Consider the following 51,729-nt stretch of genomic DNA (forward strand, 5'->3'; position numbering starts at 1 on the left):
TGTTTCGTTGTCGTTTTGGCGACTTAACTATCATACCAAGTTAGCAACCTCATGTCAACAAATTTTTTTATTTTTTTCTTTATCGCTTGCTTCGTATTTAATACTGCAGCAGCGACGTTTATTAATATACCACCTTGTTTTTTATTTTGCAATACTTTTTTATAAAAGTTTTTGTTTTTATCTTTTCTTATACTATGAAGCTTAGATTTATATCCTTATCTTCATATATCAATTATACGAATGAAAGAAAATAAAGAAGAAGCTGCCCTTAACCGGCAGCTTCTTCTTTAAAATCTTATCTATGTCTCATTAACGGGAATAACAGTACATCACGAATTGAAGGTGAATTAGTTAGTAGCATAATTAGACGGTCCATACCAATTCCAAGACCTCCTGTTGGAGGCATACCATACTCCAATGCTTCTATATAATCATCGTCCATCATATGTGCTTCATCATTACCTTGTTCACGCTCTTTTAATTGCGCTTCAAAGCGTTGACGCTGATCAATTGGATCATTCAGCTCAGTGAAGGCGTTCGCATGCTCACGTCCCACGATAAATAACTCAAAACGATCAGTAAAGCGTGGATCATCCTCATTCTTTTTAGCCAACGGAGAAATTTCTACCGGATGACCATAAATGAAGGTTGGTTGTATTAACTTCTCCTCGATTTTTTGCTCGAAGAATTCGTTAACAATATGACCGTATGTCATAGATTCAGTAATTTGGACATCATGTTCTTTAGCAAGCGCACGCGCTTCTTCAACTGATGTTTCTTTCCAGAAATCTACACCTACGTATTCTTTAATTGCATCTACCATATGAAGTCTTGTCCATTTTGGTGTTAAATCCACTTCATAATCACCGTAAGGAATGACAGTTGTTCCTAAAACTTCTTTTGCAATATAAGCAATGACATTTTCAGTCAAGTCCATTACATCATTGTAGTCAGCATAAGCTTCGTAAAGCTCAAGCATTGTGAACTCAGGATTATGTCTTGTGGACACTCCTTCATTTCTAAATACTCGGCCGATTTCGTATACTTTTTCCAAACCACCAACAATTAGCCTTTTCAAGTGTAATTCAATGGCAATACGCATATACATAGGCATATCAAGCGCATTATGATGCGTTATAAACGGACGTGCAGATGCACCACCAGCAATTGAATGAAGCATTGGTGTTTCAACCTCAAGGAATCCTTGGTCGTCAAAGTAACGTCTCATTGCCTGAATGATACGACTGCGTGTTACAAATGTTTTTTGGCTTTCTTCACTTGTAATTAAGTCTAAATATCTCTTACGATAGCGCTCTTCAATATCTTTTAATCCATGATATTTTTCCGGAAGAGGACGAAGGGACTTAGTAAGATATGTAAACTGGCTTACTTTTATAGAAAGCTCTCCCACTTTAGTTTTAAATACCGTTCCTTTAATACCTACAATATCGCCAAGGTCAGCCATAGTGAATAGCTCATAAGCTTCTTCCCCAATAGCATCCTTACGCACATATATTTGAATTTGACCGCTCACATCTTTAATATGAGCAAAGCCTGCTTTTCCTTTTCCACGCTTTGTCATAATTCTGCCAGCTATAGATACTTCCGCATTCTTTGTTTCTAAATCCTCTTTTTCCACATCTGCATATTCATTGCTAATTTCTTGAGCCAAATGTGTACGTTCGAATCTTTTGCCAAATGGATCTATGCCCATTTCTTGGATGCGGTTCATTTTGTCACGTCTGACTTTTAATTGGTCGTTTAATTCTTCATAATTGCTCATCTTATTTCCACTCCATCTCTATCACGTATATACTGTTCCTTTATTTTACACAACCTTAGAACCTAATATATAAAAAATATCAATATCCTTTTAAAAGTATCATAAAAACTGCCGGTTTTACCGGCAGTTTCTACATACTTATTATACAGTATATCAGGTACTGTCAAATCATCAAACTGCACGAACGGCTTCATGGAGTTCAATATCTTCCACCATATTATAAAGCAGCCCTACCAATTGTTCACGTGTGTTGCACTCATTTATCTCATTTCTGATTCTACCGCTTCCTTTAATACCTTTCAAATACCAAGCTGCGTGTTTTCTCATCTCACGCACAGCGATAAACTCATCCTTCAATGCAATAAGGCGGTCAAGATGCAGGACGCAAACATCGATTTTTTCACGAACAGATGGCTCCGGCAAAAGGATCCCATTTTCTAAATACTTAACGGTTTGGTACATCATCCACGGATTCCCGAGTGCAGCACGACCGATCATGACTCCATCACAGCCAGTTTCTTCAAGCATCCTCTTGGCATCCTGCGGAGTCTGTACATCCCCATTTCCAATAACCGGTATATTGACAGCTTCTTTTGCCATACGGATATAATCCCAGTTTGCCGTTCCTTCATACATTTGAACCCGAGTACGTCCATGGACAGATATCGCACTTCCGCCCGCTCTTTCAACTGCCCTTGCATTCTCTTCAACAAATATATGCTTGTCATCCCAGCCAATTCTCATTTTAACCGTAACCGGTTTATCTACTTTATCAACTACAGCTGAAACCATCTCATAAATCTTATCCGGATTTAGTAACCATCTGGCTCCCGCTTCACATTTAATAATCTTGTTAACAGGACAGCCCATATTAATATCAATTATATCTGCATTGGTGTTCTTATCCACAAACTGAGCTGCCTGAACAAGCGATTCTTTTTCTCCACCAAAAATTTGAAGGCTCAACGGCTTTTCTCGTTCATCAATATAGAGCATGTTGAGGGTTTTTTCATTTCCATAAATTATTCCCTTATCACTAACCATTTCTGCACAAACAAGCCCTACCCCAAATTCCTTAACTGTTAAACGAAATGCTGAGTTACAAACTCCGGCCATAGGTGCAAGTACAACCGGATTCTTCATTTCGACATTGCCAATCTTCAACAATTCAATTCCTCCCTATCCTTTACTTGCACTTATCATTAAATCTATTTAACGAGAGGTTTTAGTTCCTCCACTGTAATGTCCAACTGATTTGCAATATCCTGCAAAAAGCGCTCAGAGGGTATTCGGTTGCCTCTTTCTACCTCGCCAAGCATTGAGACAGAGACAGATAACTCCCTTGCAAATTCCTCTTGAGTAAAACCTTTCAGCTTTCTAAATGCCCTAATACGCCTTCCCCATTTTTCCGCTTCCATATCTGAACCCCTTCTTTTTCGGGGATATCATCCATGATTTCCCTTATAGGTTTTTCCATATTAGGCAGAATGATGTCCTTATCTATCTCCACGAGCGGGATAACCACAAAGGCCCTATCAAGCATCCGCGGATGAGGGACAATTAGGTTTTTCGTTACAATATTTTCTTGATTATATAACAAAATGTCAAGGTCTATTGTTCGCGGACCCCACCTAATTTCCCTTTTTCTGCCAAGATTTTGTTCTATCTTCATGCAGGTAACCAATAGTGTTTGTGCATCGAAAGTTGTGTTTATACAAACAACCATATTCAAAAATTTACCTTGTTCTAAATAGCCTACTGGATTTGTCTCATATATAGATGATAAAGATATAATCTCAATTTCAGGTACTGCTGCCAATTCGCTTATGGCATCCTTTAAATTCGATTCTCTATCCCCTACATTTGTACCTAATCCAATATAAACTTTATTCATCATGCTGCTCTTGCTCCCTTATAATCTCAACTGCAACAAAATCGTAATGACCCGGTATCGGTGGGTCTGGTTTCACAACCTTGATTTTGCATGAATGAATAATTGAATATGTGCCTAAAATTTCTGCTGATATCTTTTCTGCCACTGCTTCGATTAGATTATATGGCTTTCCTTCCACAATAGCCTTACATAAAGTGTATATTTCAGCATAATTAACCGATTTATTCAGATCATCTGTTTCTCCGGCGACTTGCAGATCCAAATACAATTCTGCACTTACTCTATAACGCTGTCCAAGCTTATTTTCTTCTTCATAAACACCATGGTATCCATAAAATTCCATATTTTCAAGAATTATTTTATCCATTTACTTTCACCTTTCCAAGCATCGCATCCATCATACGGGCCATACGGGACATCTCTTTCACATCATGCACCCTTATGATTTGACACCCCTGCTGAATCCCTAAACATATTGTCGCCCCTGTACCTTCCATTCTTTCCTCTACTGGTAGATCAAGTGTTCTGCCGATCATTGATTTACGTGATGTTCCCAATAAGACGGGGTAACCCAGGCTGGTCAATATGTCTAAATTTCGCATCATCAGCAAGTTCTCCTCCAGTGACTTCGCGAAGCCGATACCTGGATCCAGCACAATTTTATCGTTACTAACTCCAGCATCTTTAACAATCTGAATACTTTCATATAAATCATTTAAAACATCACGCAAAAAATGATCATAGGAAGCCTGCTTACGATTATGCATGAGGATGATCGGAGCGCCTGAATCGGCAGCAACACGGGCCATTTCCTCATCACCTTTAGCTCCCCAAACATCGTTTATGATAGTTGCCCCTGCATGAAGTGCTTCTTTTGCCACATCCGCTTTATATGTATCTACCGAGATCGGTACATTGATCTCTTTTGTTAATTCCTTAATAACAGGAATGATTCGCTCCAATTCTTCATCTGACGAAATTCGCTGATGGCCAGGTCTCGTCGACTCACCACCGATATCAATGATATCTGCTCCAGCTTTTATCATTTCCTTTGCACGCAAAACCGCTTGTTCTACTTTGTTAAACTGGCCTCCATCAGAAAACGAATCCGGAGTGATATTTAAAATTCCCATAATCTTAGTGCTTTGTCCAAGTTCCAATCTATATTGTCCACATTCTAGAATCATCTTTTTTTGTGGTAGTTCCATAATAATTTGCTCCTTTAATTAGACTCCGAAATTACTCTATGCAAATCACTATACCACATGTTATTTGTAAAAAAGAAAGAAACACAGAAAACCAAAACAAAAGGAGGCATTTAGCCTCCTCCATATGTTTAGCTTATTTACTCTTCTATACGATTAATCTTCAAAGTTATATAATGGTGTACTTAAATATCTTTCACCATTATCCGGGATGATTGCTAGAACTTTTTTGCCGGCACCAAGTTTTTTGGCAACTTCCAATGCTGCAAAAATAGCTGCCCCTGCAGAAATACCACCAAGAATACCCTCTTCTTTAGCAGCTTTTCTTGCTTGTTCAAAGGCTTGTTCATTTTCAACTTTTATAATTTCATCATAAATATTTGTATTTAATGTATCAGGTATAAAGCCTGCACCAATCCCCTGAATTTTGTGAGGCCCTGGAGTACCGCCTGATAGAATCGGTGAATCCGCTGGTTCAACTGCAATAATTTTAATATCTTTGTATTTCTCACGCAGCACTTCTCCAGCACCCGTAATAGTTCCGCCTGTACCTATACCGGATATAAAGGCATCCAATTGATCGCCCATTTGTTCTACAATTTCTTTACCGGTTGTTTTTCTATGGACTTCTGGATTGGCCTCATTTTTAAACTGCTGCGGCATAAAGTACCCATGTTCATTAACAAGTTCCTCCGCCTTAGCAATTGCACCTTTCATTCCATCTTTACCAGGAGTAAGAATAAGTTGGGCTCCATATGCCTTCAATAAGTTACGGCGTTCCATACTCATTGTATCCGGCATTACCAATATAGCTTTATACCCTTTTGCTGCTGCAACCCATGCCAACCCAATGCCTGTATTACCGCTTGTTGGTTCAACTATCGTTGTACCCGGCTTTAGAAGACCTTTTTCCTCGGCATCTTCAATCATGGCAAGTGCGATACGATCCTTAACACTGCTTCCCGGATTCATATATTCCAATTTCAAATAAACCTCTGCAGATCCATCTTCTACAATCTTATTTAATTTAACAACAGGTGTATTACCTATTAATTCAGAAATATTATTTGCTATTTTACCCAACTTATCCACCCCTAATCCATAGTATTTTCATTGGTTTTATATACAATTTAGCTATTTTTACGCTTTCTGTCAACTATTATACTTCTAAATTCCCAGATTTTCTCGCATCTAACCATGTGAAATAATCTTTATGGCTCATTTACAGTATATAAAAGAAAATAGAGCACATGACTCTATTTTCCATAAATCCAATCCACATCATACTGTTCCCAAAGCATATCTGCAGATACAGGTATATTCATTTGTTCCATTGCAGTCTTTCTTTTAAGATTAGATTTTATTTTTCCAAAGGATAGTTCGGATTTACCAATCTGATCACGCAAATAGAGTATCGCATATCCATCCTTGATCTTAATTGGCTGACTCCATTCCCCTGGTTTTAATGAAGCCGCAGTTTCTTTATATTCTTCAGGGACAGACTCGGAATCTAAAGATATATACCCTAATTCTCCACCATTATTGGCCGTATATTTATCTTCCGAGCGCTCTATTGCCATTGCAGCAAAATCAGTTCCAGCCTTCAATTCCTTAATAATCGCATTTGCTTTTGCCTTTTCACTAAGTACGATATGGGATAGACGATAGAGATCAGTGAACTTTAATAAGCTTTCATTACTTTTATAGTAAGACTCAACTTCCTTGTCTGTTATAACGGCATCCTTTGTCAACAACTTCTCAAGCAGAATTGAAACTTCAAGTTTCTTTTTGTGCTCCTTATCACTTATATGAGCGGGTGAATTTCCAGTAAAACCATATAACGCTTGCCGAAGAACAGCCTCCACTTTCATCTCATCCTCAGAAACAGTCAGCTGATGCTTAGCCGCCAATTGAAGAATAACTTCTTCATTTACCATTGTAGTTAATACATCTTTGCCATGTATCCTTTCCAATTCAGCGAGCCAGTCTGGACGGCTAATCTCTTCATCCCCTACTGCAGCAACAATTTCCGTTGCATCTTCCTTCATTGAATTTTCCCCCACCGTAAAGTAAAGGACAGTCACAATATTCAATAGAATTAAACCGGCGATAATGGACCAACATTGCTTACTTGACAAAGTAACTCCTCCAATAAATTACTTAGCTGTGTCTTTTAGCTCCTGAAGCTCCTCTTTGGTAAATATATATTTTTCATTACAGAAATGACATTGGGTTTCAGCCTGACCATCTGTCTCGATCATATCTTCTAATTCTTCTTTTCCAAGACTGATTAAAGCATTTGCTATCCTATCCTTGGAACATTGACACTGGAACGATATTGGCATTTTTTCTAATATTTTTACGTTTGTTTCTCCCAATACTTTATTAAGTACTTCTTCCGGAGTTAAACCATCCTGAATCATTTTGGATATAGGCGGAATTGATCCTAGAGCTTTCTCTATTTTTTCTATAACCTCTTCTTCCGTGCCGGGCATTAGCTGGATAATAAATCCACCCGCAGCAAGAATCGAGTCATCCGGATTAACCAAAACACCGACTCCTACAGATGAAGGAGTTTGCTCAGAGGCAACAAAATAATAAGTAAAGTCTTCACCAAGCTCGCCTGAAATTAAAGGAACTTGGCCAGAGAAATTATCTCTTAATCCAATATCTTTAACAACAGTTAACGTACCATTTGTACCAATAGCACGTCTTACATCAAGTTTTCCATGTTCATTAGACTCAAAATCAACATGAGGGTTTGTCAGATATCCCCTAACCTCACCCTTTGCATTACTATCAATGATAACCGGACCAATCGGACCATCACCCTCAATTTTAATAGTAATCTTTGCTTCGCCTTTTTGCATGGCTCCCATCATTACAGCCGCTGTCATTGCTCTTCCCAACGCAGCAGATGCTGTACGCCAAGAATCCTGTCTTCTTTGTGCCTCTGCAATAGTTTGCGTACTTGAGACTGCATACGCCCTTACTTGTCCATCAAATGCTAGTGCTTTAACTAAATAATCGTTCATGATAAACTCCTTCCAAATCCATTACAGGATTATTGTTGTATATTCTTTGAATAGATGATTTGCAGACCTTTTAATGTTAAATACGGATCGACAACATCAATTATGGATGTTTCATTTGCAATCATAGATGCTCTTCCGCCAGTAGCGATAACCATAGGATTCTGCTTACTCTGTTTTTTTATCCTGGTTACAATTCCTTCTACCTGTCCAATAAAACCATATAAAACGCCGGACTGCATAGCGTTTACTGTATTCTTCCCAATGATATTGGCAGGACGAACAATCTCTATCCTGGGCAGTTTAGCAGCCTTCGAATAGAGCGCCTCTGTAGAAATTTCAATTCCCGGGGCAATCACCCCTCCTAAATACTGGCTATGCTCATTTACATAACAATACGTTGTCGCTGTACCAAAGTCTACTATAATGATTGGCGCTCCATAATCATGAATTGCAGCCACAGCATTCACGATTCGATCTGCCCCAACTTCTTTAGGATTATCATATTTTATATTTAATCCCGTTTTAACACCAGGCCCAACAACCAAAGGCCTCAGTTGAAAGTATTTTGTACACATTCTTTCAAGTGAAGACATTATGGGAGGCACAACAGAGGAAAGAATCATTCCTTTTACATCATGGAAGGTTAACCCAACATGACTCAACAACTGATTAAATATCATTCCGTATTCATCTTCAGTTTTTCCCCGATCCGTACCAATTCTCCAATGAAAACAAAGATCATCATCCCTATAAACACCAATCGAAATATTCGTATTCCCCACATCCATCACCAATAACATGCAAAAACCCCCTATCGAAAAAGCTGAGACGACTGGTCAGGAGCGACAAGCATAAGACGAATACTCGGAGGGAGGGTTCTTCTCCCGTAGGGTATTTGCTTATGACTCGAGCTCCTAGGAGTCGAAGCTAGATTACATCAAAAAGCTGAAGGGCCTTGGTCAACCGCGACAAGCATAAGAGGAGGTGCGGAGGGAGAGCGCTTTTTCTCTCCCGCAGCAGCTACACTTATGTCTCGAGCGGTTAGGCCCTGAAGCTAGATTACATCAAAAAGCTGAGACGACTGGTCAGGAGCGACAAGCATAAGACGAATACTCGGAGGGAGGTGCTCTTTCCTCCCGCAGAGATCATGCTTATGTCCCGAGCTCCTAGGAGTCGAAGCTAGATTACATCAAAAAGCTAAAGGGCCTTGCTCAGCCGCGACAAGCATAAGAGGAGGTGCGGAGGGAGAGCACTTTTTCTCTCCCGCAGCAGCTACACTTATGTCTCGAGCGGTTAGGCCCTGAAGCTAGATTACATAAAAAGCTGAAACGACTGTAGCAAAGAACAAAGACTAAGTATGCCACATCCTGTGGCAACGCCTTCATGACCAACTTCCTGTTAGCATTCTATCCCTTTTCAAAAAAAGTGCCCCATTCATATGATGGGACACTCAGAATTCTTACAATTTATTAGGATCGTTTGTTTCCATATCCGGTGGTGTAGGAGGAGTTTGATCATCTTCTCTTTGCTCGGATATTGTATCGTCTTTGGATAGATCCTCAGACAGAATTTCCTTTTTAGCTGATACATTCACTGTAACATCGCTCGCTACCTTACGCTCAGGCAACTTACCATAATCCGCTAAGTGGCGAATTTGTTCAGCATCTAACGTTTCAATCTCAAGTAATGTATTAGCAATTAAGTCTAACTTACTGCGGTTTTCAGTAAGAATTTTTCTTGCACGTTCATAGCAAGTTTTGATGATATTTTGGATTTCGATATCAATTTCATAAGCAATCTTATCAGAATAGTTTTGCTCACTATTAATATCGCGACCTAAGAATACTTGGCCTCCTGAAGCCTGGCCAAATTGCATCGGTCCGAGTTTATCACTCATTCCATATTCAGTTACCATTTTGCGGGCAATACTTGTAGCACGTTGGAAGTCATTATGAGCTCCTGTACTCACTTCACCAAAGACAATTTCTTCAGCAACACGTCCGCCCAATAATCCGGTAATCTTATCGAACAGTTCAGGCTTAGTCATAAAGTAACGATCTTCACGCGGAAGCATTACAGCATAACCACCTGCCTGGCCACGCGGAACAATTGTTACCTTATGGACCATATCTGCTTCGTCAAGTACCAACCCGATAACCGTATGTCCGGATTCATGGAAGGCAACAATATTTCTTTCTTTCTTAGAAATGACACGGCTTTTTTTAGCAGGACCGGCAATCACACGATCCGTTGCTTCATCAATGTCGCTCATATCTACTTTTTTCTTATCTTGTCTTGCAGCTACCAAAGCAGCTTCATTCAAGAGATTTTCTAAATCAGCACCGGAGAAACCTGGGGTTCTCATCGCAATTGCTTTAAGATCCACATTTTCATCAAGCGGTTTGTTTTGTGCATGTACACGAAGTACAGCTTCCCTTCCAATTAAGTCAGGACGGTCAACCGTAATTTGTCGGTCAAAGCGGCCTGGACGTAAAAGAGCCGGGTCAAGAATATCAGGTCGGTTTGTAGCAGCAATGATAATGATACCTTCATTTGCTCCGAAACCATCCATTTCAACAAGCAATTGGTTCAGGGTTTGTTCACGTTCATCGTGTCCCCCGCCAAGGCCAGCTCCACGCTGACGTCCAACTGCATCGATTTCATCGATAAAAATAATACATGGTGCATTCTTCTTCGCATTTTCAAAAAGGTCACGCACACGGGAAGCACCCACACCCACGAACATCTCAACAAAGTCTGAACCACTGATAGAGAAGAAAGGTACACCTGCTTCACCAGCTACTGCTCTTGCAAGCAAGGTTTTCCCTGTTCCCGGAGGTCCTACTAAAAGTACACCTTTTGGAATTCTCGCACCTAATTCAGCAAATTTACGAGGGTCCTTCAAGAACTCAACAACTTCAACCAGTTCTTGCTTTTCCTCATCAGCACCTGCTACATCTTTGAAGCGCACTTTTTTCTTTTCTTCACTGTAAAGCTTAGCTTTACTTTTACCAAAGCTCATTACTTTGTTTCCGCCACCTTGCGCACTATTCATCAAGAAGAAGAACAATAGCAAAATAATGACGAACGGAATAATTGAAGTTAAGAATGTTACCCATACACTTGTTTCTTTTGCTGGAGCAACTGTAGATTTTACACCCTGTTCATCAATTAAGTCAGTAACCTCTTCAGCCTGTTCTGCAAGGATATATGTTAAATAATACTCATTTTCCTTAGCATCCTTTAATTGACCCTTAACAGAATATACTCCGCGTTCCACCTGTAAATCAGCGGATTTAACCTCACCTTTTTCAAGGCTTTCAATAAACTCATTATTAGAAATATGTTTAGTTGGCTCGGAATTTTGGTTAAACACACTTACTACTCCGATAATCGCCACAAAAATAAGTAAATAGAATATGGTATTTCTAAAAATACGGTTCATCCCTAACCTCCTCCCAAAAAACTAAATATAGTATTCGTATCTACAATCAGGTTACTTATATATTTTATATAAAGATCATAGCACAGTCTATTATGTGAATAGAACGGTTATTAATCATCTATATCCCTATTTGGCAGTTTCGTAAACTTCCCTTTTTAACACGCCAATGTATGGAATGTTTCTGTATTTTTCCATGTAGTCAAGCCCGTATCCGACAACAAATTCGTCAGGTACATTAAAGCAAGCGTAATCCGCATGTATATCTGCTTTTCTTCCGGATGGCTTATCCAATAATGTGACAAGCTTGATGGATTTAGCTTTTCTGTATTTAAATAAATCCACTAAATAAGAGAGGGTAAGACCGCTGTCTATGATATCTTCAATAATCAGCAAATCTCTGCCTTCTACAGATGTGTTTAAATCTTTAATGATTTTAACTTCACCGCTTGAAACCGTAGAAGTACCATAGCTGGAAACATCCATGAAATCCATTTCCAAATAGCTGTCTACATGCTTTAATAAATCGTTCATAAAAGGCATTGCACCTTTCAGCACACCTATCACTAATGGATTAAGATCCTTGTATTCCTCTGTAAGCAAAGCCCCGAGTTCTTTAATTTTGCCTTGGATTTCTTCTTCTGAAATCAAAATTTTCTCAATATCATTATGAATCGTCATTCGGTAGTCCTCCTAGAAGAGCATTATTCAACATACTTTATCATGATGGCTGGCATCGGGGTCTTTTCTAAATTAATCTTTTGCAGACCTGGTATCCAAACAATTTGATCATTCTTATTAACAATAATTGGCCAACTCTCCCGCTCATGCACAGGTATCTTGTGTTCAAGAAACAGCTTTTTCAGTTTTTTATGGCCCGTGAAGCCTTTAGGCTGATAACGATCTCCATCCCGCTTATTCCGCACCCTTAATGGTAAGTCCTCTTCACTTAAAGGTAAAATACATGTATATCGAGATGCATGCTCCCATTTTTCAGATAAGGGATCCAGCAGTACTGTTTCAATAACGGCGCCATTCGCAAGAGCCGTCTTCCCCGGTATACGGAGTTCCTTTGATAAAGTTACTGATGGCAGCCTTCCAAAATGGAAAAGCAACTGATCATATGCTTTCGTAACTTGAAGCCCAGAAGGTAATTGCACGGAGGTGGAAGGATTGGATTCTGTCAATAAAGACTGAATACACTCTATATGTACGTATGAAAATACATAAGGTTTCACTTGATAAAGATAGTTTAATATTAGATGAATCACCCTCCTTTGTAAAGGTTTTGGCACCTTTCCAAGAGAAGATATGGGAACTTTTAAAATCCCGTCCTTTTCAGTTAATTCAAGAGAATTATACTCTTTTTCAGCTAACACCATCAAAAACCCTTCATCTTGCTCCAAATCCTCGCTAAACCGTTGAATATGATCAAGCGCTTTACTATTTTCCTTTTTTATCATCGGTAATATGTATTTGCGGAATCGATTTCGGGTATAAATATCCTTTTCATTACTCGGATCTATGCGTGGGTTGAGATTCATCTCTGTACAATATTCCAGAATATCTTCTCTTGTAACAGCAAGAAAAGGACGTATGATCCATCCACCCCCGAATAATCTTTTCAGAGGAATTCCAATCCTCGCCATCCCAGAAGTCCCTCTAATAAGGTTCATTAAGACTGACTCCGCTTGATCATCCTTATGATGAGCAAGAGCTAATTTTTGCGCCGCACACTTTTCCATTATATCCCTATAAAATGCATATCGACAATCTCTGGATGCCTGTTGTGGATTTTTACCTGTATCTTTAATATATTTTGGGACATCTATCCGACTTCCTTCAAATGGGATTCCCCATTCCTCACATATTTTTTCTACAAATAAATACTCCTCAAATGATTCTTCACCTCTGAACATATGATCTACATGGGCAACCACAAGGGTTAGATTATAGGATTTTTTTATGCTATTTAAATAAGCAAGCAATGCCAATGAATCCGGCCCACCGGAAACACCAACCAAAATCGTGTCATTATGATTAATCAATTGTTTTTTATTAATATAAGCAGTCACTTTCGCCTCTAACATAAATATTCCTTTCTACCGTTGCTTTCAATTAATTATTATCGTACCACTCTTACAAATGGAATCCAAAAATTATCTTTCAAAAAAAAAACGGTAGAGACAGCGTTATTGTTTGTATTTGTTGTGAACTTATACAACTTGACCAAACATATAAAATGCATAAAGCAAGGTAATGATAGCAACTAAAAAAAACGTTTCAAAGAAACTGCTTTTATCATTGGATTTTCGTTTCCTCATCTGTACTCGACTGGTGTTAACTGGAGTATTCTTTTTTACAGCGGTGCGGGTAGCGGTTTGTTTTGTGTGTAAATGAGATATGACTTCCTTTTTCATATCAGTTGCCGTTATGTAATGACCCTTCAAAGCTTTTAAAAGAATGGACTCCAACTCTCTGAGTTCCTGCTTGTTTTTCACCAATTCCTTTAATTGGTTAATTCCTTCTCCGTTTTTATTAAACCTTTTTTGATAGGCTGCATTGATCACTATCATAGCGAGCGCAAATAAATCATATGATGGCTCTGCTCTTCTGCCCCCCAGCTCCCAATATCCCCGGTCAAAATACTCAGTGTATTCTTTAATCGCACGACCGATTTGCGTGGTTCCTCCTACATCTATAAAACGGACTTTAAAATCGGGTAATTGTACTATCAAGTTTTCAGGTTTTAAATCCCCAAAAACCCATCCTAGCTTATGCATTTCCTCAAGGCTGTTTAGAAGCTGCAGCATGAGTACACCAAGCCAATCTGAACTTCTTTTTTGCACAAACGTTAGAAAGGAATCTCCGGAAATATACTCCATCACGTAGAAAGGAATAATTTTTCCACTCCCTATACAATCATCCACATCTATCAAATAAGGTCCTAGGGATATTCCCTGGACCTTTGCAAATGATTTTAATACATTTACTTCTGCAGCAATAGTAGCACTGTTATCACTAAACTTGATTGCTACTGATCCATCCGAAGAATCTGCGAGGTAAACAATTCCATTAGCGCCATACCCTAATTCTTTTCGAATGATATAACTCTTATGATGCCATTTGCCCCTGATTACTGATCCAATTGGGAAGCTACATGGTTTCTTCGAAGTATTGATCATCGTCGCCTACTATTCTCCTTATAGAAGACTCTTTATTAAAATACTTAATGGCCTCACGAATAGCCGGACCAGTCGGGGTAATCCCTCCAGTCGTTAATTTGGCGAAAATTTTAGAAAGAGATTCAAGTCTAGGACTCCAATCCATTACTCTTTCCACTTCGGTTCTTTTCCCGGGAAATATAAAAACTGAGAACTGATTTTCACCACTTCTCGCATTTAGACTTATAGACAAATCTATAAGCGCCTCTTTAACCGTTGGCAGCTTATGCTTCATACTGGCACTTGTATCAACCAATACAAGAACCTCCATTTTTACTTTTTCTCCCAGATCCTCCACTACCTCCATTACCTCGCCGCGTTTATCAGGTGGTAATTCTTCCATAGTGATATGATTCCCCAATATTTGCTGAAGCTCTTTATTCACTACGCCCTGTATCGTTTGGTTCATTGCCTTCCTAGTGACCATTTGTACAGTTTGTGATAATTGCTCAGCATAGACGATTTGATGAATGCCAGCACCAGATGATGCTATATTCTCAATCTCTTGCATTCCCCCCTCGTCTATAATGTCCTTATCCATAACACCAATTACATTTACAGTAATTCCTTCCTCACGTGCTAGTGCAGCCATCGCTGTCGGGCTCTCTCCCTGATTGGAGCAGCCGTCTGTCAGCAATAATATTTGTTTAACTGTACCTGTCTTCATTTCATCATCCTCCTATACCGCTATTATTATTTCCATCTTCGCCTATATATAGGCGCTTTATACGATTAGGAGGATATTATTATTGAGCTTTTTTCTTCTTGGCACCGACAGGTATACTTGTCCATTTTGGAATATTATGATTGATTTGTGCGACGACAATTGTCATATCATCTTCAATTTTTCCTGAGCTTGTCCTGATTACCTCCTCGAGAATAATATCAGCTATTTCCTGTGGCCTGTCAGTCCCGATTTCTCTAATCTTTCTAATCATCCATGCTTCATAATTTTCTACATGTTTTGGCCCCTCAAATATTCCATCACTCATCATAATTAAAAGGTCACCGGCCTTTAATTGGTCATGAACCACATCCACATCAAATTCTTTGATAATACCAATTGGCAAGTTATTAGATTGGATTTTCGTAACCTGCTGCCCTCTCTTTATAAAGCTTGGAGTTGAACCCACTTTTAAAAATTTAACACTCGCATCCTGCAAATCAATCATCGATAAGTCAAGTGTTGAAAAGATTTCATCTGTAGTCCGCAATGAGAGAATCGAGTTAATCGATTTAATAGCTACCTTTTCCTCTATTCCAGACTCTAGTATTTTTTGCAGTAGCCCTAAGGTTTCTGAGCTTTCATTATGGGCCCTTTCTCCATTTCCCATGCCATCACTAATGGCAATCGCATGCTTCCCTTTTCCGATGTCAATCATGGTGTAACTGTCCCCTGATACAAGCCCTCCTCCCTTTGCAGCATGGGCTACACCAGTTTCTACTGTGTAGCGTTTGGCAGAACGGAATGTTAAGCGGCATAAACCTCCCTGAAACGAACTGCACTCTTCTTTGTAAACAATGATATGCTCTTCCAATATATCTGAGAGCATGGGGCCAATTAATTTCTCACCTACACCACTTCCCTCGCAATCTGGGATTTGCATATCTATATCAACATTCCCTTGTTCCAGGGAATAAATTTCTATTTGGTGGATATCCAAACCGAACCCCCGTATGGAATCCAGTAATTGTTCTTCATGAATATGGAGATTTTCGCGTTCTTTTGTAATCTCCTTAGCAAAGTCCTCCATTACCTTTGAAACTCCCTGGAGTTGATCTGCCACGAGCTTTCTACTTTCTCTCACTTGTTTTTTTAATTTTTGGTTTGCATTGTAATAAGAGATCTCCTGAAGCATCGCCTCCGTCACTTTATCATATCTTGTACAGAACCGTTTCCATTCTCTCTGCGTGGCCTGCGGAACTTGCCCGGACTCGTCCTGTAAACTCTCAACCAACTCTCCCATCATTCCATACGTATAATCAAAATTCTTCGCCCAGCAATGATCCTTTTTGAAACAGGTCTGGCATGTTTTTTCAGTCACATTGCTAAGAAAATAATCCAACTCACGTTCCTTTTCTACCTCCTTCGTTGTTTGTTCCTCCATCTGTGAAAAACTATTCGATAAAGCCTGGAAAACAGATGAAAATTGATTCACTCTTTGCGCAGTAACATCTCTGACCCTCCTGACATAACGTTGCTGTTCATTCGTATGCTCTGCTGTTCCAGGAATATGTTTGGCTACTTTTGAAATAAGGGTAGCAGGGGTCATAAAAAATAAAGCAATAGCCAATAAAGATTCATATAGAGTTACTGATATATTTTGACTCCCTTCCCCATAAAGGCCAATTAATAATGTGGCAATTATTAAACCTAATGATGCCCCTATTTTTTTCCCTTCTTTAAGAAGGCCTCCTAGTAAACCAGAGAAGGCCAATAAGCTCATCTGGAAAAGGTTGCTCAGATTGGCCAGACTGAATATTAAACCAGTTACCACTCCTACTGTCGATCCAATTGAGGCTCCTCCAGAGACTGCAAAAAGGAGAACTAAGTATCTGCTCAATGTATGATCAAGAGATATATGATAAATCGACCAGCCGATCGTACCGGTCATAACAGAGGCCAGCATGATAATCAAACTGATAACTTCCTCTGTCCTTAGTCCCTGTGGACTTTTTTTCATAGCAATCAGTGGGATACATTGAATAAAAATCATGGTAAGAATAAGAGCTAAACCTGCTTCAACACCGATCATCATGGCATCGTATATCTCAAACTTCATATATTTCAAATAGCGTTCCGTTGCTCCTGCAATTCCCATGGCTATTAAAACATATACACCAACAACTTTAAATTGATTCTCCACTGATGGCTGTCTTAGCTTATATAAGAGGAGGAATAAGGCACATGAAGCAAATAAACTTAAACCTGCTGACCAGGAGATTGTTAACGCACCTCCTATTGAGGCGACCATAACAAGCGGAGAACGTTCCCGCCTCATCATGTATACTGCTGCAAAGAATGGGAGAGAAAAAGGAGCCAACTGTGAAAGGATAAGCGCCCTTCCCAGGAGAAATCCCAAAACTACTAATATATATCCTTGTTTCACGAAGTAATCCTCTAGCTTCGTTACATACTTGTCCACTAATTGAGTAGGATTCCATTTGCCAGCATCATATTGAACATCAGTTACCGATCCATACATTGTACTTTGTGTTTTATCCACATTACCACTCCCTAACAGGTGATTGTCTTTTATTATAAAGGGGATATAATCCTAAATTTGTCAGAACGGAGGATGAGTTTTTATAAAGTGTTCGACGGCATTCCATGTGAATGGGCAGAAGAAAACACAAAGGTTATCGAAGGAATCATAAAGGAGAATATTTTATTAAACTACTTTGTAGGAAAGGCTAGAAGATAGAAGAAATAGATACTTATTTAAATGTAATATTCTAATTATTGGCTAAAATATTTAAACCATTGACAAAGTATTTACTAGATTGTAAGATAATTTTTGTGTTTAAAAGTATATTTGATTATGGCGGTGTAGCTCAGCTGGCTAGAGCGTACGGTTCATACCCGTAAGGTCGGGGGTTCGATCCCCTCCGCCGCTATTTTGAGGCCCCTTGGTCAAGCGGTTAAGACACCGCCCTTTCACGGCGGTAACACGGGTTCGAATCCCGTAGGGGTCATCTATACAAAAAACCAGGGATATATCCCTGGTTTTTTTGTGTTTATAAAGAATATAACTCTTCTAGATTTATCACTTCATACTATTCCATCTATAAGAACACTCAACAATCAAACATTTTTAACATGATGGCTTTATTGATTTTTAAATGAACAACATTTACTGACATGCTCATTCTAGTCAAATCCTTTAAACAGCAGGATTATACTACCCTATCTATGCCATATAATCCCTATATCAATTGATAATCAAATGTAAAAAACAAAAACAGACCAACAACTGATGTTGGTCTGTTATATAAATTGCCATTTTGTTTCAGCAGCAAGGTTTAGCCGCGTCTTCCGCCTCTGCCACCTCGTTTGGATTCTGTGTTCCTCTTAAGAGATGACATACGCTCTTCACTATCTTTCAAGAAGCGGGCCATTTTTTGTTCGAAGCTTTCTCGCGGCGGTCTGGAATCATGTCCTCCTCTTCCTCCCCGAGAGTCATTTCTTCCACCACGTGAATCGTTTCCTCTGTTATAACGAGGTCGTTGTTGATAAGATGATTGCGCAGGTTGTTCGCTCTCCTTCTTCTCAACAGCTTTTTTTATAGAAAGACCGATTTTGCCATCTTTCTCTACATTTATGACTTTTACTTCAACTTGATCTCCCACTTTTAGGTGATCATTAATATCTTTTACATAATTATCAGCAACCTCACTGATGTGGACAAGTCCTGTTGAACCCTCGGGCAGCTCAACAAATGCTCCGAAATTAGTGATTCCTGTTACCTTACCTTGTAACTTGCTGCCTACTTCGATTGACATAAAAAAATTGCTCCTCCTTAAGAAATTAAAAAAATAAAATAATGGAAGTTATAGCTTCCCCTTATATTATAATCACTTAAAAAAATATGTGTCAACGTGAGGGATATCTACTTGCCCTCATTTTCGGGAAGATTGAATATTATTTCTCCATCATCTGATAGAAAATATTCTTTACGCGCAAACTTTGCTATATATTCATCATCATTCAATTTAATGATTTCTTCCTTTAATCTTGCTTCATCCTTTTGAAGATCTGACAATTTCACTTTCAATTCACTTTTATGTTCTTCTTTAGCCTTCAAAGCGGAATGTTGAGAAAAGAGTGTTGTAAGAACGATCCCAGTTGTTATGATGGCAAAAAGCCCAAATATTACAAGCCTTCTTGTCAATCCTAATTTCTTTTTCTCAAAGGACTGGGTTCGTTTCTCTTGATATTGGGCATATGGCGTATCGATTTGTTTGATATTTTCCTTCTTTTTATCAAGCGATCCCATTTCCTTTCCTCCTTTAAGACTTATTTGTCCATTTTTTTAATAATTTATTGATAGTATTCTTCAACTTTTTTCCAATTCCTGCTAGTTTATCAAAAAACTTTTCGACAGGTGATTGCACACCGCCCGGAATTGTCTTCCAAAGCCATGACGCTGTACTAGTAAAGGGATAGAAAATCACCCTTACTATCGATATTAATGCCTTTAAAAGATACTTGGCAAGCCATAATAGAGGATTGCCAAACTTTAGCAACACTTGAAATATAAGCAATATAACAGTAATAATTAGCGCAATTAACCCTTTTATTGGCCGAATGAATAAGAGAGCTCCCAATTTAACAAGGAATTTACTGAATTTATTAACCCAATAAATAGTCATTTCCAGCAATCTTTTATATGAATTTCTAAGAAGGGCTTGATAGGCGGAATAACCGCATAGCAGTGCCAATAAGATATAAAAGCGCCATTCTCCCTGATTGGATTCGTATAAAACATAGAAAATGAGCAAGGCCTGAATGCACCAAAATAAGATGTCATTAATAAAAACAAACCATACTTTTCTCTTTGCTCTAACTAAAAAGCGGTTGTATGTATCAAATGCTGCTCCAAAGTAAATACCCATGCCAATCATGGATAACAGGGTTACAAACTGGGTGTCCAGACTCATCTGAACAGTTTGCCAAAGAATCCTTTAGCTTTCTCCCCGCTATGTTCGTCCAAGTAATTGATTTCAAGTATTTTACCTTTAATTGATACAATTCCTTTATCGACATCCAGGTTTTTCATTTGTAGATTTTGCCCTCTGACCGAAAGAAACCCCATGACCGTTTCGAGAAGGAACTCCTCATTGTCAAAGCTCTCTACCTGCTTAACACCTGATATATCGAGAAGCCTTCTACCCTTCATGCTAATATCGTGATCAGGTCCAGCTGATTTACTCGTTTGGTTTGTATCATAATATTGGTTCATCCTAATCCCCCATTATCAAACATTTGTACAAGTGTATGATAGGATGATAGGAATTAGACCATGCTTAAAACGACTCTGATAGTTTTGCTTCTTTTATGAGGGTATACATTCCTGCTGCCTCATCCTTCTTCGTTGTCTCCAGAAGTTTATCTACACGGACAGTCAGTACTTTTTGCCCCAATCTGATATCCAAAATATCTCCAATCTTTACATCGGCTGAAGCTTTGGATTCTTTACCATTTATTTTAATTCTTCCCTGATCTGCAACTTCTTTTGCAATTGTTCTCCTTTTAATAATCCGGGAAACCTTTAAAAACTTATCTAATCTCACTATGTATTCAACCTCCATTTATTCCTTTATATACCTGACTCTTTGGCTTGTTCCCAAAACTCATCAAGCTCTTTAAGTGTATAATCGCTCCATGCTTTTCCTGATTCCCTTACGCAATCATTTACAAACAAAAATCTCTTTCTAAATTTTTGATTTGTCCGATGTAGCGCCTCTTCAGGGTTGATTTTTAACAATCTAGCCACATTTACAAGGGCAAACAGAACATCTCCAAACTCTGATTCTATATTATGGGTGTCTGGTTTATTCTTATTCCACTCTGCTTTAAATTCATCAAGTTCTTCAAAAACCTTTTCCCAGGCAGGTGAAACATCATTCCAATCAAAGCCCAATTTAGAGGCTTGCTTCTGAATATCATAAGCCTGTATAAGATTCGGAAAATGGGTGCTGACATTCAAAATGGAATCAGAGGTATTTGAACCTTCTTCCTTTTTAACCCTCTGCCAGGTTTCCTCTACATCTTTTGCTGATTCTGCCCTTTCATTACCAAAAACATGGGGATGTCTGCGCACCATTTTTTCAGATATCCCTTGAATGACATCATCAATGGAAAAGTACCCTTCATCTTCCCCAATTCTGGCATGTAACATCACCTGAAGTAATACATCACCAAGCTCTTCAATTATGTGATCAATATCACCTTCATTAATTGCATCAATCAGTTCATAAGCCTCTTCCAGTAAATACTTCCTTAGCGATTCATGAGTCTGTTCTCTGTCCCATGGGCATCCCTCCGGAGATCTGAGTTTATCAATGATCTCTCTCAGCTTCCAAAACTCCTTATATTGATTTTCTTCCTTCTGAATCGGAGGTACATAGACTGACGTTAAATTGCTCAATTGCATGGCACGATCCAATTCATAAAGTGGCATACGTTCAACTGATTCGGAGCTCATCCCCGCACCGGTCACTAAATAAACTTCATGATCATCCGGATATTTTTCCATTAAGGTCAGTTTCACTTCGGAAGCAACAAAGGCGTCATAAACCTGACTTACAATCATATGCTGAGTGATATTGACATCCCTCAATGAAAGGTCCGTACCATCTAGAAATTGAAAACCCTCAACCGGATCCACTTTAATGGATGTGAACATGGCATCGAGGAAGCTTTGGCCGCCTTTAATATGTACAGGTATCCCTTTCTTTTCACCTTCCGAAAGTAAGATTTGTACAGTCTTTTCAGCGATTAGCGGATGCCCCGGCACACTATAGATTACATCCTGGACCTTAGCCTTCTGAATTAGAATTTCTGCAATTTTCTCATAAACTGCTTCGAACTGATCATGCTCCTCATAGATGGAGTCAAAGCTCTCAACCTTCAGACCCTCAGCCACCAATTCTTTCAATACCGGGTGTTCAATAGTTCTCGCATATACGAGCTCTGTATTTTTCAGTAATTTATAAATGCCCAAAGGCATTTGATCAAGCTCTCCTGCCCCTAAACCTATAATTGTGATTTGGTTAGTCACACTTCAGCTCTCCTAACGTTTGATTTTCCCTTTATTCATAATTCTTATCAAATGATGTCCTCCAGGTAGATGGGCCAATTCATCATTTTCAAATAGATTCATTTTAAGCAGCATATACAGATAAATCATTCCTCCGATTGCAACGGAACTTAATGCATGTATGGAGGCCAGTATTCTTGACTGACCAAGTTCCCCCACAAAAAAGGAAAGTAAAGCTGAATAGCCTTTTAATACAATATACATGACAATTCCGGCTATCACCAGGCTTGCTATATGCTGAAATTCCATATTCCTTCCAGTTATATATTTCCCTACCAGATAAAGCAGCAGGATACAAGCAGCCATCAGCGCAAGAAGACTTGCGTAGGCAGCCCCTTTTATTCCGCTTCCGGCAATCAACCAAGGATTTAAAAGGACTTTAATCCCTACCGATAGCAGAATAACCATAACTGATGCTTTCCAAAACCCCATTGTTTGCAAAATAGTTGAGCATGTCACCAGGAGGGATGCGAACAATATTAAAATAGCGAGAACGCTTAAAGCTCCAACCCCTTCATCATCTTTAAAAAGCATAATATTTACTGACTGAATAATTCCAGCCAACCCAATAGCTGCTCCAACCCCAATAGCAGAACTGATTTTTATAGCCAAACGGCACATTTTCTTTACTTCTTCAATTGCTTTACTTTTTTGCAAGCTGGTTAATACCGGGACAATTGACAAAGAAAGTGAAGTGGCTACAACAAGCCCTACCTGTATCAACGGTTGCCCTCGGTCATAAACACCCTTCATCGCTTTCGCTTCCTCTGCAGGTATCCCTTGAGACAGGAGATTCGTATACAGTTGGAAGGAATCAATTAGTTGAAGAAGGAGCAAGTACATATTACTTAAACAAAAAGCTAACCCCTGAAATAAAAGGACTGCTCCCGTTTTGATCAATATTTCCTTTTCTGGCATCAGGGTTGGAAAATAATCACGGCGTTCTCTCCATAAATAAAGTCCCAAAACCCCCATAGCGGCAATACCGCCAATTAACGACCCTGCTATCGCACTTTTTCCAACAGTGTATAGTGAATATTCGAATTTCATAAGCAAATATGTACCAACCAAAATAAAGGCAACTCTAAATAGCTGCTCAAAGGTTTGGGAAAGTGCTGTTGGAAGCATATTTCCGGATGCCTGATAAGTACCCCTTACAATGGAAATAAAGGGCATTAGCAAAAAGGAAAAGGCCACCATACGAATTAACGGGGAAAGTTGAATATCATTCATAACCTTCGCTATCAAATCGGCTCCCAAGTACAGGAATAAAAACAATATAATTCCGAAGAGAGCAACCCATATAAAAGAAGCTGCTATTATTTTATTCTTTTCTTTTTTATCATTACCAGACCTGTTAAATTCGATTAGTAGCTTAGAGATACCAACCGGGAATCCATAAGTAGCCAGAACAACAGCTATTCCGTAAAATGGATAAACCTGTTGATAAATATAAAAACCCGTGTCCCCAGCCATATTCTGAAAAGGAATTCGGTATATAGCACTCAATATTTTTACGATTAAAGCTGCTGCTGTCAGAATAACAGCGCCCTTTAAAACTTTGTGTGAAGAATCATTCTGACTGCTCATCCAAATAAAGCACCTCTCTATCTATTTCCAAAACATTATAACATAAGCAAAAATAATGGCTATTTGGAGTATTGATTGGCTCTTTTTCATAGTTATGTCCTGTTTTAGGAGACAAAAAAAGGTTAATTGGAAACTCCTTGGAGTTTTCACAATTAACCGTTAAACAAACAATAATATATTATTGTTCCATTTGCTTCGCTAGGAAGCTTGCAGCTGTTTCGATTGCTTTTAATTCAATTTCACCAACTGTAGCTTCTTTAGCAAAAATCACAACTGCGCCGATTGGATCGCCGTTTGCAACAATTGGAGCCACTGTGTAAGATGCTACCTCTTCATCAACGCCATCTACAAGTGAAAAAGAACCTTTTTGAGTATGTAGAACTGAGTTACGATCCTCCATAATTTTCTCTAAAGAGTCACTGATTGCTTTGTTAAGGAATTCCTTTTTAGAGCTTCCTGCTACTGCGATAAATGTATCACGGTCACAGATTAGAACTGGGTTTCCTAAGCTATCATAAAGTGCCTCTGCATATTCTTTAGAGAAGTCTCCAAGTTCGCTGATAGGAGAATATTTTTTTAAAATTACTTCGCCATCTCTGTCAACGAAGATTTCCAAAGGATCTCCCTCACGGATTCTCAATGTTCTTCTGATTTCTTTTGGAATAACAACGCGTCCTAGATCATCTATACGACGAACAATACCAGTTGCTTTCATTCTATGTTGCCTCTCTTTCATCGGGTTGATTTTTTGCGACACATCCTGCTGCCCAAATCGACTATGCCGCCGATGTTGTACATAGTATTTTTCTAATGGTAACTTCTATACATAAAGAAAATTTTTTCTTTATGTATCACCATAAAAAGGAGGGCATTGGTACACTTGATTGCTTTAAAAAGCACATAGTTCACATTTTACTATTCAGTCTTTTCTTTAACCTTTTTGTTACGTTCCAACTCAGAAACTAATTCAAAGGCAGCATTGAGCCAGTCCTGAACCGGTACTTTCTTTACGTAAAGAACCATTTTCAAGCGATTAGCCTCCATACCCAGTCCGACCATACGACCAAACTTTGAAGCAGATCTGAATAATACATGTCCATCAATTTCTTTACTTGTTTTTTCAGAGGTGATAATAGTAACTTCATCTTTTGTTTGTTTAATTAATTCTACACCTGCCCGAATGGCAAGAACTTTAATTTCTGCAATTTTAAACAGGTAGGTAACTTCTTGTGGAAATTCTCCAAATCGGTCAAGCATTTCCTCCTGAAGTTCATCCAATTCCTCAGAAGTTGATATGCTTCTGAAACGTTTGTACATTTCGATTTTTTGATTGCCGTCAGAAATATAAGAATCCGGAATATATGCATCTACTTTAAGATCAATTTCAATCAGATTATGGACTTCTTTATTGGTATCCCCTTTTCGTTCCTGAATTGCCTCTTTGAGCATTTGGGAATAAAGGTCAAATCCAACAGAATCGATAAAGCCATGCTGCTCCGCACCCAAAAGATTACCTGCACCTCGAATGGTCAGATCCCTCATTGCTATTTTAAAGCCTGAACCCAACTCTGTAAATTCCTTTATTGCCTGCAATCTTCTTTCTGCAACCTCTGTCAATACCTTATCCTGCCGATAAGTAAAATACGCATATGCTACACGATTGGATCTTCCAACCCTTCCCCGTAGTTGATATAACTGGGATAAGCCCATCCTGTCTGCATCATAAACGATGAGTGTATTTACATTAGGAATATCCACTCCAGTCTCAATTATGGTAGTACTTACCAACACATCAGCCTCACCCTCAAGGAAACTGTACATGACAGATTCAAGCTCACTTTCTGTCATTTTTCCATGCGCAGTCACGATTTTGGCATCCGGGATTAGCATCGACAGCTCTTCAGCTCTTCTTTCAATATCTTCTACACGGTTATACAGATAGTATACCTGTCCTCCTCTTGCCATCTCCCGCTCAATTGCCTCCCGTGCTAGCATCGGATTATATTCCATTACATAGGTTTGCACAGGGAAACGATTTTCCGGAGGTGTCTCAATTACTGAAAGATCCCTCACACCAAGCATGGACATATGCAAGGTTCTTGGTATTGGGGTAGCTGTCAGAGTCAGAACATCTACATTTGTTTTTAGTTGTTTAATTTTTTCTTTATGTGTTACACCAAATCGTTGCTCTTCATCTACAACAAGTAAACCAAGATCTCGATAAACGATGTCCTTAGATAAAATTCTATGTGTTCCAATAACCACATCAACTGTTCCGTTTTTTAGACCTTTAATTGTTTCATTCTGCTGTTTTCTTGTTCTGAATCTACTTAAAAGGCCGATGTTGATTGGGAAATCCTGAAACCTTTCACGCATGGTCTCATAGTGCTGCTGTGCAAGAATGGTAGTTGGCACTAAAAAGGCAACCTGTTTACCATCAGCAACAGCTTTAAATACTGCCCGAATGGCAACCTCAGTCTTCCCATATCCTACATCACCGCATAGTAAACGATCCATTGGACGTTCACGTTCCATATCCTTCTTGATTTCAACAATAGATCTCAGCTGATCTTCTGTTTCCTTATATGGAAAAGAGGCTTCGAAATCCTTCTGCATTTCTCCATCCGGCATAAAAGCATAGCCCTTCGCGGTCTCTCGTTCTGCATATAATTTGATTAGATCATCAGCTATATCCTGGACCGTTGATTGAACCTTACTTTTTACGCGTGTCCAATCATTACCGCCAAGCTTATACATCTTAGGTTCTTTACCTTCTGAACCAACATATTTCTGAATCAGGTCAATTTGATCTACTGGCACATAAAGCTTATCAGTTCCCTGATAGCGAATATGAAGATAATCTTTATGAATTCCATTAATCTCTAATGTTTCAATACCAATAAACTTCCCTATCCCGTGATTTACATGGACAACATAATCGCCAGGCTTCAATTCCGAATAATTTTTTATACGTTCGGCATTGGACATTTTTTGCCTTCTGGCTGATTTTCTTGTTCGCTTATTAAACAGTTCTTTCTCCGTAATGAGTGCTAGTCTCTGCATAGGAAGCTCGAATCCAGTCAGTAGCTGCCCCTCCATAATTTGCAGGGATTCTATCTTAATATCATCTTTATTTTGTACAAAGCTTGCATCGACTTCGTAATCCTCTAGGATACGCTCTATTCTCTTGACCCGCTCCTCATCGGCACCCATAAGAACAACTGTGTATTTTCCTTTTTTCCAGCGTTCTACCTCAGCTTTAAATAAATTCATCTGCCCATGGAAATCCTGCATTTGCTTGCAGCTGATATTTACGATGTTTTGAGGGCTTGTTTGAGGTACATGCCTTAAAAACAATGACATATAAATATGCGGATATTTATGTTGACTCATAAGTGAAGAGAGTGAATGAGATAGAGTAATATCATGAATAATTTTCCCCTCATCAAGTAGAGTTGTATAATATTCAGCCTCTTCTTTATCCAGCTGTTCACCCATCTCCTGAATTCTGCTGATTTCATCAAAAATGACGATACTCTCTGTCGGAATATAATCTAGCAAACTAGCCTGTTTATCATAGGCCAGTGACATATATTGAGTGATATGGTCAAACTTATTCCCGCTTCTAAGCATTTCAATTTCATGCTCGATTTGCTGAACCATCCGCTGTTGTGCATCTGCATTTTTAATTCTTTTTAAGGATTGGCTTAAGCCGGCTTCTAAATGCTCTGCTATTTTAGCCACATTGCCCTTATTCAAAATAATTTCATTGACCGGGCTGATAAATGCCTTTTCTACCTTTTGTAGCGATTTTTGATCTTCAGCTGAAAATATACGAATGGAATCAATTTCTGTATCAAACAATTCAATCCGGAAAGGGTTTTCTTCTGTCAGAGGATAGATATCCAATATTCCGCCTCTAAGAGAAAACTCACCTGGAGTCGATACCATATCCGTTCTCGAATATCCAAGCGAGATTAAATTCTCCAATACGCTCTCGATATTCAGATCATCGCCCACATTCCATTCAATCAAGGATTCCTTCCAAACAGAACGAGGTGGAAGCACCTTTTTAATACCGGAAATCGGAGCAATAATAACTCCGCCTTTTTCCTCTGTTGCAAGATAATTAAGTGTTTCTATTCTCTGTGTACGCAGTTCAGGACTGGCAATACTTAATTCAGCAGCAATCAATTCATTTGCTGGAAATAGAAATACTTTATTTTTATTTAAAATCGACGTTAGGTCTTCATATACTTTTTGGGCATGTAAAAGATTCGGTACCACCACTAGAAGGGGCCTATTTGTTTGTTCATATAGCGCTGCCATAAAGAGAGAACGCGAAGAACCTGTTAAACCGGCTAATAATTGTTCCTTCAGACCTTCCTGTAGCCCATCTGTAATGGATCGAATATCTTTGTTATCTGTAAGTAGTTGCTGCAATTTATTCATATAATCCGTCCTCCCTTCAGCCTTCTACATAATTTATATATTTATAGTTGGTCTGCTATGTGAAAATAATAAACAGAAAAACGCTTTGGAATTTTCATCCAAAGCAGTCCACTATCTTATTGTATTAAGTGTTCAAGCAAATGATAGTCTGGATTTTGATCCAGCGTATTCTGGCAGCTTTCACAAATTGATCGAATGCGAATAGTTCCATTCTCACCATATTCAATAATCTCTTTTCTTTCCTCGGTTGAAAGAAAATCATAAACCGATTGATATAATTCATCCTGCTGTTCGCTAATCTCACCTAAAGTGTGCCCACAGTGCCTGCAGCAATAATGTAGCGTCATATCATACCCTCCGCTTTATTATATACCGCTAGTATGCACCATTATCTTATTGTTTATTCAGTCTAGTGGATGGATATGATTATTGCCCATTAAATGAGTTCATTACCTTTAAAAATGGCTCATTAAGCCATTGATCGCAGACTTTTAAGGATTTATCAATTGCCTCCTTCATGATTTCCCATTCATCATCCTTGAAATTGGTTAAAACGTAATCGGGTACGGGAATTCTTCCTTCCGGCCTGCCAATTCCAACTCTTATACGGTTAAAACTATCTCCGCCCAAATGCTGGATGGTTGATTTCATCCCATTATGACCGCCGGCGCTTCCCTTTTGTCTGAGTCGAACTTTACCCCTTGGTAAATCAAGATCATCATAGATGACTGCAATATCATCCAGACCTATTTTATAAAAACGGGCTAACGGAGCAATGGCTTCCCCCGAAAGATTCATATATGTCAATGGCTTTAATAAAACGACCTTTTCTCCATTAACGGTTCCTGTTCCATATAAGCCATTATATTTACTTTGATTCATTTTAATATTCCAGCGTTCAGCCAAATAATCAATGATTAAAAACCCGATATTATGACGTGTTCGCTCATACTGTGATCCTGGGTTTCCAAGACCTACAATCAACTTCATACCTTTACACATCCTTGTGAATATCAAACTAATTAGTTTCCTCTTAACATTTTATACTGTTTCATCCTCAAAGGAAAATAAGGATAACAAAAATTTGTGATTTTTTTAGCATGTCCTCTTCTCTTTTTTGTCATGATAAAAAAGGCTGCTGAGAATCGACAATTCTCAACAACCTTCTTATTTCACAACCTATATTGCTCATCAGTATAAACTTAGTCTTCTTTATTATTCGTTGTCTCAGCACTTTCTTTTTCTACAGCATCATCATCCATTTCAACTGTAGGAGGAAGGATGGATGCAACGACTTCATCTTCATCCTGTGAAATGGTATAAGAACCATCTACATTTAAATCAGCGATGATAATGGAATCACCAATTTTTAAATCAGAAACGTCATATTCGATTGAGCCTGGAATATCATCAGGCTTAGAGGATACTGTTACTGTGTGCAGAGTTTGTTGCAGCATACCTCCGGATTTCACTCCTTCTGCCTGTCCAACAAGATCAATTCGCACCTCTACATCCATTTCCTGCGACATATTCACGATTAAAAAGTCAGCGTGCACAATATTCCCTTTTATAGGATCTTGTTGATACTCTGTAAGCATTACCTTTTCCTTACTTCCATTTATCTCAAGCGATAGTACGCCATTGCGTCCACTTTCTTTAATCGCCTTTAAAAAACTACTTTCTTCTACAAATATTGTCTTCGCTTCTTTTTCCTTCCCATATACAACTGCAGGGAAATTACCTTCTGATCTTAATTTTCTTAAAGATGAGTTTTTCAAATCTGTTCGTTCACTTACTGTTAAAGTTGTAACCATTTTGCTTCACCATCCTAATCTATTTTAAATATCACCCTTTCATATTCCCTAATCTCCTGAATTCGAAACAATTCACTTATCACTATGGGTAAGTTACATTGAATGATAACTAAAAGAAGTCTGCCTTATGGCAGACTTCTGATCAATCGAATAATGTACTTACTGATTGTTCCTCATGAACACGGATAATTGCCTCTCCAATTAAAGAAGCCACTGATAGATTTACGATCTTATCAATTCTTTTTTCTTCTGGTAGTGCAATGGTGTTTGTAACAGCCAGTTCTTTAATTTTGGAGCTTTGAATTCTTTCAATTGCCGGACCTGATAGTACTGGATGTGTACAGCAGGCATATACTTCTTTTGCTCCATTTGCAATCAACGCATTGGCAGCGAGTGTAATCGTACCGGCAGTATCAATAATATCATCAATTAAGATAGCTGTTTTTCCTTCAATGTTGCCAACAATATTCATTACTTCTGCAACATTTGGTCTTGGACGGCGTTTATCAATAATAGCAATAGGTGCTTTTAAGCGATCAGCCATTTTACGGGCTCTTGTTACTCCGCCATGATCCGGAGATACAATAACGATATCCTCCAAATTCTTCTGTTGGAAATAATCCGCAAGAATTGGCACACCCATTAAGTGATCAATCAGAATATCAAAGAATCCTTGAATTTGAGGAGCATGAAGATCAAGTGTAATGACACGTGATGCCCCTGCTGTTTCCAATAAATTAGCTACAAGCTTGGCTGTAATAGGTTCACGTGCTCTTGCTTTTCTATCTTGACGCGCGTAACCATAATAAGGCATAACAATATTAATGGTCTTAGCAGACGCTCTTTTCAGCGCATCAATCATAATTAGCAGCTCCATTAGATGTTCATTTACAGGCTGACTTGTTGATTGAATGACATAAACATCACATCCGCGAATACTTTCTTCAATATTGATTTGTACTTCACCATCGCTAAATTGCGACACTGTGCATTTTCCTAATTCAACGCCAATCTCTTTAGCAATTTCTTCTGCTAATCCGGGATTCGAATTAAGAGAAAAAACCTTTAAATTAGGATCTAAATATCGATTTGACATTATGGGCCTCCAAGACTATTTTTTAAGATTTAACTTGCCTACATAATTTTCTTTGTTTACCTGACGTGCACGGGCAACTGATAATGCCTCACCTGGAACATCTTTCGTAATCGTTGAACCAGCGGCAACATATGCTCCCTTTCCTACAGTTACAGGAGCAACCAGGTTCGAGTTACAACCGATAAAAGCTCCGTCTTCAATCGTAGTCAGGAATTTATTTTTACCATCATAATTTACCGTGATGCTTCCGCATCCAACATTTACACCTTCTCCAACAATTGCATCTCCTAAGTAACTTAAATGAGATGCCTTGCTTCCTTTACCAAAGGTGGTTTTTTTGATTTCAACAAAGTTCCCAATTTTAACATCGTCCATAATATTGGATTGAGGACGAATGTGGGCGAAAGGTCCTATTTGAACCTCAGATCCAATTTGGCTATCATGTGCAACCGATTGGCGAATAACCGTATTATCTCCGATATTACAATTTTCGATTTCCGTATTCGGCCCTATTTTACAGCCGCTTCCTATTACTGTATGACCAGTAATAGTCGTACCTGGATATATATATGAGTCCGTTCCTATTTGTACATCCTTATGGATATATGTGTTTTCTGGATCTACAATAGTGACTCCATTACGCATATGCTGTTCATTAATACGACGCTTCATATATGTTTCTGCCTGAGACAGTGCTACTCGATCATTAATACCTAGCGTTTCTGCAAAATCAGGTGTCTCATATGCAGAAATAATTTCTCCCTGTTTCTTTAGTATCTCAATAACATCCGGTAAATAGTATTCACCCTGTGCATTATGATTAGAAACATTCTTTAAGCAATCAAATAAGAGCTTATTATCAAAACAGTAAGTGCCAGTGTTAATCTCTTCAATAAGCAATTCTTCTTCAGTTGCATCTTTATGTTCTACAATTTTCTCAACCAAGCCCTCTTTGTTTCGCACGATACGACCATAACCAGCAGGATTGGTTGTTCGTGCCGTGAGGATTGTAGCTTTTGCTTTTTGCTCAGCATGCAGATTTAATAATGCATCTAACGTTTCTGCTGTAATAAGAGGTGTATCTCCGCAAATCACAAGAGTTGTGCCTTCTTCACTACCAAGTAGGTCCTGTGCTTGCATAACCGCATGGGCAGTTCCTAATTGTTCTGCTTGCAGTGCATATTCAGTCTTGTCCTTTAAGACTGACTTAACCTCTTCAGCGCCATGACCAATAATCGTTACAATTTTCTCCGCCTTAATGGATGATACGTTATCTATAACATGTTCTACCATCGGCTTGCCGCATACGGGATGTAATACTTTATATAAGCTGGATTTCATTCTCGTCCCTTTTCCCGCAGCTAGTATTACAGCATTTCGGTTCGTCATGATTGCCCTCCGTTTACCTTTTTATCCATTACGAATATACCTTAACTCCATGTTCTTTTCAAGAAGTGGAGTCAAAACCATGAATTAATTTATAAATTTGTGAAGAGAAATGCACTGGAGAGTATTAGAGGAATTTGTGAAGAAAAATAAAAAAGAGCCTCTCAGATGGTCGGCTCTAGATGTTGATTTTAAATTTTCTATCTATTAAGATGCTCCTGCTCCTTCTAACTCTACCTCTTCCATTTCACCAATACGGTGATACTCGGCAAGAACAGCTTCCTGGATTTTACCGCGCGTTCCAGAATTGATTGGATGAGCGATATCACGGAACTCTCCATCTGGTGTGCGTTTGCTTGGCATTGCCACAAACAGGCCATTATTCCCATCTATAACTCGAATATCATGAACAACAAATTCATTATCCAAAGTAATGGATGCAATCGCCCTCATTCTACCATCTGTATTGACGCGGCGTAATCTTACGTCAGTCACTTCCATCTATGTCACCACCTTTTATAATGCGAATTACTAAACTATTTCCACAAAAATTATGATATTCCTTCTTTTTTTTGAAAAATATAGAAATAATTGTGAAACTTTTTAATAACTGAATATAATCGCAGTATAAAAGGCACTGAACATCCAATCGGTTATGCCGATTACTTCCTACTTAGATCGGAAGAAATTCCCTTTATTTACCTTAATTGTTTTGTCCTTCATATTCACATCCGTCAATTTAATCAAAGATAGGTACTCATCGACAAGACGCTCCTCAGAATTTTCAGCTTCAACTAACACAGCAATCCCTGCTACATTTGCATCAAATTCCTCAATTAAGTTAATCATACCGTTTACGGTTCCGCCGGCTTTCATGAAGTCATCCACAATCAAAACCTTCGAATCCCTTTTAAGACTTTTCTTCGACAAGACCATTGTTTGAATTCTTTTATTTGAGCCTGACACATAATTAATGCTTAATGTCGGGCCTTCTGTTACTAATGAATCTCTTCTGACAATAACCACCGGAACATTTAAATAGTGAGCTACTGAATATGCTAAAGGAATACCTTTTGTTGCTACTGTCATAACAACGTCAATATTTTGGTTTGCATAATGTGAGGCAATTAGTTTTCCTACGTTACCAATTATTTTTGGCTGACCCAAAATATCCGTCATATAAAGGTAGCCGCCTGGTAACAGCCTTTCCGGTGTCTCCATCAAAGCACATAAATCCTTGATGATTTGGTCAGATTCCTCCATACTCACGCCAATAATATACTTTACTCCGCCTGCCGCTCCAGGGACAGTAACCAACGTTCCATTCCCCATTGCTTCCAAGGTCTGTTTAATAATCACGAGATCCTCACTGATAGAAGATTTCGCAGATTGATATCTTTCTGAGAAAAAGGATAGTGGAATAAGGGTGGAGGGATGATCCATCAAATAGGTTGTCATATCTACAAGACGTTCACTTCTGCGCAATTTCATTTTTACCCCCAGAACACGAATATTTTATTATGATTTTATATTAATGTCCGTGCTTATTCAATATCCAGCCTGTTTCCAAGCAGGCGAACTGCATAAACATGTTCACAAAAACCCATTAACCCATTATAAATCCTTTGCATACGTGAATCATGTTCAACCAAGCCAAATACTGTAGGTCCGCTTCCACTCATTAACACAGCGTCAGCTCCGAACCTGCTCATTTGTTCCTTAATCATTTTCACTTCAGGATACATTTTTAACGTTACACTCTCTAAAACGTTTCCCATACTTTGACACATAGCCTCATAATTTTGATTATATATAGACTCTACCATTGAATTTATATTAGGGTGTGCCAATTCATTTATCTTCAAATTACGATAGACATCTGCTGTAGATACCCCTATTGTCGGCTTCGCCAAAACTACCCAGCAGTTTGGAGGTGCTGGCAAATGCTCAATTCTTTCTCCCCTGCCTCTTGCGATTGCTGTACCACCATGCACACAAAATGATACATCTGATCCTATCTCAGCTCCAAGCTCTGCAAGCTGGTCCATAGAAAGGCCAAGGTTCCAAATACGGTTTAACCCTCTTAATGTTGCTGCAGCATCACTGCTGCCACCTGCAAGACCTGCTGCCACAGGGATATGTTTATCAATGGTTATTTCAATACCTGTATTAATCTCGTATTTCTTTTTCAATAATGCTGCTGCCTGATAAGCTAAATTCCGACTATCATCCGGCACATAGCGGTTATGCGAGTTAATTTTTATGGTATTGTTATTTAGTTCCATCAGTTCGATCCGATCTGCTAAATCGACATTCGTCATAACCATTTCAACTTCATGGAAGCCATCTTCCCTTTTATATAAAACATCCAGTGCCAAGTTAATCTTAGCAGGTGCTTTCTCCATCCATTTCATTCTGTTCACCTACTTATCCTTTTGTTACCTTCTCACATTGTACATTTTCGTAACACCAATCGCCACTATTCGTATAAATTTTTCTCTTTAATTTGTGGCGAACAAGAAAACCCCAGGATATAAATCCCTGGGGTTTAATTGCCGTACCGAACAAGTATTAGTTTTCGGAAAGTCGAATGTCACAGCATTTATGATCGATTGGCTAATTGCTGCTCTGCTATTTCAATTGCCCTTTTCACCATATTCCCTGCATCAACGGCTCTAATTCCGCCCCATCCTTCTTTCTGCACTACATCCCAGAAACCAAGTTCCTTAGCAAGCTCTTCTTTAAACTTTTCAGACATCATACTTCTTCTGCCCAAGTTTAACAGCTCCTTTTTATCGGTACGACCTTTATATCATTTATCTAAAACTAAATTTCATAACAGCCAATATATTCATGTAGGCAAATAAAAAAGCAGAGAACTATTGTTCACTGCCGTTACGCCATTTTTCCTGATGTCTCTTCAGTAAATGTTAATTCTACCGTTTCTGTTAATACATCTGCATAGCTGTATGAAACTCTTTCAAAAGAGTTCTCATCCTGATCTAATTCGACAACGAATACTGAGGGATAAGTTTCAGCTAATACACCTGAACGTTCGATAGTTTTTCTTCTACCGCCATTCGCTTTGAGTAGCAACTTCTGTCCCAAATGGGAATCCAAAATCTGTTTAATATCATTCAAACTTTTTGGCATGCTTCGTCCACCTCACTAAAAGTAGTATATCACATAGACTAATGACGGTCAAATAAAATAATAAATTATATCAGTGATCAAATTTGTTTGTCAATGTTTTTCACAAGAAAAATGCCGTTTTTTTCTCTCTTTTATTCTACCCTATTCGACAGATAGATATGTATGTAAATTCCAATTACATTATGTTTAAGATTATAGAGGGGATAAATGATTTATTTTGTTGAATAAAACTATCTTGGAGAGCCACTTCTACAAAACATTCTACCCTTCACTAAACACGAGTCAGCGGAATCAATTTAGCAGGGATCAATACTGACTTTATCCCTTTATCTGGTGAATATAAAAAAAGCACCGATCATTAACCATCGGTACTTTTGGCATTAGCAATCATTCTGTTAAGAATCTGCTTATAAATAGTACTAATTCAAGAGTTGAGAGATAGGTAAGAACCTTTTAAAAAACCATATGATATGGGTTAGACAATCAGTCATCTGTTTCAAGCTTTTCCTTCGCCTCGTTTGTATGATAAGGCATTCCGATTCTAAGAACACCCTTCGATTCAACTCCTCCAAGCCCTTTCTCACCCGTTAAAGTATTACGAAGAACCTCCCATACATTCACATGATCCATAAAAGGCGTAAGACTTATCTTTCCAACAATATAAACCGGATCTAATGCATGGATATTCACACGGGAAGGAGAACTGGCAAAATTAGCACCAGCAACGATTAATGATTCAAAATGAGATTGGCAAGCACCTGCAAAGATAACTAAATGGTCCAAATGGTGAATTTTTTTCCTAGCCTCCTTGACGGCCATTACGAAGTCCTTTGAATGCCTATATGCATTTATATCATTAATGGCTCCTTTAGACTTCGAATAGGAATCATGGCCTGTGATGACAAGGATATCAGGCCTGTATTGATCCAATAATTCTCCAACCTTATAAGGCATTTCACGCTCCTTACAATGTTCTCCGTGTACAGGAATTCCAATGCGCTTATAAAGGGTCAGGCATTTCTCCAAATAACTAGGATCTCCATCAAGATGCAGCACCTTTCCAGGGATTTGAAAATAATCAACAGGCTGTCGGTACCCATCTGTGACTTCATATTCTTTTTTATGACGCAATCGCTCAAATTCCTGTGATATAAGATGATTTGATTGATTCACCAAAGTATCTGTATACATATTTCTTGTAGCTCTCTCATCTTCGCCTATTACTTTTAGATCCGAGAGGGGTGCATCTGCTTCCAAACGTATATCTTCACCAAATATGATCGCAATTTTTCCGCCATCATGCTCCAAAATATCTATAACACGAAAATAGATATCGCAATCATACGATTTCCGACCAACTATATCATTAACCTTTATCATGAAAGCCTCACTCCATATTATGTCACTGCAACTAATCAATGGATTCAACATAGGCTATGCAGATCAAGGGTCAGATGTGAAGACAGAAAAAAGCCAGATCAACTTGAACTGGCTTTTTTTGCTTTATATATTTATTTAAAATGAGGTTTAAGAGCATTACTCAAATCGGCAAACTCTTGCAGAGATAATGTCTCTCCTCTTCTAATCGGATCTATACCCGCAGCTTCCAGCCCTTGGAGAATCAGTTCCTTTCTTGCTTTTCCATCAGGAAGCTGGGAAACTAAGTTATTTAAAATCGTTTTTCTTCTTTGAGCAAAACTTGCCCTCGTAATTTCAAAAAAGAAACCTTCGTCTTCAACCTCTACAGCCGGTTTATCTCTGACCTTTAGATGGATAACAGCAGAATCTACATTAGGCTGCGGCACAAATACCGTTTTCGGTACAATCATGGCTACTGCAGCTGTTGTGTAATACTGGACTGCAATCGACAATGACCCATATTCTTTCGTTCCTGGAGCTGCTGCCATACGATCAGCAACTTCTTTTTGAAGCATAACCGTTATGCTTTCAAGGGGCAGACGTTCTTCAAGTAGTTTCATGATAATCGGCGTAGTAACGTAATATGGCAAGTTCGCTACAATATGAAGATCATCTACCTGACCAGTAAACTCCTCCTTAATCACTTTTGCTACGTCTGCTTTCAGTATATCCTCGTGAATAACTTGGATATTATCATAAGCTGAAAGAGTATCTTTTAAGATCGGCAAAAGGCGTTGATCTATTTCAAAGGCTACAACTTTCTTACAGTTCTTTGCTAATTGTTCTGTCAACGCGCCAATACCCGGCCCAATTTCTATTGCTCCGCTCTCTGAGTGAACACCCGAATGGTGAACAATATTTCGTAGTATGTTTGTATCAATTAAGAAGTTCTGGCCAAGACTCTTCTTAAAGGAGAATCCATATTTATCCAGTATTTCTCTTGTTTTAATTGGGGTTGCAATATCTTTATTCATTTATTTCCACTCCATTTATATGTTCGATTGCCTTCATGAACTCTTCCTTTGAGATTCCAAACATCTTCAATCTTGTATATAGCTGTTTGCCATTTGCATAGCCGATATTCAGATATCGACCTAACTTTTCCCGTCTCTCAGCGGAACCTGGACCGCCAACTAAACCAAATAAGACCAAATCATCCTTACTGATTACTTCTTTTAATTCCGAATCCATTAGTTTCGCATTTTTTAATGCATCTCTGATGGCTTCATCAGACGCATGTTCAACACCCAGCCCACGCCCTGACTTATGGATAGCCAAGTGCTTTGGCAGAAACGCATGCTGGCATCCGGGTACTTCCTGTGAAATGATTTGTCTTATTCTCTCTCCCGGAAAGTCAGGATCAGTAAAAACAATCACTCCCCTGACCTTTTGCGCCAAGCGAATTTTATTTAATGTTTCCTGATTAATAGCTGAACCATTCGTTTCTATTGTATCAGCATTTAAAGCGCGTTTGATGGCCGTGGTGTCGTCTTTTCCTTCAACGACAATAATTTCTTTGATTTTCATTTTCCCTCCAAAAAATTTTATCTAAAATTTGTAATTTACAATTGATATATTTGTGTTATTTTTGTAATATTAATGTAATATTAATTTATTTACGGTTAACCCTGCCTATTATAACGTAAAAAAACAGCGGATACGAAATCCACTGTATAAATTACCGTAATATTTAACGAATAACTTTTATTTTGACCTTTTTTACACCCCAGTTATGGGCTTCGGCAGATGTAGGAACATAGACGTCAATTTTATTCCCATTTATGGCGCCACCTGTATCTCCTGCAACTGCATAACCATAGCCTTCTACATATACTCTTGAGCCAAGCGGTATTAGGTTAGGGTCAACAGCGATAACCTTTTTGTTCGGATTTGCACGCAGGTCAATGCCAACTGCAGTTTTACCCGAACAGCCATCACAGTCAACGGTATAGGCAGTAGCCGTAACATAATATTCATCACTATCACTAGCCTTTTGCACGTTCTTTTTTACATTAGACATTGGCTTTGCTATAGGTAGTTTTTGTTTTGTCCCAACGGAGATTACCTGATCAGTTTTTTCCTTAATAACATTTTCTGAAATCAGCTTTTTGGACACAACTTTCCCATTTTCTTTAATAAGCTCATATTTCTTACTTATGAGACCGTTAACGCCTTCAGTGGTTACTTTCTGTTTTCCTGAGGTTAATGCGGGATCATTTCGCTTGATAGTCTCATATGCAATCGGTTCTTCCACTACTTCCGTATCTTTTTCAACTCGTGTAATAGACAAGGATGCTTTCTTACTAAGCTGCTCGTTTATCCTAGGTTCAACACGGTCCAAATCACCAATATGTATATTGGCAGTATCTAAAAAGTCCTTCACAGGGGTCGAGACTGTCCATAGTATTTTTTCATTCTCACCATCAATTACGGTAACAGGAAAAGCCTTCTCAATATGTATGATCATACCGGCTTCTATCTTGTCATTCATATCATGGGACATGAAATCCTCGTTCCTTAGCTGTATATTTTCCTCTTTTAAAACATCTTCAACTGTCTTCGCAGTCGTAGCAAAGCTCTGCTCTTTGTCATCTATTATGACCTTTATATCAACAGCAGGCTCCCACACAATGTGTAAATCATCTTTTATTTTAGTCGTTTCAGGTATACTGAGATAGTCCTTCGAATCTACTAATATGTCATGTTCTTCAAGTAATTCACTTATGGTATCAGCATGGGTTTTTACCTTTTGCTTTTCTCCATCCAGGCTCAGTGCCACTGTCTTCTTTGTTCCTTCAAAAAATAAAACTCCGGAAGCTAATAGAAATACAGCGATACTAGTCATCATTAATATTACCTTTGGCGTTTGCCGCGGCCTGGAAAATAGGTTTTTCATGTATTTATTCACGAAAAAATTACCCCCTTTTCACTGAATGCATTATATAAATATATAAATAGGCTTGTCAAATAATACCGCTCTCATGCTTATTAGAGTAAGGATTGTCTCGAAGCAGTTAATGACATCCAGTCTACCTATCCATATACGTATATTTTCATCCAATAAAATAGGGGAATCTGTCTTTAAATCAATTTAAAAAGTGTTTTGGCATTACTCATTGTTGCTTCAGCAACTTCCTCATAAGAAACTTCTTTCAACCTTGCTATTTCCTCAGCAACAAGTTTGACATAGCCTGGTTCATTTCGTTTCCCTCTAAACGGGTGAGGGGCTAAATAAGGACAATCGGTTTCAATCAATAATCTTTCCAACGGCACGGCCTTTGCAACCTCTTTGGGTTTAACTGCATTTTTGAATGTAACCGGTCCGCCTAAAGAAATATAAAAATTCATGTCTAAGCATACCTGTGCCGTTTCCACACTGCCGCTAAAGCAATGCATAATTCCGCCAACTTCTTCTGCATGCTCTTCCTTAAGGATCTCTACTACGTCCTCTGTAGCATCCCTGTTATGAATGATGATAGGAAGCTTAAGTTTTTTAGCAAGACGAATCTGACGGCGGAATACATCCTTTTGGATATCCTTCGGTGATTTGTCCCAATGATAGTCTAAGCCTATTTCTCCAATTGCCACCACTTTTGGATGCTTGGTCAGCTCCTCAATCCATTCAAGATATTCATCAGTTAGATCGATTGCATCTACCGGATGCCAACCAATCGCTGCATACATAAAGTCATAAGTTTCTATTAACTCCATTGCTCGTTTAATGGTCTTCTCATCAAAACCAACAACGATAACCCGCTCTACTCCATTCGCTTTGGCTCGACTGATAACTTCTTCCAAATCATTATCAAATTGCTCATCATTTAAATGCACATGTGTATCAAATAACAATGTTAGCACTCCTTTACCATTTGCCTAGAATACCTCTCTATACCCAAAACAATAGGGATGTTTCACATGTAACATCCCTACGTTCAAAATCAATTATTTAACCTGTGCCCCATTTGGTAGGGATTCCGCAATTGAGGCCAACGCTAATTGACCATCAAGACTACCAGCTAAAATCATCCCTTGAGATAGTACACCGCGAAGTTTAACCGGTTTTAAATTCGTTACGCAAATAACCTTCTTACCAGTCAATTCTTCTGGTTTGTAATGCTCCGCAATGCCAGAAACAACCTGACGCTGCTCATATCCAAGATCTAATTGAAGTTTTAACAGTTTGTCTGCTTTTGGCACGGGCTCAGCCTTTATTACTTGAGCTACTCTGAGCTCCACCTTTTTGAAATCATCAATCGTAATCTCTTCTACCTCTGTAGGTTGTTCGATTTCCTTTTTCGCTTCTTGGACCGGTGCAGCTGGTGCCGTACTTTGCATCGCTTCCTTAATATAAGTAACTTCTTCCTCCATATCCAGGCGAGGGAAGATAGGCTGTCCTTTTTTAACAGTTGAATTTTCAGAGATCAATCCGAACTCTTTCAAGCTATCCCAGCTTTGTAATAAAGGATCCTGACAATCCAATTGTTCAAATATTTTTTCAGGAGTTACAGTTAGGAACGGCTTCAGCATGATAGCAACTCTTCTTAAGGATTCTGCTAAATGAACCATTACAGATGCCAACTCGTCAACTTTAGCTTCATCTTTCGCTAAGGCCCATGGTTGAGTTTCATCAATGTATTTATTTGTGCGGCTTACCAATTGCCATATAGTAGACAACGCAACAGAGAATTGCATATCATCCATTGCCTCTTCATATTTTACTACCGTTTCCTTATTAGCCTGCAGCAGCTGCTGATCAAATTCACGCTCTGACCCTTTATAAGCTGGTATTTTTCCTTCAAAGTACTTATTAATCATTGCAACAGTTCTGTTCAATAAGTTTCCAAGGTCATTGGCTAAATCAAAGTTAATTCTTTCAACGAAGCCTTCTGGAGTAAATACGCCATCCGCTCCGAATGGAACCTCACGCAATAAGTAATAACGAAGGGCATCCAAACCATATCGATCTATGAGCGTTACAGGATCTACAACATTCCCTTTAGATTTAGACATTTTGCCGTCTTTCATTAATAGCCAGCCATGTGCAAATACTTTTTTAGGAAGAGGTAGATCAAGTGCCATTAACATGATTGGCCAGTAAATAGTATGGAAACGAACGATTTCCTTACCAACCAAATGGACATCTGCCGGCCAATAATTCATGTACTTGGAGTCATCATCAGTACCGTAACCTAAAGCCGTAATATAATTAGATAATGCATCAATCCAAACATAGATAACATGCTTAGGATCACCCGGCACCTTTATGCCCCAGTCAAAAGTTGTTCTGGAAACAGCTAAATCCTCTAAACCAGGCTTTAAGAAGTTGTTAATCATCTCATTTTTGCGTGACTCCGGTTGAATGAACTCAGGGTTCTCTTCGTAAAACTTTAATAATCGGTCAGCATATTTACTCATTTTAAAGAAGTAGGATTCTTCTTTTACCTTTTCAACTGGACGTCCACAATCAGGACAATTGCCCTCTTCTACCTGACGATCTGTGAAAAATGATTCACATGGAGTGCAATACCAGCCTTCATATTGATCAAGATAAATATCGCCCTGATCAAGCAAGCGTTTAAAAATCTTCTCAACAACCTTCTTATGTCTTTCTTCAGTGGTTCTAATGAAATCATCATAAGAAATATCAAGCTTGTTCCATAGTATTTTGATGTCTCTGATCATACCATCAACATATTCCTGCGGGCTGATTCCTTTTTCTTCTGCCTTTTGCTGAATCTTTTGCCCATGTTCATCTGTACCAGTTAGGTACATAACATCATATCCACGCATTCTCTTATAACGAGCCATTGCATCTCCTGCAACTGTCGTATATGCATGTCCAATATGAAGATTTCCACTTGGATAGTAAATTGGGGTAGTAATATAAAAAGTATTTAATTTTTCCTTCATCTTTTCCACTCCTTAAAGGCCTTGCAATAAAGTACGTAAGATTTGCTTATAAATACATTACATAATAGTACATTATAAAGGAATTTTAATTATTTTTATACATATGAACCCGGGGCGCTTTTGGAAAATTTTATTACACTTATATATTGAAATCTTTTTCACAAATAATTATTGTAGACAAGATGTATTAATTATATGAATATATTTAATTTTGTAATAAAATTACAAATATGCGCAAAATATATTTGATTTATTTTGAATCTTTTATAATTTATCGTCAATTTGTCCATGTAAATGCTTCATTTAATGTATATTTATGTAAATTTATATCGTTTTTTTACTGTTTTTTTCATAAAACCTCACTAAATATGGAATAAACTACTATTATTATGCAATCCAAAAACATTGACGGTTTTGGGAATGCTTGGTATTATGAAAACATCCTTAAATTTTGTCGAATAATGACGAATTTTATTAAAAAAATATTTTACTATGAGAGGAGTATTTTTATGAAATCCACAGGTATTGTACGTAAAGTAGATGAGCTTGGACGGGTGGTAATTCCAATTGAGCTTCGTCGTACTTTAGGAATCGCAGAAAAAGATGCTTTAGAAATTTATGTTGACGATGAAAAAATTATTCTAAAAAAATATAAGCCGAATATGACTTGCCAAGTTACAGGTGAAGTATCCGACAACAACTTCACACTTGCTGACGGTAAATTAATCCTTAGCCGTGAAGGAGCAGAACAGCTTCTTAAAGAGATTCAAGAAAACTTGGTTGTAAACAACTAATCAAAAAGCTTCCCTTTCGGGGAGCTTTTTGATTAGCTTTTAATTTAATTCTCTTCAACATGATAAGCCTGATAGATTTCTCTTTTTTGAAGACCCCTATCTTTCGCAACCTTTTTTATCGCTTCATTCGGTTTAAGGTTCTCAGATTCAATATAAAAATCGACGTGCTCTTTCAATTCCATCTCTGTCCACCAGGCTGTTCCTAGATCATCTAACTCTTCCCTATCTGACCCCTCGGTTATGATCACAAACTCACCGCGTATTTCATGTTCATTAGCCCATTGTATAATCTCAGACATTGTCCCTCGAATATATTCCTCAAACTTTTTTGTCAGCTCTCTTGCCAATACTATTTTTCGATTTCCAAAATACTCATACATTATCGTAAGTGTTTCCTTTAAACGATGAGGAGATTCATAGAAGATTATGGTCGAATCCTTTATTTTTAATCGCTCCAGTTCTTTCTTCTTTTCTTTACGGCTTCGGTTTAGAAATCCATAGAAATAAAATGGCTGCGGGACTATACCTGAAGCAATCAGTGCCGTTAGTGCCGCATTTGCACCAGGCAATGATACGACCTTTATGTCCTCCTCTATGCAGGACTGGACTAACTCATAGCCAGGATCTGAAATAGCAGGCATTCCGGCATCGCTTACGAGGGCAATTTGTTTTCCACTTTTCATTTTCTCAATCAAGGATTCCCCGCTCTGATTCATATTGTGCTCGTGATAACTGACTAACGGTGTCTGAATATCAAAGTGATTGCACAGTTTTTTTGTATTCCTTGTATCCTCTGCCGCAATTAAATCTGCCTGCTTGAGGATATTTATTGTGCGAAATGTCATATCATCTAAATTACCGATTGGTGTTGGTACTAAATAGAGAACTGCTTCATTCTCTTTTTCAAAGCTTTTTTGGGCCTTCATTATCTGTTCCTCCCATTTGTACGATCCTTTCCTTGGCGCCCCTGCTTAGCTGTTTAAAGCGATACTCAGCCTGCATAGCCTCTGTCTTTGTCTGATACTCCTCGACATAGCGAAGCACCACAGGCCTTCTCCCTCGTGTATATTTGGCACCTTTCCCATCATTATGTGTATTCACTCTCTTATTGACATCATTTGTATACCCAGCATAATAACTGCCGTCCGCACATTCAAGTACATAAAAATAGTGATTATTCTTGTCCATTGATGATGGTTCTCAATTCTTTGGTATACTCATTATTTTCATCATACACAATTAATGGTGGCAATAATTTTAAATCAGGATTTCCGCCTTTTATTCCTTCAATCAGGATTGTATTTGCCTCTTTATTTGCCTTTGGATACACAAATTGAAGACGTTTTGGTTCTAATCTATACTTTCTCATTAACGTTACAATATCAAGCAGCCTACCGGGTCTATGAACAAAGGCCGCTTTACCGCCGTTCTTTAAAAGCTGGCTGCTCACTCTGATTACATCCTCCAATGTACATTTAATTTCATGCCTGGCTATGGCAAAATGTTCATTTTCATTTTGAATTTCCTTCGCTGGTGTCAAAAAATAGGGTGGATTACAGGTGACAACATCATATTTATCATGGCCGAGAATTGGAATAATTTTATTTAAATCCTCATGGTACATTTCAATTCTATCATCCAGCTTATTGTAGCCTATACTCCTAACGGCCATATCATATAGTCGCTCCTGAATCTCCACTCCGTATATACGCCCCTTGGTGCGTGTACTGAGCAAGAGTGGAATGACACCATTTCCAGAACATAAATCGACCAAATTCCCTTTTTGAATGGGAACATATACAAATTTAGATAATAAAACAGCATCCAATGAAAAAGAAAAGACACTCGGGCTTTGAATAATCCTAAGTGGCTCTCCCAATAAATAATCCAGACGCTCATCATCCTTTAATATATACACTCTACAATCCGCTCCTACCTATATACAGTAAAAAATCAATTATAAAAATAGTCTTTCCTATCGATAGGAAAGACTATCTTTATTTCTTATTTAAAAATGAAAGACAAAACAGGCAATCCCCATCTTTACGTGGACTTCCAAAGTGCAGATTACAAATATGGAAACCTTCTTGATATAGTCTCGCTAAATTATCGTAGCCCTCTCCGACATCCATTAGCTTATTGCCTTTTTTTGCTTGCTTTTTCTGAGAAACCGCAGGCTTTGTCTTTTCTAAATCCAGCAAGCGACGCCTTACATTTTCGTTTTCTAACTTGAGGGAATTATTTTCTTCCAATATTTCTGCGAGATGTTCTTTTAAATCTCCAAGTTGCTTATACAAATCTCCAATTTGAGCTTCCATACTGCTAACCGAATCGAAAATTTCCTTTTTATTCATCAACACCCACCACCTTATTAATCTGTGGCTTGAATCGAGAAGGTGCCTTCCTCCATCATCTCATCCAGCGTATATTCAACTACTCGTTCCTTACCCTGCAATTCTATTTGCATGATTTTTTCAAGAATGTTAAGACCGATTACTTTACCGCGACCAACCGGTGTAACCACGTACTCTCCCAAATCTGGAAGCTGCTCTTTTGCGCTCTCATATTCATCATTCTCATATTTTAAACAGCACATCAAACGCCCGCATAGACCTGAGATTTTCGTGGGATTCAATGATAAGTTTTGGTCTTTAGCCATTTTAATGGAGACCGGTTCAAAGTCCCCAAGAAATGTAGAACAACATAACATCCTGCCGCAAGGTCCAATGCCTCCAAGCATTTTTGCCTCATCCCTGACACCAATCTGTCTTAATTCAATACGTGTTCGGAAAATAGCTGCCAGATCTTTAACCAGCTCACGAAAATCAACTCGTCCATCTGCTGTGAAATAAAAAATCACCTTATTACGATCAAAAGTATATTCAACATCTACAAGCTTCATTTCCAAACGATGCTCAACCACTTTTTCGCTGCATACTTGAAATGCCTGTTCAGCGATTTGTTTATTTTCGTCCACAATCAGCCGGTCTTTTTCATCAGCTATTCGAATAACTTTTTTCAGGGGCAGAACTACATCATTTTCCCCAACCTGCTTTCTGGGTATAACAGCTTTTCCAAACTCTACTCCGCGTACTGTCTCAACTATGATGTATTCATCCTTGGCTATTTCCAAATCACCTGGGTCAAAATAATATATTTTACCCGCCTTTTTAAAGCGGACTCCTACAACATCATACAAGTGTAAACCCCTCCTGAAGGTTAAGCACAAGCTGCTCCATTAACAGCTGTGGGTTTATATTAGCCGAAATTTTTCGTTTTGACTCTAATATTTGATTCATTTGATACGCCAATTTTTTGGGGGAATGTTGAATGGCCAATTGGCGAAGCCTTTCCTCCATATCTTTGTATACAATCTCTTCCGGCTTATCCAGCTGTATATAAAGGAGATCACGATATATATTCAATAGGAGCATTAAGCCTATTTCTGTCTGTTCTCTTTCTTTAAAATGCGATAGCCAACTCTCCTGAATGACCATAATACCATCCACAGGATTTTTCATTGCTTCAAATAATTTTACCACTATTTTTTGGGCTTGTGCAAACCACTCATCCTCATTTAACGACAAACCTTCATCGACACTGTTCGTCAAACTCGCAATCAAGGGAGCCTTCGTGACAGGTACTCCTGCCTGTATTAACTGCTTACTTAATTCCTTTGGATTTAACGGCATAAAGGATAACGTTTGGCAACGGGATAGGATGGTTGAAAGCATGCGGTGAATTTGATCTGTAAGCAAAATAATTGTTGTCCCTGCATGAGGTTCTTCTAAAAATTTCAATAAACTATTGGCCGCAGAAGCAGTCATTTTATGTGCATGCGTAATAATGTAAACTTTTTGTGATGACTCAACTGCCTTCTTTTGAAATTCCTCATGAAGCAATCGAATTTGTTCCTTTTTTATCGATAAACCATCCGGTTCAATAACATGGACATCCGCATGGTTTTTATGGTCAATTTTTTTACAATTTGTACATTCCTCACAGGGAAGAAAACCGTCTTCTCGGTTATGGCAAAATAAAGATTTAGCCAGAAGAATACTTGTATCCTTTTTACCGGTACCACGCTCTCCTTCAAAAAGATAAGCATGGGCCACACGATTCTTCATTAGGCTATTCTTGAGCATCATTGATACTCTTGGTTGTTGATTGGCTAATTGATCCCACGTGTTAATCATGCTTATTTCCTCTCATCCTCACTGACTGTATAAATTGTTAAAATTGGTAAAACTTATCCACCGGCATTACAAAAACTGTTGCTCCTCCTACCTCGACCTCTACTGGATAAGGTACATAAGAGTCTGTATTACCACCCATTGGAGTAACTGGTGCTACAAGCTGCTCTCTGGATTTGCAGTTCTTCTTTATGATTTCAAGAGCCTTATTCACCCTTAATTCCTCAGTACCTATCAAAAAGGTAGTATTACCGGATTTTAAAAATCCTCCAGTTGTAGCCAACTTAGTTGCTCGGAAGTTATTGTCGACCAAATCACCTAATAATTTAGTACTATCTTTATCTTGTACTACTGCTATTATAAGTTTCATGGCTAAAACCTCCTATAAGGATTATAAAGAAAAAATGACGGTGCGTATTTAAGCTTTACTTATCCATTATACCAGTTATTCTGTAACCATAAAGCAATTCAAGTGATAAATATAAAACCTTAAAGCATTTGCCTTAAGGTCTCCTGTGAATATATGTCCGAATTTGTTGAAGAGTTTCTTGATAAACTTCTTCAAAGCTTTGATTTGCATCAATTACCTTTATTCTATCAGGTTCATTTTTTATTAATAGTTGATAGCCCTCATATACTTTTTGGTGGAAATTGAGCTTCTCAAGATCCAAACGATTTATTTCCCGACTTTTATGATTTTCAATTCTCCTCAAGCCAATTTCAGGATCAATCATAAAGAACAATGTAAGTTCTGGCATGGTATCCTGTATAGCAAAGCGATTGATCTCTCTGACTTCCTCTATCCCAAGACCTCTTGCATACCCCTGATAAGCCAATGAGCTATCTACAAACCGGTCACATAAGACAATACAGCCTTTATTTAATGCAGGTACCACCTTCTCCATAAGATGCTGTCTGCGCGCTGCTGCATATAACAGTGCTTCTGTCCTGGAATCCATTTCAGTATGATCAGGATTTAAGATGACCTGCCGGATTTGTTCTGCAATAGGAATTCCACCAGGTTCTCTTGTCAGTACAATTGAGTAGCCTTCCTTTTCAAGCTGCTCTCCCACTCTTGCTAGTACGGTCGTTTTCCCAGCCCCTTCAGGACCCTCTACCGTTATAAAAACTCCACGTTTCAAGGCAGTAACCTCCAATATTGTAACTACTAGATAGTATATCATATGTGACTTACACAAAGACCTCAATTTGTTGTTGCTTTAAATAAACTCCTCCTTGGATTTTAGCCCCCTGAGTTAGTAAGGATGTGCATTTCTGCACCATGTCATAGGTAATAATCTCTCCCTTTTGAATGAGCGGAATACCTGGAGGATATGGAACAATTGTTTCTGCTGAGATTTCTCCACATGCATGAGCAAGAGAAATTCTTTTCCGCGGCATTATATCCATTTCCTCATAGGATATTGCTAGAACACTCTCCATATGTTGTTGTTTATTTTTTAATGGGTTACTAGCCAGGCTTATTCGTGTTTGTTCTCCTGTAATCCAATTAATCCTTTCTAGCCTTTGTATAATATCATCAACAGAATATGGTTGACTTTTCTTTAATAAAGGCAGAACAAGCAGTACATGCAGCTCATCTGCGAGCTCTGAATAAATCCCTGCTTGCTCCATTAATTTTTGCAGCTCAAAGCCTGACATTCCGTTTTTATGATAGAGAACAAGCTTTAAAGGATCCTGAATATCGCTGTTTTCTGATTCGAAAATGCACAGTTCCTCATGCCTTCGTAAATATTGTTTAAAAGACTCAATTTGCTCTATTAAATATTCCTTATCCTTTTCTGAATAGCTCTCTAAATAAGCCCTCGCTAAATCTAGAGACATCATAATTGGATAAGATGGGCTGCTTGATTGCAGCATTCTTAAATACCCTTCCACACGCTCTTGGTTTACCAATTCACTGTTTATATGTAAATAGGAGCCCATTGTCATAGCAGGCAGGGTTTTGTGAGCTGAGTGAACAACTATATCTGCCCCCAAATTGACAGCAGATGGCGGAAAAGGAGCACCTGCCGCAAAGTGGGCACCATGCGCTTCATCAACTAAAACTAGAATACCCTTTTTATGAGCTCGCTTAATGATAGATGCCAGATCTACTCCCAACCCATAATAATTAGGATATGTAAGAATAATTGCTTTTACATCCAGATGATCATTCAAACTATTATAAATTGTTTCATATGGAACACCAATTGAAATATCAGATTCTATAACAGGCGTCAGAAATATTGGGTTAGCTTTAGCTAGTTTTAATCCATTCATCACAGATTTATGGCAATTCCTTTGTACAAGGACTTTATCTCCAGGCTCAATACTAGCCAAGATCATCGCAAGATTACCGACAGTTGTTCCATTCACAAGAAAGTAACTTTTTTTAGTCTGATAAAACTTCGCTAATAATGCTTCAGCCTCTTTAATACCCTCTTCTGGTTCATGCAAATCATCTAATCCTGCAAGTTCTGTCACATCCCATGACAGGACCGAACTAAAACTCCGAGGAGCCTCAATAGGCAGGACAACACCATTTTTATGGCCTGGAACATGCATGGATATGGACTTCTTATTTCGGTGTTTCTCCAGCATATCTAATATTGGTACTTTAATTATTTTTTCCGCCACTCATACACGCCTCCTTTTCCAACAAATAAAAAGGCTCCTTCCGGTTGAAGGGGCCAGCTGACTATATTATAAGGATGGAGTATAGCGGTATTCAAGTTTTATGAGTAAATACTGGAAATATTCATTTTCTTCAACTTCTCTACATGCTCATTATACAAAGGGTCATTTGTTTCTGTATGAATTAACACATCCTCACATTCCGAGCAAATAAAAATATTATATAGATGCATTCCCTTTTTTTTCGTCGATTCACAGATTGCACATTCTTCGTTAAGATGATCATTTGTTTCACGCTCGCAGTTGGCCATTTACTACACCTCCATACCTCTTAGTATCGCCCCCGGCCACAAACTGTATACAATATTTTAAATTTATATATTATTCTATGCCCACAAGTGAATTTCGTTGTATGTCTTTCAAAATGTCCAACATATAAATATCTTTGAGGAATAATTCATGTAGAAACCTTTGGAATTCACGGCTTAAATGTTGTAGCAAAATGCTGGGGTGTGTTCTTGAAATTGGCATAGCTCAACTATTCGTAGCTTTAATTACATAACCCCAGGAAAGGGGAATCATTAGTATTTGATAGGTGGCTTCCTTTGTCTTTTTCGTATCTTTATTTCGGGGATAGGTGGGGAGCAGGTAGGTGATAGATCGGGCGTAGGTGCTTCATAGGTGGAGCATAACTGCTTTCTTCCACACTTCACCCACCTTCCCCCGAGTATAGATGTCCCATAGGTGTTGAATAGCGCAGCTTTTCTATAGCTTCCACAAGTCTTTAAGGTAGTATCCTTGACGAAAGATCCTTCCCGACTCCTCACCCATCCAGCTCTAACAAGTATCCAAAATCCTCCCTGGTCCCTATAAAAACAA

The 51,729-nt window shown here is 38.4% G+C and carries 53 protein-coding genes and 2 tRNA genes; 4 read left to right on the forward strand and 51 right to left on the reverse strand.

Going from position 1 to position 51,729, the window contains the following annotated elements; translation table 11 throughout:
• Window positions 1-295: 295 nt before the first annotated feature.
• From lysS to spoIIE, 16 genes are all read right to left on the reverse strand, one after another.
• Window positions 296-1,783, reverse strand: coding sequence for a lysine--tRNA ligase (gene lysS, locus A8L44_RS05985; protein WP_066103087.1), 1,488 nt, complete (start codon window positions 1,781-1,783; stop codon window positions 296-298).
• Between the two features lie 171 nt (window positions 1,784-1,954).
• Window positions 1,955-2,950: a tRNA dihydrouridine synthase DusB gene (gene dusB / locus A8L44_RS05990; RefSeq protein ID WP_066103090.1), complete on the reverse strand. Its 996-nt coding sequence runs from the start codon at window positions 2,948-2,950 to the stop codon at window positions 1,955-1,957.
• 41 nt (window positions 2,951-2,991) lie between these two features.
• Entirely contained in the window at window positions 2,992-3,201 is a 210-nt protein-coding gene (locus tag A8L44_RS05995) for a helix-turn-helix domain-containing protein (protein WP_066103093.1), read from the reverse strand.
• Window positions 3,153-3,680 carry a 2-amino-4-hydroxy-6-hydroxymethyldihydropteridine diphosphokinase gene (folK, locus tag A8L44_RS06000; protein ID WP_066103096.1) on the reverse strand — a complete coding sequence of 176 codons (528 nt, stop codon included), beginning with the start codon at window positions 3,678-3,680 and terminating at the stop codon, window positions 3,153-3,155. The genes A8L44_RS05995 and folK overlap by 49 nt, the downstream gene beginning before the upstream one ends.
• On the reverse strand, window positions 3,670-4,044 hold the full coding sequence (gene folB / locus A8L44_RS06005; protein ID WP_066103099.1) for a dihydroneopterin aldolase: 375 nt from the start codon (window positions 4,042-4,044) through the stop codon (window positions 3,670-3,672). Before folB ends, folK begins: the two co-directional genes overlap by 11 nt.
• Window positions 4,037-4,885, reverse strand: a complete 849-nt coding sequence (folP, locus tag A8L44_RS06010; RefSeq protein WP_077248004.1) for a dihydropteroate synthase — start codon at window positions 4,883-4,885, stop codon at window positions 4,037-4,039. The genes folB and folP overlap by 8 nt, the downstream gene beginning before the upstream one ends.
• Before the next feature lie 153 nt (window positions 4,886-5,038).
• Window positions 5,039-5,965: a cysteine synthase A gene (cysK, locus tag A8L44_RS06015; RefSeq protein WP_066103103.1), complete on the reverse strand. Its 927-nt coding sequence runs from the start codon at window positions 5,963-5,965 to the stop codon at window positions 5,039-5,041.
• Window positions 5,966-6,138: 173 nt separating this feature from the next.
• A complete protein-coding gene (locus A8L44_RS06020) occupies window positions 6,139-7,020 on the reverse strand; it encodes a peptidylprolyl isomerase (RefSeq protein ID WP_066103106.1) in 882 nt (293 codons plus the stop codon).
• Window positions 7,021-7,038: 18 nt separating this feature from the next.
• A complete protein-coding gene (hslO, locus tag A8L44_RS06025; protein ID WP_066103109.1) occupies window positions 7,039-7,917 on the reverse strand; it encodes an Hsp33 family molecular chaperone HslO in 879 nt (292 codons plus the stop codon).
• A gap of 29 nt (window positions 7,918-7,946) precedes the next feature.
• On the reverse strand, window positions 7,947-8,717 hold the full coding sequence (locus A8L44_RS06030) for a type III pantothenate kinase (RefSeq protein ID WP_066103112.1): 771 nt from the start codon (window positions 8,715-8,717) through the stop codon (window positions 7,947-7,949).
• Window positions 8,718-9,376: 659 nt separating this feature from the next.
• Window positions 9,377-11,362 carry an ATP-dependent zinc metalloprotease FtsH gene (gene ftsH, locus A8L44_RS06035; RefSeq protein ID WP_066103115.1) on the reverse strand — a complete coding sequence of 662 codons (1,986 nt, stop codon included), beginning with the start codon at window positions 11,360-11,362 and terminating at the stop codon, window positions 9,377-9,379.
• Between the two features lie 126 nt (window positions 11,363-11,488).
• Window positions 11,489-12,040, reverse strand: a complete 552-nt coding sequence (hpt, locus tag A8L44_RS06040; protein ID WP_066103117.1) for a hypoxanthine phosphoribosyltransferase — start codon at window positions 12,038-12,040, stop codon at window positions 11,489-11,491.
• A 23-nt stretch (window positions 12,041-12,063) separates the two neighbouring features.
• Window positions 12,064-13,449: a tRNA lysidine(34) synthetase TilS gene (tilS, locus tag A8L44_RS06045; RefSeq protein WP_066103120.1), complete on the reverse strand. Its 1,386-nt coding sequence runs from the start codon at window positions 13,447-13,449 to the stop codon at window positions 12,064-12,066.
• Between the two features lie 126 nt (window positions 13,450-13,575).
• Window positions 13,576-14,544: a protein kinase domain-containing protein gene (locus tag A8L44_RS06050; RefSeq protein WP_066103123.1), complete on the reverse strand. Its 969-nt coding sequence runs from the start codon at window positions 14,542-14,544 to the stop codon at window positions 13,576-13,578.
• Window positions 14,516-15,250, reverse strand: coding sequence for a VWA domain-containing protein (locus A8L44_RS06055; RefSeq protein WP_066103126.1), 735 nt, complete (start codon window positions 15,248-15,250; stop codon window positions 14,516-14,518). The genes A8L44_RS06050 and A8L44_RS06055 overlap by 29 nt, the downstream gene beginning before the upstream one ends.
• 79 nt (window positions 15,251-15,329) lie before the next feature.
• Window positions 15,330-17,810, reverse strand: coding sequence for a stage II sporulation protein E (spoIIE, locus tag A8L44_RS06060; protein WP_066103129.1), 2,481 nt, complete (start codon window positions 17,808-17,810; stop codon window positions 15,330-15,332).
• A gap of 72 nt (window positions 17,811-17,882) precedes the next feature.
• Here spoIIE and A8L44_RS19320 point away from each other — a divergent pair, with 72 nt between their 5' ends.
• The 3 genes from A8L44_RS19320 to A8L44_RS06070 all read left to right on the forward strand — a co-directional run bounded on the left by A8L44_RS19320 (window position 17,883) and on the right by A8L44_RS06070 (window position 18,279).
• On the forward strand, window positions 17,883-18,008 hold the full coding sequence (locus A8L44_RS19320) for a hypothetical protein (RefSeq protein ID WP_262366041.1): 126 nt from the start codon (window positions 17,883-17,885) through the stop codon (window positions 18,006-18,008).
• 119 nt (window positions 18,009-18,127) lie between these two features.
• Window positions 18,128-18,201 (forward strand) — tRNA-Met (locus A8L44_RS06065).
• Between the two features lie 6 nt (window positions 18,202-18,207).
• A tRNA-Glu gene (locus A8L44_RS06070) sits at window positions 18,208-18,279 on the forward strand.
• Window positions 18,280-18,606: 327 nt separating this feature from the next.
• Here A8L44_RS06070 and A8L44_RS06075 read toward each other — a convergent pair.
• The 25 genes from A8L44_RS06075 to metG form a co-directional block, all read right to left on the reverse strand.
• On the reverse strand, window positions 18,607-19,086 hold the full coding sequence (locus A8L44_RS06075) for a S1 domain-containing RNA-binding protein (RefSeq protein WP_066103134.1): 480 nt from the start codon (window positions 19,084-19,086) through the stop codon (window positions 18,607-18,609).
• A 107-nt stretch (window positions 19,087-19,193) separates the two neighbouring features.
• Window positions 19,194-19,580 carry an FtsB family cell division protein gene (locus A8L44_RS06080; protein WP_066103137.1) on the reverse strand — a complete coding sequence of 129 codons (387 nt, stop codon included), beginning with the start codon at window positions 19,578-19,580 and terminating at the stop codon, window positions 19,194-19,196.
• Window positions 19,581-19,593: 13 nt separating this feature from the next.
• Window positions 19,594-20,244, reverse strand: coding sequence for a spore cortex biosynthesis protein YabQ (gene yabQ, locus A8L44_RS06085; RefSeq protein WP_066103140.1), 651 nt, complete (start codon window positions 20,242-20,244; stop codon window positions 19,594-19,596).
• Window positions 20,241-20,546 carry a sporulation protein YabP gene (gene yabP / locus A8L44_RS06090; RefSeq protein WP_066103144.1) on the reverse strand — a complete coding sequence of 102 codons (306 nt, stop codon included), beginning with the start codon at window positions 20,544-20,546 and terminating at the stop codon, window positions 20,241-20,243. Before yabP ends, yabQ begins: the two co-directional genes overlap by 4 nt.
• A 64-nt stretch (window positions 20,547-20,610) precedes the next feature.
• On the reverse strand, window positions 20,611-20,877 hold the full coding sequence (locus tag A8L44_RS06095) for an RNA-binding S4 domain-containing protein (RefSeq protein WP_066103147.1): 267 nt from the start codon (window positions 20,875-20,877) through the stop codon (window positions 20,611-20,613).
• 26 nt (window positions 20,878-20,903) lie between these two features.
• Entirely contained in the window at window positions 20,904-22,367 is a 1,464-nt protein-coding gene (mazG, locus tag A8L44_RS06100; protein ID WP_077248005.1) for a nucleoside triphosphate pyrophosphohydrolase, read from the reverse strand.
• A 12-nt stretch (window positions 22,368-22,379) separates the two neighbouring features.
• Window positions 22,380-23,996 (reverse strand): putative polysaccharide biosynthesis protein, encoded by a 1,617-nt coding sequence (locus tag A8L44_RS06105; RefSeq protein ID WP_066103148.1) that lies wholly within the window; start codon window positions 23,994-23,996, stop codon window positions 22,380-22,382.
• A 178-nt stretch (window positions 23,997-24,174) separates the two neighbouring features.
• Window positions 24,175-24,711, reverse strand: coding sequence for a stage V sporulation protein T (gene spoVT, locus A8L44_RS06110; RefSeq protein ID WP_066103150.1), 537 nt, complete (start codon window positions 24,709-24,711; stop codon window positions 24,175-24,177).
• A gap of 200 nt (window positions 24,712-24,911) precedes the next feature.
• Window positions 24,912-28,448, reverse strand: a complete 3,537-nt coding sequence (gene mfd / locus A8L44_RS06115) for a transcription-repair coupling factor (RefSeq protein WP_066103153.1) — start codon at window positions 28,446-28,448, stop codon at window positions 24,912-24,914.
• Between the two features lie 116 nt (window positions 28,449-28,564).
• Window positions 28,565-28,795, reverse strand: coding sequence for an anti-sigma-F factor Fin (locus A8L44_RS06120; RefSeq protein ID WP_066103155.1), 231 nt, complete (start codon window positions 28,793-28,795; stop codon window positions 28,565-28,567).
• A gap of 79 nt (window positions 28,796-28,874) precedes the next feature.
• Window positions 28,875-29,438, reverse strand: coding sequence for an aminoacyl-tRNA hydrolase (pth, locus tag A8L44_RS06125; RefSeq protein ID WP_066103158.1), 564 nt, complete (start codon window positions 29,436-29,438; stop codon window positions 28,875-28,877).
• Between the two features lie 212 nt (window positions 29,439-29,650).
• Window positions 29,651-30,262 (reverse strand): 50S ribosomal protein L25/general stress protein Ctc, encoded by a 612-nt coding sequence (locus A8L44_RS06130; RefSeq protein WP_066103161.1) that lies wholly within the window; start codon window positions 30,260-30,262, stop codon window positions 29,651-29,653.
• A 142-nt stretch (window positions 30,263-30,404) separates the two neighbouring features.
• Entirely contained in the window at window positions 30,405-31,358 is a 954-nt protein-coding gene (locus tag A8L44_RS06135; RefSeq protein WP_066103164.1) for a ribose-phosphate diphosphokinase, read from the reverse strand.
• A gap of 15 nt (window positions 31,359-31,373) precedes the next feature.
• Window positions 31,374-32,747: a bifunctional UDP-N-acetylglucosamine diphosphorylase/glucosamine-1-phosphate N-acetyltransferase GlmU gene (gene glmU, locus A8L44_RS06140; protein WP_066103167.1), complete on the reverse strand. Its 1,374-nt coding sequence runs from the start codon at window positions 32,745-32,747 to the stop codon at window positions 31,374-31,376.
• A gap of 204 nt (window positions 32,748-32,951) precedes the next feature.
• Window positions 32,952-33,245, reverse strand: coding sequence for a septation regulator SpoVG (spoVG, locus tag A8L44_RS06145; protein ID WP_066103170.1), 294 nt, complete (start codon window positions 33,243-33,245; stop codon window positions 32,952-32,954).
• A 168-nt stretch (window positions 33,246-33,413) separates the two neighbouring features.
• Window positions 33,414-34,235, reverse strand: coding sequence for a pur operon repressor (gene purR / locus A8L44_RS06150; protein ID WP_066103173.1), 822 nt, complete (start codon window positions 34,233-34,235; stop codon window positions 33,414-33,416).
• Window positions 34,236-34,288: 53 nt separating this feature from the next.
• Window positions 34,289-35,158: a 4-(cytidine 5'-diphospho)-2-C-methyl-D-erythritol kinase gene (ispE, locus tag A8L44_RS06155; RefSeq protein ID WP_066103175.1), complete on the reverse strand. Its 870-nt coding sequence runs from the start codon at window positions 35,156-35,158 to the stop codon at window positions 34,289-34,291.
• A 188-nt stretch (window positions 35,159-35,346) separates the two neighbouring features.
• Window positions 35,347-35,502, reverse strand: coding sequence for a small, acid-soluble spore protein, alpha/beta type (locus A8L44_RS06160; RefSeq protein ID WP_066103234.1), 156 nt, complete (start codon window positions 35,500-35,502; stop codon window positions 35,347-35,349).
• A gap of 137 nt (window positions 35,503-35,639) precedes the next feature.
• Window positions 35,640-35,897, reverse strand: a complete 258-nt coding sequence (gene veg / locus A8L44_RS06165; RefSeq protein WP_066103179.1) for a biofilm formation stimulator Veg — start codon at window positions 35,895-35,897, stop codon at window positions 35,640-35,642.
• A 483-nt stretch (window positions 35,898-36,380) separates the two neighbouring features.
• Window positions 36,381-37,277, reverse strand: a complete 897-nt coding sequence (gene yabG / locus A8L44_RS06170) for a sporulation peptidase YabG (RefSeq protein ID WP_066103182.1) — start codon at window positions 37,275-37,277, stop codon at window positions 36,381-36,383.
• A 131-nt stretch (window positions 37,278-37,408) separates the two neighbouring features.
• Window positions 37,409-38,290, reverse strand: coding sequence for a 16S rRNA (adenine(1518)-N(6)/adenine(1519)-N(6))-dimethyltransferase RsmA (gene rsmA / locus A8L44_RS06175; RefSeq protein ID WP_066103185.1), 882 nt, complete (start codon window positions 38,288-38,290; stop codon window positions 37,409-37,411).
• A complete protein-coding gene (gene rnmV, locus A8L44_RS06180; RefSeq protein WP_066103188.1) occupies window positions 38,283-38,843 on the reverse strand; it encodes a ribonuclease M5 in 561 nt (186 codons plus the stop codon). The genes rsmA and rnmV overlap by 8 nt, the downstream gene beginning before the upstream one ends.
• Window positions 38,844-39,006: 163 nt before the next feature.
• Window positions 39,007-40,224: a G5 and 3D domain-containing protein gene (locus A8L44_RS19325; protein WP_302621337.1), complete on the reverse strand. Its 1,218-nt coding sequence runs from the start codon at window positions 40,222-40,224 to the stop codon at window positions 39,007-39,009.
• Window positions 40,225-40,397: 173 nt separating this feature from the next.
• The gene (locus tag A8L44_RS06190; protein WP_066103192.1) at window positions 40,398-41,165 is read right to left on the reverse strand and encodes a TatD family hydrolase; all 768 of its coding nucleotides are present in this window, start codon (window positions 41,163-41,165) and stop codon (window positions 40,398-40,400) included.
• Between the two features lie 93 nt (window positions 41,166-41,258).
• Entirely contained in the window at window positions 41,259-43,226 is a 1,968-nt protein-coding gene (gene metG / locus A8L44_RS06195; RefSeq protein ID WP_066103195.1) for a methionine--tRNA ligase, read from the reverse strand.
• Window positions 43,227-43,729: 503 nt separating this feature from the next.
• On the opposite strand from metG, the gene A8L44_RS06200 reads away from it, so the two are divergent.
• On the forward strand, window positions 43,730-44,020 hold the full coding sequence (locus A8L44_RS06200; protein ID WP_139063808.1) for an AbrB/MazE/SpoVT family DNA-binding domain-containing protein: 291 nt from the start codon (window positions 43,730-43,732) through the stop codon (window positions 44,018-44,020).
• Between the two features lie 44 nt (window positions 44,021-44,064).
• On the opposite strand, the gene rsmI is transcribed toward A8L44_RS06200, so the two are convergent.
• The 10 genes from rsmI to A8L44_RS06250 form a co-directional block, all read right to left on the reverse strand.
• Window positions 44,065-44,946 carry a 16S rRNA (cytidine(1402)-2'-O)-methyltransferase gene (rsmI, locus tag A8L44_RS06205; RefSeq protein WP_066103200.1) on the reverse strand — a complete coding sequence of 294 codons (882 nt, stop codon included), beginning with the start codon at window positions 44,944-44,946 and terminating at the stop codon, window positions 44,065-44,067.
• Window positions 44,924-45,208, reverse strand: a complete 285-nt coding sequence (locus A8L44_RS06210) for a GIY-YIG nuclease family protein (protein WP_066103203.1) — start codon at window positions 45,206-45,208, stop codon at window positions 44,924-44,926. The genes rsmI and A8L44_RS06210 overlap by 23 nt, the downstream gene beginning before the upstream one ends.
• A complete protein-coding gene (locus tag A8L44_RS06215; protein WP_066103240.1) occupies window positions 45,195-45,932 on the reverse strand; it encodes a tRNA1(Val) (adenine(37)-N6)-methyltransferase in 738 nt (245 codons plus the stop codon). The genes A8L44_RS06210 and A8L44_RS06215 overlap by 14 nt, the downstream gene beginning before the upstream one ends.
• Window positions 45,933-46,017: 85 nt before the next feature.
• Window positions 46,018-46,374 (reverse strand): DNA replication initiation control protein YabA, encoded by a 357-nt coding sequence (gene yabA / locus A8L44_RS06220; protein WP_066103206.1) that lies wholly within the window; start codon window positions 46,372-46,374, stop codon window positions 46,018-46,020.
• 17 nt (window positions 46,375-46,391) lie between these two features.
• A complete protein-coding gene (locus tag A8L44_RS06225) occupies window positions 46,392-47,219 on the reverse strand; it encodes a PSP1 domain-containing protein (RefSeq protein ID WP_066103211.1) in 828 nt (275 codons plus the stop codon).
• Entirely contained in the window at window positions 47,212-48,216 is a 1,005-nt protein-coding gene (holB, locus tag A8L44_RS06230) for a DNA polymerase III subunit delta' (RefSeq protein WP_066103216.1), read from the reverse strand. The genes A8L44_RS06225 and holB overlap by 8 nt, the downstream gene beginning before the upstream one ends.
• A gap of 37 nt (window positions 48,217-48,253) precedes the next feature.
• Window positions 48,254-48,583 carry a cyclic-di-AMP receptor gene (locus A8L44_RS06235; RefSeq protein ID WP_066103220.1) on the reverse strand — a complete coding sequence of 110 codons (330 nt, stop codon included), beginning with the start codon at window positions 48,581-48,583 and terminating at the stop codon, window positions 48,254-48,256.
• 133 nt (window positions 48,584-48,716) lie between these two features.
• Complete coding sequence (gene tmk, locus A8L44_RS06240) at window positions 48,717-49,397, reverse strand: dTMP kinase (RefSeq protein ID WP_077248006.1); 681 nt, start codon at window positions 49,395-49,397, stop codon at window positions 48,717-48,719.
• A 7-nt stretch (window positions 49,398-49,404) separates the two neighbouring features.
• Entirely contained in the window at window positions 49,405-50,853 is a 1,449-nt protein-coding gene (locus tag A8L44_RS06245) for an aminotransferase class I/II-fold pyridoxal phosphate-dependent enzyme (protein WP_254654693.1), read from the reverse strand.
• 98 nt (window positions 50,854-50,951) lie between these two features.
• A complete protein-coding gene (locus A8L44_RS06250; protein ID WP_066103225.1) occupies window positions 50,952-51,161 on the reverse strand; it encodes a sigma factor G inhibitor Gin in 210 nt (69 codons plus the stop codon).
• Between the last annotated feature and the right edge of the window lie 568 nt (window positions 51,162-51,729).

The organism is Bacillus sp. FJAT-27986, from assembly GCF_001685035.1.
GTDB lineage: Bacteria > Bacillota > Bacilli > Bacillales > Pradoshiaceae > Pradoshia.

Excerpts from the sequence above, each read along its gene's own strand:
- lysS (WP_066103087.1), bottom strand. The coding sequence starts at position 1,783 with ATGAGCAATTATGAAGAATTAAACGACCAATTAAAAGTCAGACGTGAC.
- A8L44_RS05995 (WP_066103093.1), bottom strand. The coding sequence starts at position 3,201 with ATGGAAGCGGAAAAATGGGGAAGGCGTATTAGGGCATTTAGAAAGCTG.
- folK (WP_066103096.1), bottom strand. The coding sequence starts at position 3,680 with ATGATGAATAAAGTTTATATTGGATTAGGTACAAATGTAGGGGATAGA.
- folB (WP_066103099.1), bottom strand. The coding sequence starts at position 4,044 with ATGGATAAAATAATTCTTGAAAATATGGAATTTTATGGATACCATGGT.
- folP (WP_077248004.1), bottom strand. The coding sequence starts at position 4,885 with ATGGAACTACCACAAAAAAAGATGATTCTAGAATGTGGACAATATAGA.
- hslO (WP_066103109.1), bottom strand. The coding sequence starts at position 7,917 with ATGAACGATTATTTAGTTAAAGCACTAGCATTTGATGGACAAGTAAGG.
- A8L44_RS06030 (WP_066103112.1), bottom strand. The coding sequence starts at position 8,717 with ATGTTATTGGTGATGGATGTGGGGAATACGAATATTTCGATTGGTGTT.
- ftsH (WP_066103115.1), bottom strand. The coding sequence starts at position 11,362 with ATGAACCGTATTTTTAGAAATACCATATTCTATTTACTTATTTTTGTG.
- hpt (WP_066103117.1), bottom strand. The coding sequence starts at position 12,040 with ATGACGATTCATAATGATATTGAGAAAATTTTGATTTCAGAAGAAGAA.
- tilS (WP_066103120.1), bottom strand. The coding sequence starts at position 13,449 with ATGTTAGAGGCGAAAGTGACTGCTTATATTAATAAAAAACAATTGATT.
- A8L44_RS06050 (WP_066103123.1), bottom strand. The coding sequence starts at position 14,544 with ATGATCAATACTTCGAAGAAACCATGTAGCTTCCCAATTGGATCAGTA.
- A8L44_RS06055 (WP_066103126.1), bottom strand. The coding sequence starts at position 15,250 with ATGAAGACAGGTACAGTTAAACAAATATTATTGCTGACAGACGGCTGC.
- A8L44_RS19320 (WP_262366041.1), top strand. The coding sequence starts at position 17,883 with ATGAGTTTTTATAAAGTGTTCGACGGCATTCCATGTGAATGGGCAGAA.
- A8L44_RS06075 (WP_066103134.1), bottom strand. The coding sequence starts at position 19,086 with ATGTCAATCGAAGTAGGCAGCAAGTTACAAGGTAAGGTAACAGGAATC.
- A8L44_RS06080 (WP_066103137.1), bottom strand. The coding sequence starts at position 19,580 with ATGGGATCGCTTGATAAAAAGAAGGAAAATATCAAACAAATCGATACG.
- yabQ (WP_066103140.1), bottom strand. The coding sequence starts at position 20,244 with ATGAGTCTGGACACCCAGTTTGTAACCCTGTTATCCATGATTGGCATG.
- yabP (WP_066103144.1), bottom strand. The coding sequence starts at position 20,546 with ATGAACCAATATTATGATACAAACCAAACGAGTAAATCAGCTGGACCT.
- A8L44_RS06105 (WP_066103148.1), bottom strand. The coding sequence starts at position 23,996 with ATGAGCAGTCAGAATGATTCTTCACACAAAGTTTTAAAGGGCGCTGTT.
- spoVT (WP_066103150.1), bottom strand. The coding sequence starts at position 24,711 with ATGAAAGCAACTGGTATTGTTCGTCGTATAGATGATCTAGGACGCGTT.
- mfd (WP_066103153.1), bottom strand. The coding sequence starts at position 28,448 with ATGAATAAATTGCAGCAACTACTTACAGATAACAAAGATATTCGATCC.
- A8L44_RS06120 (WP_066103155.1), bottom strand. The coding sequence starts at position 28,795 with ATGACGCTACATTATTGCTGCAGGCACTGTGGGCACACTTTAGGTGAG.
- pth (WP_066103158.1), bottom strand. The coding sequence starts at position 29,438 with ATGAAGTTGATTGTAGGTCTTGGAAACCCAGGATCACAGTATGAGCGA.
- A8L44_RS06130 (WP_066103161.1), bottom strand. The coding sequence starts at position 30,262 with ATGGTTACAACTTTAACAGTAAGTGAACGAACAGATTTGAAAAACTCA.
- A8L44_RS06135 (WP_066103164.1), bottom strand. The coding sequence starts at position 31,358 with ATGTCAAATCGATATTTAGATCCTAATTTAAAGGTTTTTTCTCTTAAT.
- glmU (WP_066103167.1), bottom strand. The coding sequence starts at position 32,747 with ATGACGAACCGAAATGCTGTAATACTAGCTGCGGGAAAAGGGACGAGA.
- spoVG (WP_066103170.1), bottom strand. The coding sequence starts at position 33,245 with ATGGAAGTGACTGACGTAAGATTACGCCGCGTCAATACAGATGGTAGA.
- purR (WP_066103173.1), bottom strand. The coding sequence starts at position 34,235 with ATGAAATTGCGCAGAAGTGAACGTCTTGTAGATATGACAACCTATTTG.
- ispE (WP_066103175.1), bottom strand. The coding sequence starts at position 35,158 with ATGAAATGGATGGAGAAAGCACCTGCTAAGATTAACTTGGCACTGGAT.
- A8L44_RS06160 (WP_066103234.1), bottom strand. The coding sequence starts at position 35,502 with ATGTCTGAAAAGTTTAAAGAAGAGCTTGCTAAGGAACTTGGTTTCTGG.
- veg (WP_066103179.1), bottom strand. The coding sequence starts at position 35,897 with ATGCCAAAAAGTTTGAATGATATTAAACAGATTTTGGATTCCCATTTG.
- yabG (WP_066103182.1), bottom strand. The coding sequence starts at position 37,277 with ATGATAAAGGTTAATGATATAGTTGGTCGGAAATCGTATGATTGCGAT.
- rsmA (WP_066103185.1), bottom strand. The coding sequence starts at position 38,290 with ATGAATAAAGATATTGCAACCCCAATTAAAACAAGAGAAATACTGGAT.
- rnmV (WP_066103188.1), bottom strand. The coding sequence starts at position 38,843 with ATGAAAATCAAAGAAATTATTGTCGTTGAAGGAAAAGACGACACCACG.
- metG (WP_066103195.1), bottom strand. The coding sequence starts at position 43,226 with ATGAAGGAAAAATTAAATACTTTTTATATTACTACCCCAATTTACTAT.
- rsmI (WP_066103200.1), bottom strand. The coding sequence starts at position 44,946 with ATGAAGGCCCAAAAAAGCTTTGAAAAAGAGAATGAAGCAGTTCTCTAT.
- A8L44_RS06210 (WP_066103203.1), bottom strand. The coding sequence starts at position 45,208 with ATGGACAAGAATAATCACTATTTTTATGTACTTGAATGTGCGGACGGC.
- yabA (WP_066103206.1), bottom strand. The coding sequence starts at position 46,374 with ATGAATAAAAAGGAAATTTTCGATTCGGTTAGCAGTATGGAAGCTCAA.
- holB (WP_066103216.1), bottom strand. The coding sequence starts at position 48,216 with ATGATTAACACGTGGGATCAATTAGCCAATCAACAACCAAGAGTATCA.
- A8L44_RS06235 (WP_066103220.1), bottom strand. The coding sequence starts at position 48,583 with ATGAAACTTATAATAGCAGTAGTACAAGATAAAGATAGTACTAAATTA.
- tmk (WP_077248006.1), bottom strand. The coding sequence starts at position 49,397 with ATGATATACTATCTAGTAGTTACAATATTGGAGGTTACTGCCTTGAAA.
- A8L44_RS06250 (WP_066103225.1), bottom strand. The coding sequence starts at position 51,161 with ATGGCCAACTGCGAGCGTGAAACAAATGATCATCTTAACGAAGAATGT.